This window comes from Streptomyces sp. NPDC002886, from assembly GCF_042888445.1.
Taxonomy (GTDB): domain Bacteria; phylum Actinomycetota; class Actinomycetes; order Streptomycetales; family Streptomycetaceae; genus Streptomyces.
Genome location: NZ_JBIAPV010000012.1, coordinates 224,641 through 282,311 on the forward strand (window position 1 = coordinate 224,641; position 57,671 = coordinate 282,311).

Below are 57,671 nucleotides of genomic sequence, written 5' to 3' on the forward strand. Positions count from 1 at the left end.
GCTGGGTCCTGACGGTGTGCTGTCCGCGATGGCGCAGCAGTCCCTTGATGGCGAGAGTGTTCTGACGGTTCCGGCGGTCCGTAAGGACCGGCCGGAGGCCCCGGCATTGCTGACGGCCCTGGGCCAGCTGCACGTGCGCGGCACGACGGTCGACTGGTCTGCCCTCTTCACCGGTACGGGCGCCCGCCGCATCGACCTCCCCACCTACGCCTTCCAACGGACCCGCTACTGGCTGCACACCCTCGAGTACTTGGCCGAGTCCTGGCTCGGCACCGAACTCGGCGGCAATCCCGCCTCCATGGGCCTCACCGCCGTGGAGCACCCCGTGCTCGGCGGTGTCGTCACCCTCCCCGAGACCGACGGGCTCGTTTTCACCGCCCGCCTCGGCCTCGACACCCATGCCTGGATCGCCGACCACCACGTACTCGGCTCCGTTCTGCTGCCGGGCACCGGTTTCGTCGAGCTGGCGCTGCGCGCCGGTGACCACGTCGGCTGCGACGTCCTGGAAGAGCTCACCCTCCAAGCGCCGCTGATCCTGACCTCCGAGACCGGCGTCGTCCTGCGGGTGACCGTCGGCGGGCCGGACCCGTCCGGCCGCCGCCCGCTGAGCATTCACTCCCGCGAGGAGTCCGAGGACGCCCCGTGGACGCTGCACGCCGAGGGCCTGGTCGGCACCGGCGCGCAGGCTGCCCCGTTCGACTTCACCCAGTGGCCCCCCACCGGCGCCACCGCCGTGGACGTCGAGGACGCGTACACCCGGCTGCGTGAGCGCGGTTACGGCTACGGCCCGGTCTTCCAGGGCCTCAAAGCCGCCTGGCAGCGTGGCGAGGAGCTGTTCGCCGAGGTCCGGCTGCCCGAAGTCGCCCACGATGACGCGGCCCGCTTCGGCCTGCACCCCGCCCTGCTCGACGCCGCGATGCACGCGGCCCTGCTCGAGGAGGAGGCGAGCGGCGACGAGACCCTGCTGCCCTTTTCCTGGAACGGCGTCTCCCTGCACGCCGTCGGGGCGACGTCCCTGCGGATGCGCATGGCCTCGGCCGGCTCCGACGCCGTGACGCTCGCCGCCGCCGACGAGGCAGGCCGGCCCGTGGTCCACGTCGAGGCCCTGGTCTCCCGGCCGGTCTCCTCCGAGCAGCTGGAACTCGCCCGCTCGGCTGCCCGCCAGCAGCACCTGTTCCGCATCGACTGGACCCTGCTGCCGGCCACTGGTGGCTCCACCGCCGACGTGGTCGTCCACGACGGCCTCGCCGCCGTCGCCGCAGCGCTCGACTCCGGTGAGACCCTCCCGGAGACCGTCGTCTGGCAGCCCGTGGCACCGGGTGCGGACGTCCTCGCGGACGTGCGTTCCGTCGCCTACGAGACCCTCGCCGCCGTTCAGTCCTGGCTCGCCGACGAGCGCTACGCTTCCCGCCGCCTCGCCGTCCTCACCCGCGGCGCTGTTGCCGTGGCCGATACCGAGGACATCGACACCGTCCTCGCACCCGTGTGGGGTCTGCTGCGTGCCGCACAGGCCGAGAACCCCGGCCGCTTCCTCCTCGTCGACACCGACGGCTCCGAAGAGTCCGGCCGCGCCCTCGGCGCCGCCCTCGATCGCGGCGAGCCGGAGATCGCGCTGCGCGGCTGCGAGATACGGGCGCCCCGCCTGGCACGGGCCTCGATCGCGGTACCGCAGGAGGGCGCCACCGCGCTCAATCCCGAGGGCACGGTGCTGGTCACCGGTGGTACGGGTGGTCTGGGCGCGCTGGTGGCCCGTCACCTCGTCACCGAGCACGGCGTCGGGCACCTGCTGCTCACGAGCCGCCGCGGTCTCGACGCCCCCGGCGCCGCCGAGCTGCAGGCCGAGCTCGCCGAACTGGGCGCCCGGGCCACCATCGCGGCCTGCGACGTCTCCGACCGCGACAGCCTCGCCACCCTGCTGGCCGGCATCGACCCCGACCACCCGCTCACCGCCGTCGTGCACGCCGCAGGCGTCGCGTACAACGGTGTCGTCACCGGCCTGACCGAGGACGAGTTCGAGGCCGTACTCGCGCCGAAGGCCGACGCGGCCTGGCACCTGCACGAGCTCACCCGCGAACTCGACCTGTCCGCCTTCGTGCTGTTCTCCTCCGCCGGCGGCACGATCTTCGCCGCCGGACAGGCGGCCTACGCCACCGCCAACGTCTTCCTGGACGCCCTGGCCGTCCACCGCCGGGCCGCCGGCCTGCCGGCCACCTCACTCGAATACGGGCTGTGGGGCGTGGACGCGGGCCTCGGCGCGTACCTCGGCGAGGCCGACATCATCCGCCTCAAGCGGCAGGGATTCCCGCCCATCACCGCGGAGGAGGGCCTGTCCGCCGTCGACGCGGCCCTGTTCGAGTCCCCGGCCTCTCCCGCCGTCCTCGTGGCCCTGCGCATCGACACCACCGCACTGCGCGCCCGCGCCGGCGACCTCCACTCCCTGCTGCGCGGCTTGGTGCGGACCCCCGTACGCCAGGCGGCGAGCGGCCAGGGCGAGGCCGGCGCCTCGGCCCTGGCCGGCCGGCTCGCCGGCCGGAGCGCCGACGACCGGACCCGCGTACTGCTGGACCTGGTCCGCGGGCACGTCGCGAACCTGCTCGGGTACCCGTCCGGCGACGCCATCGAACCGGACCGCGCATTCCAGGAGCTCGGCTTCGACTCCCTCGCCGCAGTCGAACTGCGCAACGTGCTCAACGCGGAAACCGGCCTTCGCCTGCCCGCCACCCTCCTGTTCGACTACCCGAACGCCCAGGCCGTCGCCCAGCACATCGACGAGGAATTCGAGGGCACCGACGAGTCCTCCGCCGCAGGCCTCGTGCCCGTCGGCGTACGCAATGACGACGAGCCGATCGCGATCGTGTCGATGGCCTGCCGCTACCCCGGCGGCGTCGCGTCACCCGAGGACCTGTGGAAGCTCGTCGCGGGTGGCATCGACGCCATCGCGGACTTCCCGGCCGACCGCGGTTGGGACCCGGACGTCTACGACCCCGAGCCCGGAAAGCCCGGCAAGTCGTACGTGAACCAGGGCGGGTTCCTGCACGACGCGGCCGACTTCGACGCCGGCTTCTTCGGGATCTCGCCCAGCGAGGCCCTGGCGATGGACCCGCAGCAGCGGCTCCTGCTGGAAGCCTCCTGGGAAGCGCTGGAGCGTGCCGGCATCGACCCCGACGCGCTGCGCGGGAGCTCGACCGGCGTGTTCGCCGGACTGATGTACCACGACTACGGGATGGGCCACGGCGGCGGCAGCACCAGTGGCGGCAGCCTCGTCTCCGGCCGCATCGCCTACACCCTCGGGCTCGAGGGCCCGGCGGTCACCGTCGACACGGCGTGCTCGTCCTCACTCGTCGCCCTGCACTGGGCGATCCAGGCCCTGCGCGCCGGGGAGTGCTCGATGGCGCTCGCCGGCGGTGTGGCCGTCATGGCCACACCGGAGATGCTCGTCGAGTTCAGCCGCCAGCTCGGACTGGCCCCGAACGGCCGCTCCAAGTCCTTCGCGGACGCGGCGGACGGCACGGGCTGGAGCGAGGGTGTCGGCATTCTGCTCGTGGAGCGGCTGTCGGACGCCCGTCGCAACGGGCATCCGGTGCTGGCGGTCGTACGGGGTTCCGCCGTCAACCAGGACGGTGCGAGCAACGGCTTCTTCGCACCCAATGGTCCTTCGCAGCGCCGTGTCATCCGGCAGGCGTTGGCCTCGGCCGGGCTTTCCACGGCGGATGTCGACCTGGTCGAGGCCCACGGTACCGGTACGACGCTCGGTGACCCGATCGAGGCGCAGGCGCTGCTGGCCACCTACGGCCAGGGCCGTCCCGAGGGTCAGCCGCTGTGGCTGGGCTCCCTGAAGTCCAACATCGGTCACGCCCAGGCGGCCGCCGGTGTCGCGGGGATCATCAAGGTCGTCGAGGCGATGCGCCACGGCGTCCTGCCCAAGACCCTGCACGTCGACGCGCCCTCGGAGCAGGTGGACTGGGAGGCGGGTGACGTCGAGCTGTTGTCGGAGGCGCGGGAGTGGCCGGAGCTGGGGCGTCCGCGCCGGGCCGGTGTCTCCTCGTTCGGCATCAGCGGCACCAACGTTCACGTGATCCTCGAGCATGTTGCCGATGCCGAGCCGGCTCCCGTCGAGACCCCGGCCACGGGCGTGACGCCGTGGATCCTCTCCGCCAAGACCGCCGAGGGCTTGGCGGCCCAGGCGGAGCGGCTGCTGGCACACGTCGAGGGGCGCGAGGCACTGACACCGCTGGACGTGGCGTTCTCGCTCGTGTCGAGCCGGTCGTTGCTTGATCACCGTGCGGTGGTGGTCGGTGAGGACCGTGCGGAGCTGGTCCGTGGTCTGGCGGCGGTGGCCGCCGGGCGCGGCGCGGTCTCGGCCCGCCGTTCGACCGGTCGTGCGGCGTTCTTGTTCACGGGTCAGGGTGCGCAGCGGATCGGTATGGGGCGTGAGCTGCATGCGGCGTTCCCGGTGTTCGCTGAGGCGTTCGATGCGGTTACGGCTGAGCTCGACGGGCATTTGTCGCGTCCGTTGCGTGAGGTGGTGTGGGGTGAGGATGCGGATGCGCTGAACCAGACGGAGTTCTCGCAGCCGGCCCTGTTCGCCATTGAGGTGGCTCTGTTCCGGCTGGTGGAGGGCTGGGGCGTTCGTCCGGACTTCCTGGCCGGTCACTCGGTGGGTGAGCTGGCCGCTGCCCACGTGTCGGGGGTCCTGACGCTGGAGGATGCGGCCCGTCTGGTGGCGGCTCGCGGTCGTCTCATGCAGGCGCTGCCGTCGGGTGGTGCGATGGTCGCGATCCAGGCGACGGAGGAGGAAGTCCTCCCGCACCTGACCGAGGGCGTGTCGATCGCCGCCGTGAACGGGCCGTCTTCGGTGGTGGTTTCCGGTGACGAGGCAGAGGTTCTTTCGATCCGGGCGCATTTCGAGGCGGAGGGTCGTAAGACCAGCCGTCTGAAGGTCAGCCACGCGTTCCACTCGCCTCTGATGGAGCCGATGCTCGAGGAGTTCCGCACGGTCGCGGAGGGCCTGAGTTACGGCACTGCGCGGATTCCGGTGGTCTCGAACGTGACGGGCACGCTCGCTGGTGAGGAGCTGTCCACTTCGGAGTACTGGGTCCGTCACGTCCGTGAGGCGGTCCGTTTCTCGGACGGTGTCCGTTTCCTGGAGAGCGAGGGAGTCTCCCGGTTCCTCGAGCTGGGTCCTGACGGTGTGCTGTCCGCGATGGCGCAGCAGTCCCTGAACGGTGAAAGCGTTCTGACGGTTCCGGCGGTCCGTAAGGACCGGCCGGAGGCCCCGGCATTGCTGACGGCCCTGGGCCAGCTGCACGTGCGCGGCACGACGGTCGACTGGTCTGCTCTCTTCGCCGGTACGGGTGCCCGTCGCATCGACCTCCCCACCTACGCCTTCCAGCGGACCCGCTACTGGCAGGACTCCCTTCCCGGTGGCACCGCCGACCTCGGCGCGGCCGGCCTCGAGCCGGTCGACCACCCGATCCTCAGCGCCGCACTCGCCTCGCCCGAGAACGACTCCGTCGTCCTCACCGGTCGCCTCGCGGCCGGCACGCAGCGCTGGCTGACGGACCACGAGGTGCTGGGCAATCTCCTGCTGCCGGGCACGGCGTTCGTCGAACTGGCCGTACGCGCCGGCGATCAGGTCGGCTGCGGACGGGTGGAGGAGCTGACGCTGCACGCGCCGCTCGTCCTGCCCGCGCGCGGCGGTGTCGCCCTTCAGGTCGCCGTCGGAGCCCCTGACGCCTCCGGCGCGCGGAGCCTGGGCATCCACTCCCGCTCCGAGGAGGCGCAGGATGCCGAACTGCCATGGACACTGCACGCCACGGGTGTGCTCACCGCGCCGGCGGACTCCCCCTCGTTCGACCTCGCGGCCTGGCCGCCCGCGGCCGCAACACCGATCGACGTCGAAGGCGCGTACGCATGGCTGCGTGAGTCCGGATACCACTACGGCCCGGTCTTCCAGGGCCTCAAGGCCGCCTGGCGCGACGGCGACGAGCTGTTCGCCGAAGTCGAGCTGCCCGAGTCCGCCCACGGCGACGCGGCGAAGTTCGGCCTGCACCCGGCCCTGCTGGACGCCGCCCTGCACGTGAACCTCGTCGCCGCTGACAGTGAGGACGACCGCACACTGGTCCCGTTCGCATGGAACGGCGTCGAACTGCACTCGGTGGGCGGAACCGCTCTGCGCGTCCGCGTCTCCCCCCAGGAGACGGACGGCCCCGGCACCGGCACCGCGCTCTTCGTCGCGGACCGGACCGGCCGGCCCGTCCTCACGGTGTCCTCACTGGTGGCCCGAGAGGTCTCCGCCCAGCAGCTCGCCGCCACTGGCAGCGACCGGATCCAGGGTTCCTACGAGGTCCGGTGGGCCCGGGTTCCCGTCACCGCGGCGGACGGCTCCCAGGAGTCCGGCTGGGGCGTGATCGGCCCCGACGGCGACCTCGTCGACGGCTTCCGGGGCACCCGGTACGCGGACCTGGCGGCCCTGACCGACCGGGTCGACGCGGGAGCTTCCGCCCCCGAGCGGGTGCTCTACCCGATCTCCGTGCGCGCCGAGGGCGACGCGGTCGCCGGCATGCGCGACGGCGTCCACCGTGCGCTGGACGTCGTACAGAACTGGCTTGCGGACGAGCGGTTCGCCGATTCCCAGCTGGTGGTGGTGACCCGCAACGCGGCGCTCACCGGCACCGAGGGAGAGGCGGACGGCATCTGCGTGGACGCCCTGTCCGTGGCCGCCGTACGCGGTCTGGTGCGGGCCGCCCAGAGCGAGAACCCCGACCGCTTCGCGCTCGTGGACACGGACGGCTCGGCCGAGTCGCTCCAGGTGCTGGCGGCCGTCGTGGCCGGCGGTGAGTCCGATGTGGCGCTGCGGGCGGGCACGGTGCTCGTGCCGCGCTTGGCGAAGGCGGCCCCCGCCGCCCCCGATGTCGCCTTCGACGCCGAGGGCACGGTGCTGGTCACCGGTGGCACGGGTGGTCTGGGCGCGCTGTTCGCCCGGCATCTCGTGTCCGAGTACGGGGTGCGGCATCTGGTGTTGACCAGTCGCCGCGGTCTCGACGCTCCCGGCGCCGCCGAACTGCGGTCCGAGCTCGTCGAGTTGGGTGCGCAGGTCACGGTTGTGGCGTGTGACGTTTCCGACCGTGAGGCGCTGGCGGAGGTCCTGGCGGCGGTGCCGGCGGAGCATCCGCTGACCGGTGTCGTCCACTCGGCCGGTGTTCTGGACGACGGTGTCGTCGGTGCTCTGACGCCGGAGCGTTTCGACACGGTGCTGGCGCCGAAGGCCGACGCGGCCTGGCACCTGCACGAGCTCACCCGTGACGCCGACCTGTCCGCCTTCGTCGTCTTCTCCTCCATCGCCGGCACCTTCGGCGGCGCCGGACAGGCCAACTACACGGCGGCCAACGGCTTCCTCGACACCCTCGCCGCCCAGCGTCGGACAGCCGGCCTGCCCGCCGTCTCCATGGCCTGGGGCCTGTGGGACACCGGCTTCGGCATGGGCGGCGAGCTGGACGCCGCCGCCGTGGCCCGGCTCAAGCGCCAGGGCTTCCCCCCGCTCTCCGTCGACGAGGGCCTCGCGCTCTTCGACCGCGCACTCGGATCCCCGACCCCGCACGTCGTGCTCCTCCAGCTCGACCTGGCCGCCCTGCGCGCCCAGGCCACGTCCGGATTCGTCCTGCCGATCCTGCGCGGCCTGGTCCGGACCCCGGTCCGTCAGGCGGCCCGCTCCGGCAGTGACGAGTCCTCGCTCGGCGCACGTCTCGCGGCTCTGCCGGCCGACGAACGCGGACGACTGCTGCTGGACCTCGTACGGGCCCAGGTCGCCGAGGTGCTCGGCCACGCGTCGGCCGACGCGGTCGAGGCCGGACGAGCCTTCAACGAGCTGGGCTTCGACTCCCTCGCGGCCGTCGAACTGCGCAACCGCCTCAACGAGGTCTCCGGCCTGCGCCTCTCTCCGACGCTGGTCTTCGACTACCCGACTTCGGAGTCCGTCGCCGCGCACCTCGCGGCGGAGCTGACCGGAGCCGTCGAAGGGAGCCACATCGCGGCCGCCGCGACGGTGCTGGACGACGACCCGATCGCGATCGTGTCGATGGCCTGCCGCTACCCCGGCGGCGTCGAGACGCCCGAGGACCTGTGGAACCTCGTCGCGAACGGCATCGACGGCGTCACGGAGTTCCCGACCGACCGCGGCTGGGATCCGGACGTCTACGACCCCGAACCGGGCAAGACCAACCGTACGTACACCCGCGAAGGCGGATTCCTGCACGACGCCGCGCACTTCGACCCGGCGTTCTTCGGGATCAGCCCGAACGAGGCCCTCTACATGGACCCGCAGCAGCGCCTGCTGCTGGAGGCCTCGTGGGAGGTGTTCGAGCGGGCGGGCATCGACCCGGCCACGCTGCGGGGCAGCTCCACCGGCGTGTTCGCGGGCATGATGTACCACGACTACGCGGACAACAACAACACCGGTTCGATCGCCTCGGGCCGTCTCTCCTACGTCTTCGGACTCGAGGGCCCGGCGGTCACCATCGACACGGCGTGCTCGTCCTCACTCGTCGCCCTGCACTGGGCGATCCAGGCCCTGCGCTCCGGTGAATGCTCGATGGCGCTCGCCGGCGGTGTGGCCGTCATGGCCACCCCCGATGTCTTCGTCGAGTTCAGCCGCCAGCGCGGACTCGCCCCCGACGGCCGCTGCAAGTCCTTCGGGGCGGGCGCGGACGGCACCGGATGGGGTGAGGGCGTCGGCATGCTGCTCGTGGAACGGCTGTCGGACGCCCGCCGCAACGGCCACCCGATCCTCGCCGTGGTCCGCGGCTCCGCCGTCAACCAGGACGGTGCGAGCAACGGCCTGACGGCTCCCAACGGACCGGCCCAGCGCCGAGTCATCCGGCAGGCACTGGCCTCGGCCGGGCTCTCCACGGCTGATGTCGACCTGGTCGAGGCGCACGGCACCGGCACCACCCTCGGCGACCCGATCGAGGCCCAGGCCCTCCTGGCCACCTACGGTCAGGACCGCCCCGAGGGTCAGCCGCTGTGGCTGGGCTCCCTGAAGTCCAACATCGGCCACACCCAGGCCGCCGCGGGCGTCGCCGGCATCATCAAGGTGATCCAGTCCATGCGGAACGGCGTGATGCCGAAGACGCTGCACCTCGACGAGCCCTCGCCGGCCGTGGACTGGGAGGCGGGCGACATCGAGCTGTTGTCCGAGGCGCGGGAGTGGCCGGAGCTGGGGCGTCCGCGCCGGGCCGGTGTCTCCTCGTTCGGCATCAGTGGCACCAACGCCCACGTCATCATCGAGCAGGTCCCGGAGGACCGCCCGCAGACGGACGCGACGAAGGACAGCGGTCTGGTGCCGTGGCTGGTATCCGCTGCGTCCGCCGAGGGTCTGACGGTCCAGGCGGAGCGGTTGCTCGCACACGTCGAGGCGAACGACGGTCTCGACCCGCTGGATGTGGCGTTCTCCCTGGCGACCGGGCGTACGGTTCATGACCACCGTGCGGTGGTGGTGGGTGAGGACCGTGCGGAGCTGGTCCGTGGTCTGGCGGCGGTGGCCGCCGGACGTGGCGCGGTTTCGGCCCGCCGCTCGACCGGTCGTACGGCGTTCTTGTTCACGGGTCAGGGTGCGCAGCGGATCGGCATGGGGCGTGAGCTGCACGCCGCGTTCCCGGTGTTCGCGGAGGCGTTCGATGCGGTTGTCACTGAGCTCGACGGGCATTTGTCGCGTCCGTTGCGTGAGGTGGTGTGGGGTGAGGATGCGGATGCGCTGAACCAGACGGAGTTCTCGCAGCCGGCCTTGTTCGCTATTGAGGTGGCTCTGTTCCGGCTGGTGGAGGCGTGGGGGGTCCGTCCGGACTTCCTGGCCGGTCACTCGGTTGGTGAGCTGGCCGCGGCCCACGTATCGGGTGTTCTGTCTCTGGAGGATGCGGCCCGTCTGGTGGTGGCTCGCGGTCGTTTGATGCAGGCGCTGCCGTCGGGTGGTGCGATGGTCGCGATCCAGGCGACGGAGGAGGAAGTCCTCCCGCACCTGACCGAGGGCGTGTCGATCGCCGCGGTGAACGGGCCGTCTTCGGTGGTGGTCTCCGGTGACGAGGCAGAGGTTCTCTCGATCCGGGCGCATTTCGAGGCCGAGGGTCGTAAGACCAGCCGTCTGAAGGTGTCGCACGCGTTCCACTCGCCGCTGATGGAACCGATGCTCGAGGAGTTCCGCACGGTCGCGGAGAGCCTGAGTTACGGCACTGCGCGGATTCCGGTGGTCTCGAACGTGACGGGCACCCTCGCCGGCGAAGAGCTGTCCACTCCGGACTACTGGGTCCGCCATGTTCGTGAGGCGGTCCGGTTCTCGGACGGTGTTCGCTTCCTGGAGGCGGAGGGAGTTTCCCGTTTCCTCGAGCTGGGTCCTGACGGTGTGCTGTCCGCGATGGCGCAGCAGTCCCTGGAGGGTGAGAGCGTTCTGACGGTTCCGGCTGTCCGTAAGGACCGGCCGGAGGCTCCGGCGCTGCTGACGGCCCTGGGCCAGCTGCACGTGCGCGGCACGACCGTCGACTGGTCTGCCCTCTTCGCCGGTACGGGCGCCCACCGCATCGACCTTCCCACCTACGCCTTCCAACGCCAGTACTTCTGGCACCTCGGCGACGACCCGGGCACAAGCCCCGGCGCCATGGGGCTCGACTCGATCGACCACCCGCTGCTCAGCGCCGTGGTGGCGCTGCCCGACACCGACGGGTTCGTCTTCACCGGCCGGCTCGCGGTCGGCACCCACCGCTGGGTGGCCGACCACGACGTGCTCGGCAACGTGCTGCTCCCCGGCGCCGCCTTCGTGGACCTGGCACTCGCGGTCGCCGAGCGCGTCGGCTGCGACAGCGTCGAGGAACTGACCCTCCAGGCGCCGATGGTGCTCGGTGACGAGCGCGGTGTCGCCCTCCAGGTCGCCGTCGGCGGCCCGGACGAGTCGGGCGCCCGCAACATCACCGTCCACTCCCGTGTCGAGGGTGTGGACGAGCCGTGGGTCCAGCACGCCGAGGGGCATCTGGGGGTCGGCCGGCGTCCGGCGGCCTCGTACGACTTCTCCCAGTGGCCGCCCGCCGGCGCCAAGGTCGTCGACGTGGACGGCGCGTACGAAACGCTCGTGGAGTACGGCTACAACTACGGCCCGCTGTTCCAGGGCATCCAGGCCGCCTGGCGGCGCGGCGACGAGCTGTTCGCCGAAGCCGCCCTGCCCGAGGACGCGCCCGCCGCGGCCTTCGGGATCGACCCGGCCCTGCTGGACGCGGCCATGCACGTGATGCCGCTGGCCGGCTTGCGCGAGGACGACGAGGGCGGCCAGACCCTGCTGCCGTTCTCCTGGGGCGGTGTGACGCTCCAAGCGGTCGGCGCCCAGGCCGTGCGCGTCCGCATCGCGCCGACCGGCCCGCAGACGGTGACGCTGGAACTGGCCGACCCGTCCGGTGCCCCCGTCGCCCACGTGGCGGCGCTCGACCTGCGCGAGGCGGCCCCGGAGGCCTTCGGAGGCGGCGCACGGCAGGACTCGCTGCTTCGCGTCGACTGGATCGCGGCCCCGGCCTCCGCCGGGGCGGCGACGGGCAGTGTCGCGGTCCTCGGATCGGCGGAACCCGCCGTCGACGGACCGGTCTTCGCCGATGTGGCGGAGTTGGCGGCGGCCATCGCCGACGGCTCCGTCACCGCGCCGGACACCGTGATCGCCCGGATCGGCTCCGGGATCGCCGCCGGGGAGGACGTGCTGTCGGCGGTGCGCTCCCGGACCTTCCGGGCGCTGGAGCTGCTCCAGCAGTGGCTGGCCGACGAGATATTCACATCCTCGACCCTGGCCCTGGTGACGACCGACGCCGCCACCGAGCTCGACCAGGCCCCGGTCTGGGGCCTCGTACGCGCCGCACAGGCCGAGAACCCGGGACGGTTCGTCCTGGTCGACACCGACGGCACCGAGGCGTCCGAGCGACTGCTGGCCGCGGCGGTCGTCGGCGGCGAAACCGAACTGGCGCTGCGCGGAGGCCAGGTTCTGGTGCCGAGGCTGGTCCGGGTGCCCGCACCCGCACCCGCGCAGACCCCGGCGGAACCCGTCTTCGGCTCCGAGGGCACGGTGCTGGTCACCGGTGGTACGGGTGGTCTGGGCGCGCTGGTCGCCCGTCACCTCGTCACCGAGCACGGCGTCGGGCACCTGCTGCTCACGAGCCGCCGCGGTCTCGACGCCCCCGGCGCCGCCGAACTGCAGGCCGAACTCGCCGAACTGGGCGCCCGGGCCACCATCGCGGCCTGCGACGTCTCCGACCGCGACAGCCTCGCCACCCTGCTGGCCGCCATCGACCCCGACCACCCGCTGCGCGGCATCGTCCACGCGGCCGGTACCGCCCACAACGGCCTGGTCCCCTCGCTCACCACGGACCAGTTGGAGGTCTCCCTCAAGCCGAAGGCGGATGCCGTCTGGCACCTGCACGAACTGACGGCCGGCCACGACCTCGCCGCCTTCGTGGTCTTCTCGTCCTCCGGCGGTCTGGTCATGGCCGCCGGCCAGGGCGGATACGCCGCGGCCAACGTCTTCCTGGACGCGTTCGCCGCGCACCGCCGCTCGCTGGGCCTGCCCGCCACCTCACTCGCCTACGGCCTGTGGGACGCGGACACCGGCCTGTCCCAGTGGCTGACCGACGCCGACCGTGAGCGCATGAAGCGTCAGGGTCTGCCCGCACTGCCCGTCGCGGACGGCCTCGCCGCCTTCGACGCGGCACTGACCACCGATCACGCCACCCTCGTACCGCTGAAGGTCGACGCGCAGGGTCTGCGCGGCCGCGGCGCCGGTCTGCCGGCACTGCTGCGCGGGCTGGTGCCCGCCGTCAAGCGGCGGGCCTCGGCGGGCGGCGACGACCCGGGCGCCCTGCGCAGGCAGCTCGCGCCACTGACCGGGGCCGAGCAGGAGCAGCTCCTCGTGGAGCTCGTCGTGCGGCACACGGCGACGGCACTCGGGTACGCGGAAGCCTCGGCCGTCGACCCGGAGCGGGACTTCCTGGAGGCCGGCTTCGACTCGCTGGCCGCGATGGAACTGCGCAACACCCTGACCTCCGCGACCGGACTGCGGCTGCCGCCCATGGTGGTCTTCGACAACAAGAACCCGGCCGGGCTGGCCCGCCGGCTCGTCGAGGACCTGGCCGCCCACCTGGACGGCTCGGCGCCGGCGGCGGAGGCGTCCACGCAGCAGGGCGGGCAGGACCGTCCGGCAGAGACGCTGACCGGACTGTTCCGCAGCGCGGTGCTCTCGGGGAAGGTCGTCGAGGGCTTCGACCTGCTGCGCGCGGTGGGCGCGCTGCGGCCGCGGTTCGACACCGTCGAGGAGCTCGACCACGTGCCGACCGGCGTGAAGCTGGCCGACGGACCGGGCCGGATCCGTCTCATCTGCGTCAGTTCGCCGATGGCCACGGCCGGCCCCCAGCAGCACGCGCGGTTCGCCGCACCGTTCCGCGGCACCCGCAAGGTGAGCGCGCTGCCGACCCAGGGGTTCGCGGCCGGCGAAAGCCTGCCGACCTCGGTTCCCACCGTGACCGAGACCTTCGCGCGCAGCATCCTCGAGACGGCGGAAGGCGAACCGTTCGTGCTGATCGGCTACTCGGCCGGAGGCATCATCGCGCACGAGGTGGCCGCGTACCTGGAGCGGGAGAAGGGAGTCAAGCCCGCCGGCCTCGTCCTCCTCGACACCTACCGGGTGGACACCAACAACGGCGACTCGAACGAGCTGATGAAGCAGCTCGCCATGGCGCTGGTCGGCAAGGACTCGGAGTACGGCATGTTCGACAGCACCGTGCTGTCGGCGATGGCCTGCTACTTCGACCTCGTCCCGAAGATCGAGGTCACCTCTGTGGAGGCGCCGGTGCTGTTCATCGGAGCGGAGAAGCCCTTCATGCCCGGCCCGGACGGCTCCGAGCCCGAGGACGACAGCTGGGCGGCGAAGCCGTGGGAGGCCCACCACACGCACCGGACCCTGCCGACGAACCACTTCACCATGATCGAGCAGGACGCCCCGGTCACGGCCGGTGTCGTCGAGGAGTGGCTCGCCTCGCTCGAGCAGCAGCAGCCGTAGCGCCGTAGCGCCGTAGTGCCTTGGCGCCGTAGGGCCTTGGCACCGCGGCGCCAAAGCAGCCGTATCCGTCAGGCCGGGCGGGCCACCCGCAAGGGATGGCCCGCCCCGCATTCCGTGTCATCGAGAGGTAGCCAGATGCCGCCGGCACGCATCGCCCCTTCCGCCAAGGGAACCGTCCCCTTCGGCCCGTACAAGACCTGGTACCGCGTCACGGGAGACCTGAATTCCGGGCTCCCGGCCCTGGTCGTCGTGCACGGCGGTCCGGGCAGCACCCACGACTACCTGCTGCGGCTCGCCGAACTGTCCGCGCACGGCTGGCCGGTCGTCCACTACGACCAGCTGGGCAACGGCGGATCCACGCATCTGCCGGAGCGCGGCGCGGACTTCTGGACCGTCGACCTCTTTCTGGCCGAGCTGAAGAACCTGGTCGAGGCCCTGGGGATCGCGGACAACTACCTGCTCTTCGGCCAGTCCTGGGGCGGCCTGCTGACCGCGAAGTACGCCTCGGCGCGCCCGGCCGGGCTCAAGGGCCTGGTCATAGCCAACTCGCCGGCCTCGTACCCGCTGTGGCTGGAGGAGATGGAGGTGCTGCGCGCGCGACTGCCCGAGGGGGTCGACGAGACCCTGCGCAGGCACGAGGCGGCCGGTACGACGAACACGGACGAGTACCACGCGGCCGCGCTGCCGTTCTACGAGCGCCACGTGTGCCGTCTCAAGCCGTGGCCGCGAGACTGGCAGGCCACGTTCTACGAGCTCTTCAACGACCCGACCGTGTACTACGCGATGAACGGCCCGAGCGAGTTCCACGTGAACGGAACCCTGAAGGACTGGGGCGTCGTGGACTGCATCGCCGACATCGAGGTGCCGACGCTGGTGATCTCCGGCCGGCACGACGAGGCGACGCCGAGGACGGTGCAGCCGTTCCAGGACCTGATCCCCGACGTGCGGTGGGAAATCCTCGAGGAGTCGAGCCACGTACCGCATCTCGAGGAACCCGAGCGGTTCGACGAGATCATGCTCGACTACCTGAAGCGGGTCGGCTCCGCCTCCTGACGGGCGCGACCACCCGCAAGAGCCGGAGGGGGCGGCCGCCGCGATGTGCGGCAGCCGCCCCCTCCGGCTCTTCCCCTGCTCGATCCGCCGGCCGCCGAGGACCGGCTACCGGCCGCTGAGGACCCGGTTGCGGATGAGCGAGATGACCTCGGCCGCGTGGTCGTTGAGGTAGAAGTGCCCGCCCGGGTACCAGTGGAACGTGACGCCGGCCGCCGTGTGGTCCTGCCAGCCGTCGGCCTCGTGCGCCGTGACCTCGGGGTCGGACTCGCCGTTGAGGACGACCACCGGGCACGCGAGCTGCGGACCCGGCTGGTAGCGGTAGGTCTCCGCCGCCTTGTAATCGGCCCGGATCGCCGGGAGCGCCATGCGGAGCACCTCGTCGTCCGCGAGCACCGCCGCGCCCGTACCACCCATCCGCTTGATGGTGGCGAGCAGCCGCTCGTCGTCGGCGAGGTGCATGAACTCCTTCTCGCGGTGGCGGGAGGGGGCCCGCCGCCCCGAAGCGAACAGGGCCAGCAACTGCGTCCCCTCCGCCTCCAGACGCAGCGCGACCTCGAACGCGAGCGTGGCGCCCAGGCTGTGCCCGAACAACGCCACCGGACGGTCGCACCACGGGCGCAGCTCGTCCGCCATCACGTCCGCCATGCGCCGTACGTCGTCCACGCACGGCTCGTGCCGCCTGTCCTGACGCCCCGGGTACTGGACGGTCGCCACGTCCAGCGCCGGCGACAGCGCCCGCGACACCGGGAAGTAGTAACTGGCGGAGCCTCCCGCGTGAGGGAAGCAGACCAGGCGGGCGGCCGCGTCCTCGGCCGGATGGAACCGGCGCACCCACGCGCTGGTGCTGGTTGTCGCATTGGTCATGAGTGCCCCATGTCTTCGGCTACGTCGCTTCGGCTACGTCGCTTCGGCTTCGGAGTCCTGGATTCCTTATCCCACCATTGAAAGCAAAGAAGGGGGCTGCGGAGAACCCGGGCACCCCCCCTGAATTCACCCCGGTAACCCGAGTTCCGGGCCGCGCCGAAATACGGCGCATCCACCCCCGCCCTGCCCGCACTGATCAGGGGCATGCCCGGCGGGGTTAGGGGTGTCCTGCGGCTTTCTCTCGCAATTACCGTGCGATGACCTTGGGTCCGAGTCGGCCCCGATACAAAATGACACCGAGCTTGGAGCGTGCAGATGTCCGCGGGCTTCGTTCCTGACGCTGATCACCTGAACGGCGACGAGGCCCGTCCCGGGGCCGTACTTGCGGGCCAGTTGGCCGGCCTGCCCGAAACCGAGCAGGGCCGCCTCCTGCTCGACCTGGTGTGCGCACAGACCCTGGACGTGCTGCGCCGCACGACCCGTCCCGACACCGAGGCGGTGACGGAGACGGCCAGGCCCTTCAAGGGGCTCGGTCTCGACTCCATCGGCCTGGTCGAGCTGCACGCCCGGATCAACGCCGCGACCGGCCTGCGCCTGCCGGTGACCGCCGCCTTCGACCACCCCAGCCCCGAGCTGCTTGCCGCGCACCTGCGCGCCGAACTGCTCGGCGCCGACGCGGGCCCCCTCATCATCGAGGCACCGCTCAGGAACGACGACGAGGACCCCATCGCCATCGTCGGCCTCGGCGGGCGCTTCCCCGGCGGCCTGCGCAGCCCCGAAGAGCTGTGGGAGCTGGTCAGCGCCGGCGGGACCAGTGTCGGCCCGTTCCCCGACGACCGCGGCTGGGACCTCGACGCGCTGTTCGACGAGAACCCCGAGGCGCTCGGCACCGTCTCCACGCGCATCGGCGGATTCCTGCACGACGCACCCGAGTTCGACGCCGAATTCTTCGGCATAGCGCCGCGCGAGGCCCTCGCCATGGACCCGCAGCAGCGCCTGCTGCTGGAGACCGCCTGGGAGACCCTCGAGCGCAGTGGCATCGACCCCACCAGCCTGCGCGGCAGCCGCACCGGTGTCTTCGTCGGCGCCGGCGCCACCGAGTACGGCACCCGGGTCAAGCACGCCCCCGAGGCGCTGGCCGGCTACCTCATCACTGGCGGCGCCCTCAGCGTCGCCTCCGGCCGGATCGCGTACGCGCTCGGCCTAGAGGGCCCCGCCCTCACCATCGACACCGCCTGCTCCTCCTCGCTGGTCGCCCTGCACCTCGCCGTGCAGTCACTGCGCCGCGGCGAATGCACCCTGGCCCTGGCCGGCGGTATCACCGTCATGAGCACCCCCGGCCTGTTCACCGAGTTCAGCAGGCAGCGCGGACTGGCCCCCGACGGCCTGACCAAGGCCTTCGCGGCCGGAGCCGACGGCACCACCTTCGCGGAGGGCGCCGGACTGATCCTCGTCGAGCGGCTCTCCGACGCCCGCCGCAACGGCCACCCCGTCCTCGCCCTGGTCCGCGGCACCGCCATCAACCAGGACGGCGCGAGCAACGGCCTCACGGCCCCCAGCGGCACCGCACAGCAGCGGGTCGTCCTGCAGGCCCTCGCCGACGCCGGACTCACCGCCGGCGAGGTCGACGCCGTGGAGGCCCACGGCACCGGCACCGCCCTCGGCGACCCCATCGAGGCCGCCTCGCTCATCGCCACCTACGGCAAGGGCCGCGAAGCCGACAAGCCGCTGTGGCTGGGCTCCGTGAAGTCCAACATCGGCCACACCCAGGCCGCCGCCGGCGTCGCCGGCATCGCCAAGGTCGTGATGGCACTGCGGCACGGCATCCTGCCGGCCACCCTGCACGTCGACGAACCGACCCCGAACGTCGACTGGTCGGCCGGCACCGTACGCCTGCTCACCGAGCCCGTACCGTGGCCCGCGGACACCGAGCGCCCCCGGCGAGCCGGTGTGTCCGGCTTCGGCATCAGCGGCACCAACGCCCACCTGATCATCGAAGAGGCGCCTCGGGACGGCGCGGAGCAGCAGTCCGACCCGGCCGCCGCCCCCGGCTCGAACCGGGAGGCCGCCCAAGAGGCCGCCGCCGGGGCCACCGCCGCCCAGGACGCCGCCGAGCAACCGCGGCTCCCCGCCCTGCTCGCCGTCTCCGGCAGCTCGCCCGCCGCCCTCGGCGCCCAGGCCGCCCGCCTCGCCGACTTCCTGACCGCCGCCCCCGACCTCGACCCGGCCGCCGTCGGACACTCCCTCGGCACCACCCGGGCCGCCCTCGGACACCGCGCGGTGGTCCTCGCCGAGGACCGCGACGGCCTCCTCGAGGCCCTGCGCGCCGTCGCCGCCGGTGCGACGTCTCCCGACGTCCGCACGGGCACCGCCCACACCGGCCGCCTCGCCTTCCTGTTCACCGGCCAGGGCAGCCAGCGCATCGCCATGGGGACCCGCCTCTACGACGCTTTCCCCGCCTACGGCGACGCCCTCGCCGCAGCCATCGGGCACCTCGACCTCCAGCTCGACGTCTCCCTGTGGGACGTGCTGTTCGCCGAGGAGGGCTCCGCCGAGGCCGCCCTCCTCAACCAGACCCGCTACGCGCAGCCCGCGCTGTTCGCCGTCGAGGTCGCGCTCTTCCGGCTCCTGGAGTCCTGGGGCCTCACGCCCGACTTCCTCGCGGGCCACTCCATCGGCGAGATAGCCGCGGCCCACGTCGCCGGCGTGCTCGACCTGGCGGACGCCGCCACCCTGGTGGCCGCCCGGGGCTGCCTCATGCAGGACCTCCCGGCCGGCGGCGCCATGGTCGCCGTCCAGGCCACCGAGGAAGAGGTTCTGCCGCTCCTCACGGACCAGGTGGGCATCGCCGCCGTCAACGGGCCGTCCTCCGTGGTGGTCTCCGGTGACGAGGCCGCGGCGCTGGCCATCGGCGAGCACTTCGCCGCCGAGGGCCGCAAGACCAGCCGCCTGAAGGTGTCGCACGCGTTCCACTCGCCGCTGATGGAACCGATGCTCGAGGAATTCCGCCGGGTCGCCTCCGTCCTGACGTACTCCTCTCCGCGCATCCCCATCGTCTCCACCCTCACCGGCCGCCTCGCCACCACCGCCGAACTCACCTCCCCCGACCACTGGGTGCGCCACGTCCGCGAGGCCGTGCGGTTCGCCGACGGCATCGACTGGCTCGCCCGGGTCGGCGGCGTCCGCACCTACCTCGAGCTGGGCCCCGACGCCGTCCTCAGCGCACTCGGCCAGCACTGCCTGCCGGACTCCGCCGCCGACGACAGCGAGTTCGCGGCCCTGCTGCGCGGGGGCAAGGACGAGATCCGCCAGACCCTCTCCACCGTCGCCCTCGCGCACGCCCGGGGCGCCGCCCTCGACTGGACCGCCTTCTACGCGGACCGCGCCGAAGCCCGCGTGGACCTGCCCACCTACGCGTTCCAGACCCGCCGCTACTGGCTGACGGACACCCAGGACGGCGCCGACCCGGCCGGCCTCGGCCAGCTCGCCGCGCAGCACCCGCTGCTCGGATCCGTCGTCGGCCTCGCCGGCGGCGCCGGCACCGTCCTCACCGGCCGCGTGTCCCTGCGCACCCACGGCTGGCTCGCCGACCACGTCATCTCCGGCACCACGCTGCTCCCCGGTACCGCCTTCGTCGAACTCGCCGTCCGAGCGGGCACCGAGACCGGCTGCGAGCTGCTGGAGGAACTCATCCTCCAGGCGCCGCTCGTCCTGCCCGACGCCACCGCCACCGTCCTCCAGGTCGTCGTCGGCCCCGCGGACGCCTCCGGCCGCCGCACCGTCGACTGCTACGCGCGACCCGAAGACGCCGAAGGCGACGACGCCTGGGTGTGCCACGCCACCGGCACCCTCGCCCCGGCGACGGCCGCCGCCGCCCGCGCCGACGCCCACAGCGCCCTCGCCGGCGCCTGGCCCCCGGCCGACGCCCAGCCCCTCGACGTCAGCACCCTCTACGCCGACATGACCGGCCAGGGCTACGGCTACGGGCCCTCCTTCCACGGCGTACGCGCCGCCTGGCGTCGCGACGGCGAGGTCTTCGCCGAGATCGCCCTGCCCGAAGGAGCCCGCGCCGACGCCGCCGCCTTCGGCCTGCACCCGGCACTGCTCGACGCCGCGCTCCACCCCGCCGAGCTCGGCCTCCCCGACGAGGCCTCCACCGCTGTCCGGATCCCGTTCTCCTGGAGCGGCGTCACCCTGCACGCCACCGGTGCGACCGCCGTCCGGGTGAGGATCACCGCCGACGGGGACGAACTCGCCGTCGCCCTCGCCGACTCCGCGGGCGCACCCGTCGCCACCGTCGACTCCCTGCTGCTGCGCGCCGTCACCGGCGACCAGCTGGAGAGCGCCCGGCGCGACCCGCTGCTCAGCGTGCAGTGGAACCCGCTCGCCACGGCCGTGGAGCCCCGGACCGCCGCGGACACCGCACTCGTCGCGTTCGCCGGCCTGGCCGCGGACGCCCCCGTGCCCGGCCTCGTCCAGCACCGCGTCCCGCAGACCCCCGGCGGCGACGTCCCCACCGCCGTCCGGGCCGTCACCGCCGACGCCCTGGACGCCGTACGCCGCTGGCTCGCCGACGAGCGCACCGCCGACTCCCGGCTCGTCGTCGTCACCCGTCGCGGCACCTGGGCCGACGGCACCACCGCCGACCTCGGCCAAGCACCCGTCTGGGGTCTCGTCCGGTCCGCCGAAGCCGAGAACCCCGGCCGCTTCGTCCTCGCCGACCTCGACGGAACCGAGGCCTCCGAGGCCGCGCTGACCGCGGCCCTCGCCACCGGAGAACCCGAGTTCGCCCTCCGCGACGGCCGGGTGTACGTCCCGCGGCTCGCGGCCGTGCCCGAGCCCGGGACCCCCGCCGCGCTCCCCTGGGACGAGACCGGCACCGTCCTCGTCACCGGCGGCACCGGCGGCGCGGGCGCCGCCCTCGCCCGCAAGCTCGTCACCGAGCACGGCGTACGCCACCTCGTCCTCACCAGCCGCCGGGGCCTCGACGCTCCCGGCGCCGCCGAACTCCTCACCGAACTCGAGGAGTCGGGCGCGGACGTCCGGATCGCGGCCGTCGACATGTCCGACCGCGACGCCCTCTCCGCGCTCCTCGCCTCCGTCCCGGCCGAACACCCACTGACCTCCGTCGTGCACGCCGCCGGCGTCATCGACGACGGCCTCGTCGGCTCGCTCACCCCCGACCGCGTGGACACCGTCATGCGGCCCAAGGTCGACGCCGCCTGGAACCTGCACGAACTCACCCGCGGCCACGACCTGAAGGCGTTCGTCCTCTTCTCCTCCGCCTCGACCATCCTCGACGGCGCCGGCCAGGCCAACTACGCCGCCGCCAACCTGTTCCTCGACGCCCTCTCCGTGCGGCGCGCCGCCGACGGCCTGGTCTCCACCTCCCTCGCCTGGGGTCTGTGGGCCGGAGACGCCGGGATGGGCGCCGGTCTCGACGAGGCGGCCCTCACCCGCATCAAGCGGCTCGGCCTCGACTCGCTGACCTTCGACGAGAACCTGGAACGGCTCGACAAGGCACTGACCGGCGCGGACCCGGCCGTCGTCCCCGTACGCGTCAACCACCGCGCCGTCCGCGAACGCGGCGACGACATCCCGACCCTGCTGCGCGCACTCGTGCGCCGCCCCGCACGCAAGACGGCCGCGGCGACCTCCGCGGCCGCGGCGGGCGGCCGCTCCCCGCTCGCCGAGCAGCTCGCCGGACTCGACGACAGCGCCCGCACCGAGACGGTGCTGCGCCTGGTACGCACCGAAGCCGCGGGCGTGCTCGGCTACGACGGCGCCGACGACATCGCCCCCCAGCGGGCCTTCAACGAGACCGGCTTCGACTCGCTGGCCGCGGTGGAACTGCGCAACCGGCTCTCCGCCGCCACCGGCCTGCGCCTGAGCCCCACCCTCACCTTCGACTACCCGAACGCGGCCGCGCTCGCCGACTACCTCGTCTCGAAGCTGCCCGGCTCGGCCGCGCAGACGGCCCGGGCCGTCGCCACCCCCGTGGTGCGCACCGCGGACACCGACGACGACCCGATCGTCATCGTCGGCATGGCCTGCCGCTACCCGGGCGGGATCACCTCGCCGCAGGAGCTGTGGCAGTTCGTCGCCGACGGCAGCGACGCCATCGGCCCGTTCCCCACCGACCGCGGCTGGGCCACCGACCTGTACGACCCGGAGATCGGCAAGCCCGGCAGGACGTACTCCACCGACGGCGGATTCCTCTACGACGCCGCCGAGTTCGACCCGGCCTTCTTCGGGATCAGCCCGCGCGAGGCCCAGGCCATGGACCCGCAGCAGCGGCTCCTCCTCGAAGTCGCCTGGGAGGCCTTCGAGCGCTCCGGCATCGACCCGCACTCGGTCAAGGGCAGCCGCACCGGCGTGTTCGCCGGCGTCATGTACCACGACTGGGGCCTGCGTCTCGGCCCGCTGCCCGAGGACGTCGCGGCCTACCACGGCAACGGCAGCCTCGCGAGCGTCGTCTCCGGCCGCGTCGCCTACACCCTCGGCCTCGAGGGCCCCGCCGTCAGCGTCGACACCGCCTGCTCCTCCTCGCTGGTGGCCCTGCACTGGGCCCTGCAGTCGCTGCGCCGCGGCGAATGCACCCTGGCCCTGGCCGGCGGTGTGACCGTCATGTCCACCCCGGACACCTTCACCGACATGGCCCGCCAGCGGGGCCTCGCCGCCGACGGCCGCTGCAAGTCCTACGGCATCGGTGCCGACGGCACCGGCTGGGGCGAAGGCGCGGGACTGCTCGTCCTGGAGCGGCTCTCCGACGCCCGCCGCAACGGCCACCAGGTCCTCGCCGTGGTCAAGGGCGCAGCCGTCAACCAGGACGGTGCGAGCAACGGCCTGACCGCCCCCAACGGCCCCGCCCAGCAGCGGGTCATCGAGCAGGCGCTCGCCGACGCCGGCCTGGCCGCCGCCGACATCGACGTCGTCGAGGGCCACGGCACCGGCACCCGTCTCGGCGACCCCATCGAGGCCCAGGCGCTGCTGGAGACGTACGGACAGCACCGCCCCGAGTCGGGGGAGCCGCTCTGGCTCGGCTCGATCAAGTCCAACCTCGGCCACACCCAGGCCGCCGCCGGCGTCGCGGGCATCATCAAAATGGTGATGGCGATGCACAACGGCGTCATGCCGCACACCCTGTACGCCGAGACCCCGTCCGACCAGGTCGACTGGGACGCGGGCCGTGTCGAGCTCCTCACCGAGGCCCGTCCCTGGACCGCCGACGGCCGCCCGCGCCGCGCCGGTGTCTCCTCGTTCGGCATCAGCGGCACCAACGCACACGTCATCGTCGAACAGGCGCCCGCGGACGAAGCCGCCGAGCCCGCCGAGGAGACGAACCGCCCCGGCATCGTCCCCCTGCTGATCTCCGGCACCACACCGCAGGCACTGCGCGCCCAGGCCGACCGCCTGGCCGCCTTCCTCGACACCCTTCCCGACGGCGGGCTGCCCGCCGCCGCCCGCGCCCTCGCCACCACGCGAGCGGCACTGGAGCACCGCGCCGTCGCCGTCGGCGCCGACCGCGCCGACCTCGCCCGCTCGCTGGAGCTCCTCACCGGCGCCACGGCCGTCCAGGACGGCAAGACCGCGTTCTTGTTCACGGGTCAGGGTGCGCAGCGGATCGGTATGGGGCGTGAGCTGTACGCCGCGTTCCCGGTGTTCGCGGAGGCCTTCGATGCGGTGGTCACTGAGCTCGACGGGCATCTGTCGCGTCCGTTGCGTGAGGTGGTGTGGGGTGAGGACGCGGATGCGCTGAACCGGACCGAGTTCGCCCAGCCCTCGCTGTTCGCGTTGGAGGTCGCTCTGTTCCGGCTGCTCGAGGGCTGGGGAGTGCGTCCCGACGTGCTGGCCGGTCACTCGATCGGTGAGCTGGCCGCGGCCCACGTGGCGGGGGTCCTGTCTCTGGGGGATGCGGCCCGTCTGGTGGTGGCGCGTGGTCGTCTGATGCAGGCGTTGCCGTCGGGTGGTGCGATGGTCGCGATCCAGGCGACGGAGGAGGAAGTCCTCCCGCACCTGACCGATCTGGTCTCGATCGCCGCGGTCAACGGGCCGTCGTCCGTGGTGGTTTCCGGCGATGAGGCCGCGGCGCTGGCGATCGGCGAGTACTTCGCCTCGGAGGGTCGCAAGACCAGCCGTCTGAAGGTGTCGCACGCGTTCCACTCGCCGTTGATGGAGCCGATGCTCGAGGAGTTCCGCACGGTCGCGGAGAGCCTGACCTTCCAGCAGCCGAAGATCTACGCGGTTTCCACGGTCACGGGGGAGCAGGCCACCGACTGGCAGACCCCCGAGTACTGGGTGCGCCAGGTCCGCGCGGCCGTCCGCTTCACCGACGCCGTACGCCAGGCCGAAGCCGCGGGCGCCCGTACGTTCGTCGAGCTGGGCCCCGACGCCGTCCTGACCGCGCTCGGCCAGGGCTGCGCCACCCACGAGAACACCGCGTTCATCGCTCTGCAGCGCCGTGACCGCGACCAGCAGCGCGAGCTGCTGTCCGGCATCGGCACCGCCTGGGCGCGCGGCGTCACCGTCGGCTGGCCCGCCGTGCTCGGCGGCGCCGGCGACGCCCGCGCCGACCTGCCCACGTACGCCTTCCAGCGCGACCGGTACTGGCTCGACGTGACGGCCGCCACCGGCGACGTCACCTCCGCGGGCCTCGACGCCGTCGACCACCCCGTACTGACGGCGGCCGTCGAGTCCCCGCAGGACGGATCCGTCGTCCTGACCGGCCGGCTGTCCGCCACGGCCCAGGCCTGGGTCGCCGACCACGAGGTCCACGGGAACGTGCTCCTCCCCGGCACCGGCTTCGTCGAGCTGGCCGTACGCCTCGGCGACCAGGTCGGCTGCGACCTCCTCGAGGAACTCACCCTCGAAGCACCGCTGGTGCTGCCGCAGCACGGCGCCGCCACTCTGAGGGTCGTCGCCGGCGCCGCCGACGACACGGGCCGCCGCCCGCTGACCATCCACTCGCGCCGCGATGACGCCGCGGGACAGCAGTGGACCCGGCACGCCACCGGCTTCCTCGCCACCGGCACCGCCCGGCTGGAGGCACCCGACCTCACTCAGTGGCCGCCGCCCGGCGCCACACCCGTCGACGTCACCGGCGCCTACGAACGGCTCAACGAGCGCGGCTACGGCTACGGGCCCGCCTTCCAGGGCATGCGGGCAGCCTGGCGGCGCGGCGACGAGCTCTTCGCCGAGGTCGCCCTCCCCGAGGGCGTGCGCGCCGAAGCCCCCCGCTACGGACTGCACCCGGTCCTGCTCGACACCGCGATGCACGCCGACGTCCTCGTCGACCAGGGCGAGGGCGGCACCGAGGCCCTGCTGCCGTTCGCGTGGAGCGGAGTCTCGCTGCACGCCTCGGGCGCCGCAGCCCTGCGCGTCTACATCCGACGCATCCGCGGAGCCGAGGAATCGGCCCTGTTCGTCGCCGACGAGAGCGGCGCCCCCGTGCTCAGCGTGACCTCGCTGATCTGCCGCCCGGTCTCCGCCGAGCAACTGGAACCCGCCGACGGCACCCTCTCCGAGGACCTGCGCCGCCTGGAGTGGACCCCGGTCGCGGCCTCCGCGAACCCGGAGCCCTCCTCGTACCAGCAGCTCACCGAGGGCACCGCCGACGCGTTCGCCGCCCTGGGCGGACTCGCCGAGCTGCCCCGTACCGTGATCGCGCCGGTCACCACCCCCGACGGCGAAGTGCCGGAGGCGGTCCGCACCACGACCGCCCGGGTCCTCGGCCTCCTCCAGGCCTGGCTCGCCGACCCGCGCTCCGAGACGTCCACCCTGGTCGTGCGGACCCAGGACGCGGTCACCACGACCGAGGACACCGCGCCCGATCTCGCCCAAGCCCCGGTATGGGGTCTGGTCCGCGCCGCCCAGGCCGAGAACCCCGGCCGCATCGTCCTCCTCGACACCGACGGTTCCGCGGACCCGGACAGCGCTCTCCTCCTCGCCGCGAGCCTCGGTGAGCCCGAACTCGCCCTGCGCGAAGGCCGCTTCCTGACCCCCAGGCTCGTGCCCGCCCTCGTCCCGGACGCCCCCGCGCCCTGGGACACCGACGGCACCGTCCTGATCACCGGCGGGACCGGCGGCCTCGGCGCCATCGTCGCCCGCCACTTGGTGGCCGAGCAGGGTGTGCGTCACCTGGTGCTGACCAGCCGGCGCGGCCCGGACGCCCCGGGCGCCCGCGAACTGCGGGCGGAGCTCGCCCGGTCGGGGGCCGACGTACGGATCGCCGCCGTCGACGTGTCCGACCGGGACGCGCTCGCCGCGCTGCTCGCCGACATCCCCGCCGACCGGCCCCTGACCGGCATCGTGCACGCCGCGGGCGTGGTCGCGCCGGGCCTCATCGGCGCCCTCGGCCCCGACGGCATCGACACCGTGCTGCGCCCGAAGGCCGACGCCGCCTGGCACCTGCACGAACTGACCAAGGACGCCGAGCGGCTCACCGTCTTCGCGCTCTACTCCTCGGCGGGCGGCCTCGTCCTCCCCGCCGGACAGGGCAACTACGCGGCGGCCAACGTCTTCCTCGACGCCCTCGCCGCGCACCGCCGCGCCGCCGGACTCCCCGCCACCTCCCTCGCCTTCGGCCTCTGGGCGGTCAACACCGGACTCGGCGGGGACCTCACCGACGCCGACCTGGAGAAGGCGGAGCGCAGCGGCCTGCCGGCGATACCCACCGACCGGGGCCTGGCCCTGTTCGACGAGGCACTGCGCACCCGGCACGCCCTGCTCGCCCCGCTGCGGGTCGTCCCCGCCGCGCTGCACGCCCGCGGCGAGATCCCGCCGCTGCTGCGCGGCACGGCACGGCCCGCCCAGCGGCGCGCGGTCGCCGGCGCCGCACAGAGCGGCGGCGACTTCGCCCACCGCCTCGCCGGACTGACCTCCGCCGAACGCACCCGTACCCTGCTCGACCTGGTGGCGGGCCATGCGGCGACCGTCCTCGGACACGCCTCCGCAGCCGCCGTCGGCGCCGACCGGGCCTTCAAGGAACTCGGGTTCGACTCGCTGGCCGCCGTCGAGCTGCGCAACGCGCTCAACGCGGCCACCGGACTGCGCCTGCCCGTCACCCTGGTCTTCGACTACCCCTCCACGCGCGCCGTCGCCGAGTTCATCGACGACCGGCTCGGAGGCGCGCAGGCCAAGCAGCCGGCGGCCGAAGCCACGGCCCCGGTGGCCGTTTCGGACGACGAGCCGATCGCCATCATCGGCATCAGCTGCCGCTACCCCGGCGGCGTGCGCTCCCCCGAAGACCTGTGGGACCTGCTGGCCGAGGGCCGCGACGCCATCGCGGGCTTCCCCGCCGACCGAGGATGGGGAGACGTCTACGACCCCGAGCCGGCCACCCCCGGCAAGACGTATGCCCGCGACGGCGGATTCGTCTACGACGCCGCCGAGTTCGACCCGGGCTTCTTCGGGATCAGTCCGCGCGAAGCCCTCGCGATGGACCCGCAGCAGCGCCTGCTCCTCGAAGCCTCCTGGGAGGCCATCGAGCACGCCGGGATCGACGCGTCGAGCATGCGCGGCACCCAGACCGGTGTCTACGCCGGTGTGATGTACCACGACTACGGCACCCGCCTGCACAACGTCTCCGACGACATCGCCGGCTACCTCGGCAACGGCACCGCGGCCTCCATCCTCACCGGCCGCGTGGCCTACACCCTCGGTCTCGAGGGCCCCGCGGTCAGTGTCGACACGGCCTGCTCCTCGTCGCTGGTCGCCCTGCACATGGCCTGCCAGGCACTGCGGCGCGGCGAGGTCGGCATGGCCCTCGCGGGCGGTGTCACCGTGCTCTCCACCCCCGAGGTCTTCGTCGAGTTCAGCCAGCAGTACGGGCTCTCCGCCGACGGCCGCTGCCGCGCCTTCTCGGCGGCGGCGAACGGCACCGGCTGGTCCGAAGGCGTCGGTGTGCTCCTCGTCGAGCGGCTCTCCGACGCCCAGCGTCTCGGCCACGAGGTCCTCGCCGTCATCCGCGGTACCGCCATCAACCAAGACGGTGCGAGCAACGGCCTCACCGCCCCCAACGGCCCCTCCCAGCAGCGTGTCATCCAGCGCGCCCTGGAGGCGTCCGGGCTGACCACGGCCGACGTCGACATGGTCGAGGGCCACGGCACCGGCACCCGCCTCGGCGACCCGATCGAGGCCCAGGCACTGCTGGCCACGTACGGTCAGGGCCGCGGCGGCGACGACCCGGTATGGCTCGGCTCCATCAAGTCCAACATCGGCCACGCCCAGGCGGCGGCGGGCGTCAGCGGCGTCATCAAGTCCGTCATGGCGATCCGCAACGGCGTCATGCCGCAGACCCTGCACGTCGACCGGCCCTCGCCCGAGGTCGAATGGGACGGCGGCAACGTCGAACTGCTCACCGAGGCCCGCGCCTGGCCCGAGCGCGGCCGCCCGCGCCGCGCCGCCGTGTCCTCCTTCGGCATCAGCGGCACCAACGCCCACCTGATCGTGGAGGAGGCGCCGGCCCCGGCCCGTCCGGCCGAGCGCACTTCCGCCCCGGCCGTCGTACCGCTGCTGCTGTCCGCGACCGGCCCCGAGGCCCTCACCCGGCAGGCGGACCGGCTCCACGCCCACTTGCTGGGCGCGCCCGGGACGGACCTCACCGACCTGGCGTTCTCCCTCGCCACCACCCGTGCCACGCTCGAGCACCGCGCGGTGCTGGTCGCCGCCCCCGACGACCCGGAAGCCGTCCTGCGGTCCCTCGCCGCCCTCGCGGCGGGCGAGGAACCGGCCGACGGATCCGCCGACGCGGCCCGGTCAGCGGGACTCACCGCGTTCTTGTTCACGGGTCAGGGTGCGCAGCGGATCGGTATGGGGCGTGAGCTGTACGCCGCGTTCCCGGTGTTCGCTGAGGCGTTCGATGCGGTTGTCGCTGAGCTCGACGGGCATCTGTCGCGTCCGTTGCGTGAGGTGGTGTGGGGTGAGGACGCGGATGCGCTGAACCGGACCGAGTTCGCCCAGCCCTCGCTGTTTGCCATTGAGGTCGCTCTCTTCCGGCTGCTCGAGGGCTGGGGAGTGCGTCCCGACGTGCTGGCCGGTCACTCGATCGGTGAGCTGGCGGCGGCCCACGTATCGGGGGTCCTGACGCTGGGGGATGCGGCCCGTCTGGTGGTGGCTCGTGGTCGTTTGATGCAGGCGTTGCCGTCGGGTGGTGCGATGGTCGCGATCCAGGCGACGGAGGAAGAAGTCCTCCCGCACCTGACCGATCTGGTCTCGATCGCCGCCGTGAACGGGCCGTCGTCCGTGGTGGTTTCCGGTGACGAGGCCGCGGCGCTGGCCATCGGCGAGCACTTCGCCGCCGAGGGTCGCAAGACCAGCCGTCTGAAGGTGTCGCACGCGTTCCACTCGCCTCTGATGGAGCCGATGCTCGAGGAGTTCCGCACGGTCGCGGAGGGTCTGACCTTCCGGGCGCCGAAGATCTACGCGGTTTCCACGGTCACGGGGGAGCAGGCCACCGAATGGCAGACCCCCGAGTACTGGGTGCGCCAGGTCCGCGCGGCCGTCCGCTTCACCGACGCCGTACGGACCCTCGCCACACAGGGCGCCACCCGCTTCCTGGAGCTCGGACCCGACGGTGTCCTGACCGGCCTGGCCCGGCAGATCCTCGACGATGACGACACCGTCCTGGTGCCCACCGCACGCAAGGACCGCGGCGAGCCCCGGACCCTGGTCACCGCCCTGGCCGCGCTGCACACCTCGGGCGTACGCGTCGACTGGGACGCGTACTTCGCCGGCACCGGAGCCCACCGCGTCGCCCTGCCGACGTACGCCTTCGAACGCAAGCGGTACTGGCTCGATTCGCCCGCCGCAGTCACCGATGCGAGCGGCCTCGGTCAGCTCGCCGCCGGGCACCCCCTGCTCAGCGCGGTCGTCGTCTCCCCGGAGCACGACGGAGTGGTCCTCACCGGCCGGATCTCCCTCGACGCGCAGCCATGGCTGGCCGACCACACGGTGCTCGGCTCCGTGCTGCTGCCCGGCACGGCGTACGTCGACATGGTGCTCCGCGCCGGCCGCGAGACCGGCAGCACCCTGCTCGAGGAGCTCACGCAGGAGGCGCCGCTGACGCTGCCGGAAACGGGCGGCGTGGCCGTCCAGGTCGTCGTCGGCACCGCCGACGCGGCCGGTCGGCGCAGCGTGTCCGTCTACTCGCGCACCGAGGAGCCGCAGGGCGGCGACACGGAGTGGATCCGCAACGCGGGCGGCGTCCTCGCCCCGCACGCGGCGCCCGCCGCACTCGACCTCGAGGCCTGGCCGCCGGCCGGGGCCCGGCCGGTCGACATCAGCGGACTCTACGACGAGCTCGCTGCGGCCGGCCTGTACTACGGCCCCGTCTTCCAGGGCCTCAAGGCCGCCTGGCGCGGCGGCGACGAACTCTTCGCCGAGATCGCCCTGCCCGAACAGGCCCAGGCCGACGCCGCGCTCTTCGGAGTGCACCCGGCGCTGCTGGACGCGGCCCTGCACGGCGACCAGATCCTGCGCAAGGACCGCGAGGACGCCGGGCGGACCACCCTCCCCTTCGCCTGGAACAACGTCGCGCTCCACAGCACCGGCGCCGCCATGCTGCGGATCCGGCTCACCACACCGGCCCCCGACACCCTGTCCCTGCGCATCACCGACCCGACCGGGGCCCCGGTCGCCACCGTCGAACGCCTGGTTCAGCGGGAGATGTCCGCCGGGCAGCTGTCCGGCACCGGCAGCCGCGAGGCCTCCGTCTTCCGCATCGAGTGGGAGCCGGTGTCCGTCGGGTCCGCGCGGGACTGCGTCGTCGTCGGCGAAGGACTGCCGGGTCACCGCTCGGTCGCCGACCTCGCGGCGCTCGCCGCCGCGGGCCGGGTGCCGTCGACGGTCCTGCTCCACGTACCGGACCTCCTCGCGGGCACCGCGGCGCCGAGCCCGGCCCACGAGGACATCCCCGGGCAGGCCAGGGCCGCCACCGCCCGGCTCCTCACCACCCTCGCCGCATGGCGGAACGAGGCCCGCTTCGCCGACGCCCAGCTGGTGGTGGTGACCCGCGGCGCCGTCGTCACCGACCCGGTGGGCGATGCCGTCGACTGCGTACAGGCCCCGCTCTGGGGTGTGGTGCGCGCCGCCCAGGCCGAGAACCCCGGCTGCTTCACCGTCATCGACATCGACGGGGACGAGGAGTCCGTACGGGCGCTGTCCTCGGCCGTCGCCACCGGCGAGACCGAGCTCGCTCTGCGCCACGGCAAGGCCTTCGTACCGCGCTACACGCCGGTGACCGTCACCGGCGAGGGCGCCGCGTCCCCGTGGGACGCGGACGGCACCGTCCTGATCACCGGCGGTACCGGTGTCCTGGGTGCGGTCCTCGCCCGCCACCTGGTGGCCGAGCGGGGCGTGCGTCACCTGGTGCTGACCAGCCGGCGCGGCCCGGACGCCCCGGGCGCCCGCGAACTGCGGGAGGAGCTCGCCCGGTCGGGGGCCGACGTACGGATCGCCGCCGTCGACGTGTCCGACCGGGACGCGCTCGCCGCGCTGCTCGCCGACATCCCCGCCGCGCACCCGCTGCGGGGCGTGGTGCACGCAGCCGGCGTCCTGGACAACGCCCTGGTCGGGGCGGTGACCCCGGAGCAAGTCGACCGGGTGCTGCGGCCCAAGGCCGACGCGGCCTGGCACCTGCACGAACTCACACGGGACCTGGACCTGTCCGCGTTCGTCCTCTACTCGTCGGTCGGCGGCCAGGTGCTGGCCGCGGGCCAGGCCACCTACGCGGCGGCCAACGTCTTCCTCGACGCACTGGCCGCCCACCGGCGGGCCGCGGGCCTGACCGCCACCTCACTGGCCTGGGGCCTGTGGGCCGGCACGGCCGGCGATGGACTGGACCTCAACGAGGCCGACCTCCAGCGGATGAGCCGTTCCGGAGTGTTCGAGCTGTCCTTCGCCGAGGGCGTCGCCCTGTTCGACGAGGCGCTGCGGTCCGCCGACCCCGTTCTCGTACCGGTCCGCCTGGACCGGGCCGTCCTGAGGTCGCGTACGGACGAGGTTCCCGCGCTGCTGCGCGGCCTGATGGGCCGCCGTCCGGCGGGGCGCCCCGGCACCGCACCGACGGCACCCGCCGCCGCGCAGCCGGAGGGCACCGAGGTCGAGCTCAGGCTCGCCGGGATGTCGGGTGTGGAGCGTGAGCGGTATCTGGTGCAGTTGGTGAGGGGTCATGCGGCGACGGTGCTGGGTCACAGTGATGTGGCCGCGGTTCCGGGTGAGCGTGGTTTCACGGAGCTGGGGCTGGATTCGCTGGGTGCGATCGAGTTGCGCAATCGTCTGCAGAAGGCGGTCGAGGTGCGGCTTCCGGCGACGTTGATGTTCGACTACCCGAACCCGGTGTCGCTGGCGGCGTTCCTCTTGGAGGAGCTGGCACCCGGACTCGAGCGCATCGCCCAGGAGCAGGTCCGGGCCCAGGCCCCCGCCCAGACCCACGGCACCGAGATCGAACGCAGCCTTGCCGGGATGTCGGGTGTGGAGCGTGAGCGGTATCTGGTGCAGTTGGTGAGGGGTCATGCGGCGACGGTGCTGGGTCACAGTGATGTGGCCGCGGTTCCGGGTGAGCGTGGTTTCACGGAGCTGGGGCTGGATTCGCTGGGTGCGATCGAGTTGCGCAATCGTCTGCAGAAGGCGGTCGAGGTGCGGCTTCCGGCGACGTTGATGTTCGACTACCCGAACCCGGTGTCGCTGGCGGCGTTCCTCCTGGAGGAGCTGGCACCCGGACTCGAGCCCGCTCCCGGGGCCGACGCCGACGACGACACCATCCGGCGCGCGCTCCAGTCCATCGAGCCGGCCGCGCTGCGATCGTCCGGTCTGCTCGATGCGCTGCTGAAGCTCGCCGGACCCGCGGCGGGCAGCCCGCAGCCGGCGGCGACCGAGACCGCCGCCGTGGACGACGCCACGGCAGCCATTCAGGACATGGACGTCGACGCCCTGGTCCGCGCGGCCCTGGCGACCGGCTCCTGACCGGAGCAGGAACGGTGAACGCCCCGCGGCGGTGAGGTCAAGGCCTCACCGCCGCGGGGCGTTCGTCGTTCGGTCCACCGTCCGGTCAGACGGTGACCCGGCTGCCCAGCTCCAGGTCCAGCGGAAGGTCTCCGCGGCACCTGATCTGCAGCTTGCGGTAGACGCGCGTCAGGTGCTGTTCGACCGTGCTCACCGTGAGGTAGAGCTTCGCCGAGATCTCCCGGTTCGTGAGGCCCTGGGCCGCCAGCGTGGCGACGCGCTGCTCGGAACTGCTCAGCTTCGTCTCGGTGCTCGTGCCGCCCGAACCGACCGAACCGACCAAGCCGCCCGAACCGGCCGGTGCCCGGTCACGGGCCGGGGCCGCGAGAGGCGCGTCGGGCAGGATCTCCTTGCACAGCGTCATGGCCTCGCACTCCTTGGCCAGGTTCCACGCCGTACGAATCATCGAGCTGCCCTTGGCGGGCGAACCGTCCGCCTCCAGGGCCCGGCCCAGTTCCGCCATGGACCGGGCGGTCTCCATCCGGTCCCCGGAGCGGTGCAGCTCGTCGATCGACTGGCTGAGCGTCGACATCCGCTGCTTCGGGTCACCGGTCAGCGCCCGCAACCTCAGGGACACACCCCGTACCGAGGGCCGCCGCGCATCGGGCAGCGAGAGCTGCTGGAGCACGAACTGCTCGGCCTGGCGCGGCTTGCCCAGGAGCAGCAGAGCCTCGGCGGCGTCCGTACGCCACGGCAGATGGGCGGGCCGGTCGGCCCCCCAGCCCTCCAAGATCCTGCCGATCTCCAGGAAGTCGGCCAGTGCCGCGTGCGGCTGATTGACCGCCAGCTGATGCAGACCGCGCGCCCGCAGGTATCCGAGTCCGTACAGACTCGTCAGGAACCGCTGCGGAACCTGCTGGTCCGCATACCGGGAAGCCTCCGCGTAGCGGCCCATGCCGCTGCAGGCGCGGATCAGTACCGCGGTCGGCGCACAGTGGAAGGTACCGCCGCTCTTCTCCGGCAGCAGCTCCAGTGCCAGGGAGGCATGGGTGTGGGCACCGCGCAGATCGCCCAGCCGCAGCAGCGACTCCGCGTGCAGGGTGGTGAAGACCGCGCTCCAGCCGGGGGCCTGGCAGCGGTTCGCCTCCTCCATCAGCTTCCGGCTCCACGGCACGGCCCGCTCGGGGTGCTCGGAGGCGATCAGGGAGCGCAGCGCCTGGGAGAGCGGGGCCATGGTGGCATCGGTCAGCCGCGCCGACTGCAGCAGTCGCTCGCTGGCGGCGACACCGGTGTCCAGCATCGTGTCGAGGGGGGACGTCCCCGGATCGGCCCCCGTCCCCTCCGGTCCCTTCAGCAGGTGCGCGGCATCGGGCAAGCGGCCCTGGGCGAGCAGCAGCCCGGCCAGCTGCTGCACGTGCTCGGCGCCCAGCCGGCCCGAGTGCATCTCGTCGAGAAGTGCGCCGACCTGCCGCTCGGCGGCCGCGGGGTCGTAGCGTGTGGTGATCTGCGCGCGCCGGATCCGGATGGCGCTCCGCAACGGGCTGTCGGCACCGGCCTCGTGGGCCAGCTCCAGCAGCCGCAGGGCCTGGCGCGCGTCGTTCTGTGCGAGGAGGTCCTCGGCGGCGTCGCGCAGCACCTCGATGTCCGCGGCGCCGCCGGACCACGGCGCCCCGTCGGCCGAGGCGGCGAGCAGATGCCCGGCCACCGCCGTCGCCGGACTGCCGTCCTTGCGCAGGACCGCGGCGGCCCGGCGGTGCAGGTCCGCCTTCGTGCCGGGATCGGTGCCGTCGAGGACCGCGGCCTGCGCGCCGACGTGCCGGAAGCGGACGCCGTCGAGGATGCCCGCCGCCTCCAGGGCGGCCAGGCCCCGCTGAGCGGAAGAGGAGCCGACGCCGAGCAGCCGGGTGATCCGCTGCGTCGAGGCGAGTTCGCCGAGCAGCGCGACGGCGCGGGCCAGCCCGGTCGCGGTCGGCCCGGTGCGGTGCAGGCAGGTGGCCACGGCCTCGGCGAACGGGCCGCCGGGCGCGGGAGACAGCGGCAGCTCCGCGCCGGCGTCGGCCGCTGGTGCTCCGTCGTCCTGACGGCGCTCGTGCTGCTCGTGCTGCTCGTACTGCTCGTGCCGCGCCTGCTGTCCGTGCTGTTCCTGGAATTCTTCGAGCTCTTGCAGCAGGGCGCGCAGCAACAGCGGGTTCCCGCCACTGATCCGGTGCAGGTCCGCCGCGAGCTCCGCCCGCGGCCGCCCTGCACCGTGCTGCCCGCCGAGTACGGCGCCCACCTCGGCCGGCGACAGCAGACCCAGCCTGATCCGCCGGAAGTGCGGCTGCCGCATCAGCTCCGTGGTGAACACCGGGTCCTGGGCCTCGGCGTGCGGTGTGGCGGTGACGACCATCAGCACCGGAGCCGAGCGGGCGTGCCGGGCCACGTACTGCAGGTACCGCAGGGACTCCTCGTCCGCGTGCTGCACGTCGTCGACGCAGAGCACCACGGGGCTGACCGCGCTCAGCGCGCGCAGCTCCGCGCAGAACGACTGCATCGCCCCGACGCGCGACGGCGCGGGGGAGCCCGCGGCGGACTCCGGAGACGTGAAGGCCTGTGCGCCGTTGACGAGCTGTCCCAGGACGCTCAGCGGCACCTGCTGCTCGGGGGGCGAGGCGACCGCGCCCAGCACGACGGCGCCGGCGGCGGACGCCCGCTCGGCGACGGTGTCGAGGAGCGTGCTCTTGCCGGATCCCGTAGCGCCCTCGATCAGTACGATGCGGGACTCGCCGGACATGCAGTCCGCGAGAGCCGTGTCCAAAATTGCGATCACCGATGCTCGACCCACCAACGACATACTCGCCCCCGTAGCGAAAGGTCCACCCCTAACTTGCACCACAGTGGAGGAGCCGCCTACAGGGGTGGTCGAGCCATGACGGAGCACCCCGAGGGCGGGCGACCGGGCGTGGAGGGATAGGGGGTGGGATTCAGGGACCGGGTTCGCTGCGGACGAGTCCCGCATCGCGCATTTCGTCGACCCAGATCTCGAGGTCGGCCAGAGCATTGGCGGGAGCGGTGTCCCACAGTCCGGCCAAGACGTTGGCCGCCGCCGCCACGTCTCCGTCGTGCTGGCGCAGCACGATCCACATGGCGGTTCCCACGGGACCGCAGTAGAACCGCTCCGTCCCGTCCGCGGATTCCGTCAGGACTTCCATGCGCCCGTTCTCATCGACGGCGACACTGAGCCCCGGCACCGGTCGAACACGCACAGATACCTCCAGTGCCGGTTCCCAGTGGTCACCCGGGGAGTGACGCGGTCACCTGGGACTTCCTGACCGGCGGGTGTTCGGCCGTCGTCGGCTCTGCAGCCGATCGAGCGCATCTCAAGCTATTACGGAATGCGGCCCAGATCCATGACGGCAACGGCACTCTGGGGTTGCCCTTTCGGCACACCCCTTAGGTGTCCCTTAGCCGGGCAAACTCGTCTACCCGGGCATAGGGGGACGGGCCTTCACACCCGATCCGCCGCGAGTTGGCCGGATATCGCGGCCCTTACGGACGGGGGTCCGGCCCGCCGGGTTTCGGCGGACCACGGACCCCTTTCTGCCGGTTATCGAAAAACCTCGGACCGGCGCGCGAATCGGAGCGGCCTCCCGTTCCGGCCGTGCGGGCGCGGCACGCTCCGGTCCGCCGGCCCGTGCGGTTCCTGAGGCGGGCCTCGAGTGACCTTCGAAGATTCCTCGAGCCCCGCCGCGCAGGGTGTCACATCAGTCGCCACCCCTCGACAGCCTTCCGGTAGCCCCACCCCGCTGCCCCACACCCCGAGCAGAACCGAGGAGAGCGACCATGGCGACCTTCGTCGACCAGCCCACCGCGCAGGGTGACACCGACGCGTTCCCTGCCCCGAAGGACCGGCACGAGACCGTGGGGGCGGCGCCCGGTGTCCGATGAGCGCCCCTCGGACGTCCGGGTCGCATGGCCGGGTTCCGCGCCGCCGAGAACCGTGGAACGCGCCCCCTACGCTCCACGTCCGGCCGACCGGGCCGGGCCCGCGCCCGGTGCACCGACGGGCGGAGCGGTGGGCCAGGCCGTCCTGTTCACCGCTCACGGCCCGCTGCGTCCCGGCCTCGGCCGGGACCTCTACGGCACCTGCCGCGCCTTCGCCGCGGCGTGGAACGAGGTCGCCGAGGCTCTGGACGTCTGGCTCCCCTTGCCGCTGGCCGCCGTCGTGTTCGCCCCCCGGGACGGGGTGGACGCCGCCCTGATCCGGGACGCCGAGTTCGCCCAGCCCGCCCTGTTCGCCTACCAGGTCGCCCTGTTCCGCGTGTGGGAGGCCTGGGGCATGGAGGCCCACGCCGTGGCGGGACACGCGGCGGGCGAGATCTCCGCCGCCCACACGGCCGGCGTGCTCGACCTGGACGACGCGGCGCGCCTGGTGGCCGCCCGCGGACGGCTCGCCCCCGGCGACGCACCGCACAGGGTCCGCGCCGCCTCCGAGAGACGGTTCCTCCGGGTGGCCAAGGGCTGCCGCATCGGCGCACCCACCCGCACCCTGATCTGCACGACGACCGGCGATCCGCTCGGTCCCCGCGCCCGTGAGCGAACCCTCACCCCCGAGCACTTCCTGCGCCAGGCCCGTGCGACCCCCTCACCCGCGGCCGCGCGCAGCGCCCTCGAAGCCGCCGGATTCCACCGCACCCACCCCTGCGGGCCCGACGCGCGCGACACCACCCCCGGCAGCGAAATGCACTCCGTGCTGACCTCCCTGGACCGCCTCCACGAGCACGGCCACCCGATCGCCTGGCCCAGGGTCTTCGCGGAGACCATGGCGCCCTGAGGGTTGTCGCAGAAACCCGTCCGCCTCGCGCCGGACGTGGGCGCCGGCCTTGCCGCCCGACCCCGTACGACCCGGGCACCACTGCCGGAAGCCGCTCGGGCGGCTTCCGGCACCTCACGTGTCCGGCTGTAGGAGGGCTCGAGCGACTGTCGAGCGTTCCCCGTGACGCTGGACACCCGTGCACACGGACGGACCAGCCCCGGGCCACCAGCAACGGCGAGTCCCGCGACGAAGGAGCTGATTCCGCCACCATGGCCACCACCGAGATCCAAGCGGACACCGTCACCGGATACGCCGAGGCCACCGCGCCGCTACGTCGCGCGGCCCGGCTCGAAGAGCGGCTCGGCGACCCGTACGACCCCGCCAACCCGCACGGCCTGGGCGCCCTCTTCGCCGCCGACGAGCGGCGCGAGCCGCCGGAGGCCACCGAGGCACTGCTCACCGAGAGCGGGCTCGCCGCCGAGTTCGTGCCCGCCGAGTACGGCGGCCGGCTCACCCGAGCCGACCACCTGGCCAAGGTGCTGCGCCCCGTCTTCCGCCGGGACCTCGCCCTCGGCTTCGGCTTCGGCATCACCTCGCTCTTCGCCACCTCCGCCGTATGGGCGGCGGGCACCGCGGCGCAGCGCAGGTCCACCGCCGACCTGCTGCTCGGCGGCGGCCGCGCCTCGATCGTCCACCACGAGCTGGCGCACGCGAACGACATCCTGCGCGACGAGTTCACCGCCGACGCCGCACCGGGCGGCGGCTTCGAGCTCAACGGCCGCAAGGACGTCATCATCAACGCCGCCCGCTCCCAGGCGTATGTCGTCTACGCGCGCACCGACCGGGCCCGCACCCCGTACAGCCACTCCGTGCTGCTCGTGGACCCGGCCGAACTCACCCGCGGCATCAGCCACCTGCCGCGGGTCCCCACCACCGGCATGCGCGGCGGCCTGTTCTCCGGGCTCGAGTTCACCGATTGCGCCGTCCCCGGCGACGCGCTCGTCGGCCGCCCCGGCGAAGGAGTGGCCCTTGCCCTGCGCACGTACCAGGTCAACCGCTGCATCATCGCCTCGACGGCCGTCGCCGCTGTCGACACCGTCCTGCACTCCGCCGTACGGGCCGCCACCACCGGCCGCAGCCGCCCCCTGGCCCGCCGCTGGCACAAGCCGCTCGCCGGAGTCTTCGCCGACATGCTCGCCTGCGACAGCATGGCCTCCGTCGCCCTGCGCGCCCTGAGCCTGCTGCCCGACCGCACCCATGTGCTCGCCGCCGCCGTCAAGTACGTGGTCCCCGACCTGCTCCGGGAGAACCTCGAGGAACTCGCCGGCGTCCTCGGCTCCCGCGGCTACCAGCGCGGCACCCCCGAATACGGCGCCCTCGACAAGCTCGCGCGCGATCTGCCCGTCGCCGGTCTCGGGCACGCGGGCACCGCCTCCTGCCAGGCCGTGATCGTCCCCCAACTGCGCACCCTCGCCGAGCGTGCGTGGTTCCGCGAGCAGGAGCCGCCGCCCGAGCTGTTCCGCACCGGGGCCGCCCTGCCCGCCCTCGACTACCGGCTCCTCGGCATCGCCGACGGCGGCGACTTCCTCGCCGCGTCGCTCGTCGAGTCCGCCGCGCGGCTGGCCGAGGTACGCGGCGTCGGGGGCCAGCTGGCCGTCCTCGCCGATCTCGCCGAAGGCTTCGTCACCGAACTGCGCGCGCTGCGCGAACGCTGCCGGGCCATCCCCGCCCACGGCACCGCCGCCGCCCTGTCCGACCCGGCCCTGTGCGTGCTCAGCGACCGCTACGCGCTGGTCCTCGCGGCGGCCTCGGTACTCGGTACCTGGGAGGGCCAGGACGGCGGCGATCCCTTCCTGGCCGCCCCGGCCTGGGCGGTGCTCGCCCTCTCCCGGATCGGTGGCCGGCTCGGCATCCCGGTGCCCGAACTTCCCGACGGCTGCCTCGAGCTGGTGCTCGAGGAGCTGATGCGCCGCTACCGCACGGGCCGTAGCTGTGACCTCGACGCGACGGAACTCGCGCAGTGACCCAGCCGCCGCGCACCGCCGCGGCACCCCATGCGCCCCTGCATCCCGCGCACCCCGAACAGCACCGCCGGCACCGCCGGCACCAGGGAAGGACAGCCCGATGACGGACGACGCGCAGCGCATCACCACGCCGGTCCACGTCACCGGGCCGGCCGGTCCCTGGAAGGAGGTGGAGGAGGGCATGGCCCTGCGCGGGAACGCCTCGGTGTTCACCACCTGGGGCGAGTGGCTCACCGCGGCGCTCGCGGAACCCGCACTGAGACCGCTGCTCGGCCGGGACTGGCTGCGCTACCGGCAGACCACCGACCCGACGATCCGCTACCGCTTCGTCGCATCCCGGCTGGCCGTCAAGTACACGGCGGCGGCCGCGCTCGGCATCGACCCCGCCGACCTGGACCTCGCGTACAGGATCGGGGGCCGTCCGTACCTGCGCGGCTTCGACCAGATCGACGTCAGCCTGACCCACACCGACGACCTGATCGCCGTCGGCATCAGTCGCACCGGCAGGATCGGCATCGACACCGAGCCCGCCGACCGCAAGCTCTCCTTCCACCTCCTCCAGGACCAGGTGTGCACCGCTTTGGAGAAGGCCGAACTCGCGGTGCTGCCCGAGGCGGAGCAGCCCGCGGCCATGCTGCGGCTGTGGACCCTGAAGGAGGCCTACACCAAGGCGCTCGGCCAGGGACTGCGGCTCGGGTTCTCCGAGTTCGGCTTCGCGACCCGTAGCGCGGGCGACGCGGGCCTGCTCGCCCCGGACGGCACACCCGCGGCCCGCGGCGAGTGGGCGTTCGGCACGTACCCGGTGCTCGGCCGCTACCTGGTCAGCGTCGCCTGCCACGACACCGGCCTGGGCTCCTCGCGCGACACCGCGGTCTCCACGATGCTCGACGAAGGCTTCCTGACGACGGTGGCAGGCCTTCTCGACCGGGGCTGACCCCGAAAGCACCGCCGCCGCCACTACCGCCGCCCCTACCACCACCGCTGCTGCGCCGCGGCTGTAGCCGCGTCCGAGGTCCCTGCGGGAGAGTCGCTCTTGCGGCCGGCACCGGTTCCCCCGTCGGGAGCCGGCCGCTCCCTGTGCCTCGCCGCCCGAAACCCACGCCCGGGCGGCGAGGCACAGGCATGCCCGGATCCGCCCCGCGGCGCGAGCGGTTCCGTAGGGATCCCCGTGCGCGATTCGAGTAGGGCTGTAGCGCATGCGTCAATGCTGGACGACGCGACACCGGCCGGACCCGGTGCCTCTGTGTCGAAAGGGCCCGTATGAGCATCGTCGAGGAAAGACCACTGGAGAGCGTGCACGCACCGGACATCGGGCTCACTCCTCCGCCTTCCCCCCGTCACCACGAGGACGTCTTCCACTTCGCGTCCCTGCGCGAGCGCACCGCGGAACTGCACGCCGTCCGCGCGCTGGCCGAGGCCGGCCCCAGTGACCGCGCCACCGCCGCCCAGCACGCCAAGGGCAAGCTGACCGCCCGCGAGCGCATCGAGCTCCTGTTCGACGAAGGCACGTTCAACGAAGTCGAGCAGCTCCGCCGGCACCGCGCCACCGGCTTCGGCCTGGAGGACAAGAAGCCCTACACGGACGGAGTCGTCACGGGCTGGGGCAAGGTCCACGGCCGCACCGTCTTCGCGTACGCCCACGACTTCCGCATCTTCGGCGGCGCGCTGGGCGAGGCCCACGCCGAGAAGATCCACAAGGTGATGGACCTGGCCGAGGCGGCCGGGGCACCCGTCGTGGGACTGTGCGACGGCGCGGGCGCCCGTATCCAGGAAGGCGTCACCGCGCTCGCCGGCTACGGCGGCATCTTCCAGCGCAACGTCCGCAACTCCGGGGTCATTCCGCAGATCTCGGTCATCCTCGGCCCCTGTGCGGGCGGCGCCGCGTACTCGCCCGCCCTCACCGACTTCGTCTTCATGGTCCGCGGCACCTCGCAGATGTTCATCACCGGCCCCGACGTCGTCCAGGCCGTCACCGGTGAAGCCGTCACGATGGAGCACCTCGGCGGCGCCGACAGCCACGCCGGCGCCTCGGGCGTGGCCGCCTTCGCGTACGACGACGAGCAGAGCTGCCTCGAGGACGTCCGCCACCTGCTGTCCCTGCTGCCCTCCAACAACCGCGAACTCGCCCCCGCCGGAGACCTCGAGGACCCGGTGGACCGGCGCTGCGAGAGCCTGCTCGACCTGGTCCCGGCCAAGCCCACGCACGGCTACGACATCCGCGACCTCATCGAGGAGATCGCCGACCACGGGGACTACTTCGAGGTCCACGCCCAGTGGGCCCAGAACGTCGTCTGCGCCCTGACCCGCCTCGGCGGCCACGTCGTCGGCGTCGTAGCCAACCAGCCGGCCTACCTCGCGGGTGTCCTCGACATCCAGGCGTCCGAGAAGGCCGCCCGCTTCGTGCAGTTCTGCGACTCGTTCAGCATCCCGCTGGTCACCCTGATCGATGTGCCCGGCTTCCTGCCCGGCGTCGACCAGGAGCACAACGGCATCATCCGGCACGGCGCGAAGCTCCTGTACGCGTACTGCAACGCCACGGTCCCGCGGATCTCGCTGATCCTGCGCAAGGCCTACGGCGGTGCCTACATCGTCATGGACTCCCGCTCCATCGGCGCGGACGTCGCCCTGGCGTGGCCCTCGAACGAGATCGCGGTCATGGGCGCGGAGGGCGCGGCCAACGTCATCTTCCGCCGCGAGATCAACGCCTCCGACGACCCCGAGGCGACGCGCGCACAGAAGATCAAGGAGTACCAGACCGAGCTGATGCACCCGTACTACGCGGCCGAACGCGGCCTCGTCGACGACGTCATCGACCCGGCCGAGACCCGCTCCCGGCTCATCTCCACCCTCGACATGCTGCGCACCAAGCACGCGCAGCTGCCGAGCCGCAAGCACGGGAACGTCCCGCTGTGACGGCCGACGACCGGACCGCCCTGGCGCTGGCCGCCATCCGGATCACGAAGGGCAACCCGACCGCGGAGGAGGTCGCGTCCCTGGCCGTCCTGCTCACGGCCCGAATCCGCCTGCTCAACGAAGCGCAGGCCACGGAGGGCGAGGCCCGGGTGCACAAGCTGCCCCTGCGCCGCCAGCCGTCCTTCATCGCCCCGGGAGCCTGGGCTTCGTAGGCCCATGCTCCCCGAGGCACCCCTTCACGCCGCCCGGCAGGCCCATGGCCCCGGGCGGCGCGGTGTTTTTCAGGACCGGTCGATCAGTACGGCGACCCCGTCCAGGATCCGGTTCAGCCCGAAGTCGAGCGGGTCGTCGTCCTGAGGGGCGAACGCCTCGGGGCCGACGGCGGCGATGGCGGCCGTCAGCGCCGGGAACCGGTGGCCGTGGCGCTCCAGTACGTCCGCGGTGAGCCGGTTCCACTCCAGGTCCCCGTCGTCGTCCTGGTCGATGCGCTGCTGGGTCAGGTTGCGGACGTGCCCGATGACCAGCAGGAAGACGTCGTGCTGCTGCGCGAACGACAGCCCGGTCTGTGACAGCACGGCCAGCGCCGAGTCGAGCCAGGCCAGCTGGTTGGGCCCCATCAGCTGGCGGCGCATCGCGGTGGCGGTGACGATCCACGTCCGGCGCTGGTAGAGCGCCCAGCACTGCCGGGCCCATTCGGTCAGCTGTGGGCGCCACCCACCCTGTACGTCGGTGACCTCGGGCGCCGGCCCGATGGCGGCGTCGACCATCAGGTCGACCAGCTCCGCCTTCCCCGGTACGTACCGGTAGAGCGCCATGGTCGTGACATTGAGCTGCGCCGCGACGCTCTGCATCGAGAGCGCCTCCAGTCCCTCCTTGTCGGCGATGTCGAGCGCCGTGCGGACGATGCGCTCCACACTCAGCGACGGCTTCGGGCCCCGTCGGGGCTGCCCTGCCTCGCTCCACAGGAGGGCCAGGCTGACGGCCGCATCACGCTTCTCGTCCCTGCCTCTGCTCATACAGCCCTGCTCCTCAGATTCGTTTCGGACCTGCCGGGTTGACGGCCCCTGGAAACCGTATATAACCTAAACGTAATCGCTTAGGCCATAAACAGTAAGTGGGGTCCGCCATGCTCGACACCATGCTTGCCACGTCCGCCGCCCTTCTTGCCGCACCCGCGGCCGGGCTGCTGGGACACCGTGCACTGCGGCGTGCCCAAGGCGCCCGGCTGCTGCGCATCGATACCCCGAACGGCATCGACGAGCAGGGCTTCGTGCGGATCGGCGGGCTCGAGCAGTGGATCTCCCTCCGCGGCGAGGACCTGGCCAACCCGGTCGTGCTGGAGCTCCACGGCGGCCCCGGCTCCTCCAACTCGATCTTCGGACCGCGCACCCGGTCCTGGGAGAAGCACTTCACCCTGGTCCGCTGGGACATGCGCGGCGCCGGCAAGACCTTCGGCCGCTCGGGCCCCGAGGGCCAGGGCGAGATGAGCGCGGCCCGGATGTACGAGGACGCCGTCGAGGTCACCCGGTACGTCCGCGAGCGGCTCGGTGTCGACAAGGTCGTCCTCCTCGGTCAGTCCTTCGGTAGTGTCTTCGGGCTGCGCCTCGCCCGCGAGTACCCCCAGTGGTACTCCGCCTACGTCGGCACTGATCAGAACATCCAGGATGCGGGCCGCGACACCTCGGGTTACGAGGCCCTGCGGGCACGACTGCGCGCCAAGGGCGGTGCGCGCAGGAAGCTCGCAGCCCTCGAGCGGATGGGCTCCGACACGCGTAGGTGGAGCGTCCACCAGCGGGCCGCCTACAGCAAGATGTCGGCCACGTCGGACCCGCTGACGGCCGACACCATGAAGCGTGTCGTGATGGGTTCGCTGTGGCTCTCCCCCCTGCACACCCTGCGCGAGTTGGGGGCGTTCGCCAAGGCCATGAAATTCTCCGAGCAGATCCTCTCCGAGGTGGCCCTGTCCGACGACTGGGCCGACGGAACCCGCTTCGACCTGCCGTTCTTCATCTTCCAGGGCGACCGCGACGTCATCACCCCGGCGGAGCGCGCCCGACGGTTCTTCGACGACGTGCAGGCCCCCGTCAAGGAATTCGAGCTCATCGGGAACTCCAGCCACTTCGCCTGCTACCGCGACCCGCAGCGGTTCCTGGACCTGATGCTGACCCGGGTCCGCCCGGTGGTCACCGGCACCCGGTGCCCGGCCACCGTCTGACGCACCCGCCCGCCCCGCGTACCCGGCCGGATTCCTCCGCGCGTCCGACTCGTTCGCTACGCGTTCCCGTCCGCGCCCCGAGCGGACCTGTAGCGCCGACGGCCGAGCCGAGCCGGATGATCACGTCCATTGCCCTCGACCGCTCCCGGCAGCTCGTGGTCGCGACCCGCACCCTCGTGAACGTGCGGAGCCCCGCAGACCACCCGGCACTTCATGGGGCTTCCGCGCGCGGACGAAGACGCCCCGAGCCCCCTGGCTTCCCCGTACCCGAGCGTCCGGAACCGGTGCCGAGCACCGCAGGACGCACGCGTCGAACCCGGGCCCCGACCAAGGACCCGGGTCCGATGCTCTCCCCGCTACCAGTTCGAGCCGATCTGGATGCGCGGGCCCAGGGTGTTCACGGCCGTTCCCGGATAGAAGTAGAGGGCGCCGCCCGTGGTGGCGGGGGCCTGGACCGTGATGATGTCGCCCTTGCCGTCGGCGTTGAAGTCGGCGCCGGCGAGTTGGCGCATGACCTGCCAGTTGCTGCCGATCTGGGTGCGGTCGCCCAAGCCGCCGGTGCCGTTGGCGGGGTAGGCCCACAGCACGCCCTGGCGGTCGACGGCCACGAGGTCGGCCCTGCCGTCGCCGGTCAGGTCACCGGGGGCGGCGAGTTCGTTCATGGTGTCCCAGCCGGATCCGATCGGGGACGGAGGGGCCAGAGTCCCGTTCCCGTTGCCGGGATGGGCCATCAGGGCACCCTCCGCGGTGATCGCCAGCAGGTCGGGCCTGCCGTTGCGGTCCACGTCGATCACGGTCAGGTCCCGCTTGCCTCCCCAGTCGGTGCCGATCTGCGTCCGCGCGCCCAGGGTGCCCTGGCCGTTGCCCGGGTACAGCTGGAGCGTGGCGGTCGCCTTCTCCACGGCGATCAGGTCGGCCTTGCCGTCGCCCGTGAGATCGCCCGCGGCGAGCTTGGCCATGCCGCCCCAGCCGACGCCGATCTGCGTGCGCGCGCCGAGGGAGCCGTCGCCGTTGCCCGGATAGAGCCACAGTTTGCCCGTGGCCGCCTCGACGCCGACGACGTCCGCCCGGCCCTCCCCGGTGAAGTCCGCGGCGGTGAGGTGGATCATGCCGGCGAGCGTGGGGCCGGCCGGCCAGGTGGTGCGGTAGGCCATGCGGTCTCCCGGACGCTCGTTGACCATCCACAGCTCGCCGGTATCGGGCCGGTAGGAGAGGTTCTGGGTGTAGATCCCGGTGCGCGTCATCAGCCACACCGGTTCGTCCGGCACGCCCTGGTAGAGGCAGCTCGGAAGATGCGTGGCGCCGCCGTCGACGTATTCGGGGCAGGGCGCCGAGAGGACGAACCGGCCGTTGTTCATGGCCACGCCCTGGACACCCCCGATGGGTGACCGGTAGGCGTTCCGTGCCTGGACGACGCCGGCGGTGGCTTTCAGCACCCCGGTCGTGGGGTCGATGGGCCAGCGCACGACGGGTGACGCGGACCGGTCGAAGCGGTCGCCCACGTTCCCGGGGTCCATCTCCGCGGTGACCAGGGCCGGATCGGACCCCGACAGGTCGAGCGAGAGCGCGGAGACGCAGGGACGCTGCGGCAGCGAAGCGGGCGCGTAGGTGCCGCAGCCGGTTCCGGTCCCCGTGTACGCGTAACTGCCGACCCGGGGGAGCACGTACGTGCCGGCGTCCGTGCGCCAGATCCGGGTGGTGCCGAAGACGTCCAGCGAACTGCCGATGCTGGCGACGTAGAGGCGGGTGCCGGCCCAGACGACTCCGTTGGCGTGGCCGTCGAGGATCGGGGTGTAACCGCTGCCGTCCGAGGTGAGGGCGACGAGCTGCACGTTCCGGTAGCGCACGGCGGACGGGTCCGTGGTGTCGGCGACGCTGATCCGCTCGGCGCCGCCCGGCCCGTACCAGCTGGTCAGGACTGCCTTGCGGCTTCCCACGGTGCCGTGCGTGACCCCTTGCGGATACCACTGCGCGGTGGCGTCGTCCGTCTCCGACCAGCAGAAGCCCTGGGCTCCGTCGATGTGGGTGGTGTGGCACAGCGGCCGGGCGGGGGTGGTGTTCGCCGTGTCGGTGAGTACGTCGGCGAGGGTCGCGCGGGTGACGCCGGGGTGGGTGGCGGAGTAGGCGTCCACCCTGGATTCGTCGGTGCGGCTGAGGTCCTTGAGGCCCATCCCCGTGGTGGCGGTTCTGGTGATCGCGTTGGGGGTGGCGATCGAGGCGTCGGCGACGGGGGGGATGGCCGCGGCCGCCGGGAAGGCGGTCAGGACGCCGGCGACGGCGCACAGGAGGGTGCCGAGGGCCGCGAGGGCCGTGGACCGGGTGCGCCGGGGGGAACGGGCCCGGCGCGGCGCCATCGTCGAGGCCATCGGCGGGATCGGGATCGGGGGCGGGATCGGGGTCGGGGTCGGGGTCGATGGGGCCCTGGTCGTGGGCGGGTGGGTGCTCACGGGGTGAAGTTCCAGCCGCCGCCGTTGTCGACGCGGGTACCGAACTGGCCGTTGCCCAGGCCCGGGTAGACCCACAGGTGCCCGTCCTTCTCGCGGGCCACGATGTCGGCCTTGCCGTCACCCGTGTAGTCGCCGGCGCCGCTCACGCCGGACATCACGCCCCAGCCCGTACCGGCCTCGATACGGGCCCCCAGCCGCCCGTTGCCCAGGCCCGGGTAGGTGAACAGCTTCCCCGAGCCGGCCTCGACCGCGACCACGTCGCCCTTGCCGTCGCCGGTGAGGTCGCCGGCCCCGCCGACGGCGCTCATCACGTCCCAGTTCGTACCGGCCTCGATGCGGGCGCCGAAGTGGCCGTTCGTCTGGCCCGGGTAGACCCAGAGCTTTCCGGTGGACTTCTCCAGGGCCAGCAGGTCGCCCTGGCCGTCGCCCGTCAGGTCACGGCTGCCGGTGACGCGGATGTCGCCCCAGCCGCCGCCGTTGTCGACGCGGGCGCCGAGGTGGCCGTTGGACTGGCCGGCGTAGATCCACAGCTTGCCGGTGGCGCCCTCGACGGCCGCCACGTCGGCCTTGCCGTCGCCGGTCACGTCTCCGACGCCGGTGACCTGCGCCATGACGGACCAGGCGCCGTTGTCGACGCGGGTGCCGAAGCGGCCCGCGCCGGCACCCGGGTAGACCCACAGGGTGCCGCTGCCCGAGGCCGCCCGGGCCAGGAGATCGGGGCGGCCGTCGCCGGTCAGGTCGCCGACCGCGGAGACGGGGCCCGCTTCCGGGGCGTCGGGGTAGGGATCCGCCGGGTCGGCGGCGGGGTGGTGCACCTTGGAACAGGTGGGCCAGGCCCCCTCGCCCTGCGGGCCGTCGAGCACCTTCTCCGCGATGAGTATCTGCTGCATCTTCGTCGCCTGGTAGGCGCGGGGCGCGTACTGGGCGCCGCCGTAGGCCCGCCAGGTGGCGTCGTCGAACTGGAGCCCTCCGGTGTAGGCGTGCCCTTCCCGGTAGTAGCTCCAGTCCCCGCTCGCCTCGCAGTCGGCCATCTTGTCCCACGTGGCGACGGAAGCGGCGGAAGCGGTGGGGGCGTTGATCGCGCCGCTGAGGACGGTCGCGGTGGTGAGGACGCTCAGGGCCGCGGCCATGAGGGTGACGGCGGATCGCGGACGGAGCTGTCGTGCTGTCATCGTGCTGATCTCCTAGGACGGTTGTGCACGCTCGATGGGCGGCGCGGGGCGGTACCGGCGAGCCGTGGAGGCCGCGTGCCGGTCGCGGAAGGGGCCCGTTCGGAAGGGGCCCGTTCTCCGGGGCCCGGCCGGCGTGCGGCCGGGCCCCGGAGATGTGCTCAGCCGGTGAAGTTCCAGCCGCCGCCGTTGTCGACGCGGGCGCCGAACTGGCCGTTGCCCAGGCCCGGGTAGATCCACAGGTGCCCGTCGTTCTCGCGGGCGACGATGTCGGCCTTGCCGTCACCGGTGTAGTCGCCGGCGCCGCTCACGCTGGACATCACGCCCCAGCCCGAACCGGCCTCGACGCGCGATCCGAGCCGGCCGTTGCCGAGGCCCGGGTAGACGAAGAGCTTGCCGCTGGCTTCCTCCACGGCGACCACGTCGCCCTTGCCGTCACCGTTCAGGTCACCGGCCCCGCCGACCGTGCTCATCGAGTCCCAGTTCGAGCCGGCATCGATGCGGGTACCGAAGTGGCCGTTCGTCTGGCCCGGGTAGACCCAGAGCTTCCCGGTCTCCTCCTCGACGGCCAGCAGGTCGCCCCGGCCGTCGCCGTTCAGGTCACGGCTGCCGGAGATGCGGATGTCGCCCCAGCCGCCGCCGTTGTCGACGCGGGCGCCGAGGTGGCCGTTGGACTGGCCGGGGTAGACCCACAGCTTGCCGGTCGACTTCTCCACCGCGGTCACGTCGGCCTTCCCGTCGCCGGTGACGTCGCCGACGCCGCTGACGCGCTCCATCGACGACCAGCCGCCGTTGTCGACGCGTGCGCCGAGGTGGCCGTTGCCCAGGCCCGGATAGATCCACAGGGTCCCGTCGCCCGTCCCGGAGCGGGCCAGCACGTCGGGCTTCCCGTCACCGGTCAGGTCCCCGACCGCCGACACCGGAGCCGCTTCCTCAACGGGAGTGGGGCTGTTGGCGATGCCCTTCGGTCCGATGAACCGGAGCGCCCTGCCGGCGCCGACCGGGCTGCTGTTCGTACGCCAGTCGAACCAGTCGTGGTTCCGGACGCCGCCGCTCTCGTTGCCGCCCACCGTCTTGATCCTGCGGCCGTCGGCGGAGACCGCGACGACCAGGTTGACGTGCTGGGCCTCGCCGTCGCCGAGGCTGCCGTCCGAGTCGTACAGAACGGCGTCACCGACCTCGGGAGTCGAGTGGAAGGTGCCGTTCTGGCTGCCGTACGTGTTGAAGCTGATGGCGGCGGCCGTGAGCGTGCCAGTGCCCTCGGCGCCGGCCCGACCCCACACCCAGCGGGCGAAGTCGGCGCACCAGGCGCTCGGGTAGGTGCACCCGTAGTACGGCGAGCAGTTGTTGCCCACCTGGCTCAGGGCGATCGAGGCGACCGTGGGTGCGGTGGCGGACGCCGACGTGGCCCCCGCCACCGTCAGGAGGGGCGCGGCGACGGCCGCGGCCAGGGCCAGACCCGTGAGCTTGCCCTTGCCGCGGAAGGTGCGGGAGAACCAGGACGGAGAAGAGGAAGAAGAGGGAGAAGAAGACATGGTGAAGCCACCCCTGAATTCGATGAGGAAGTGAATGTCGCGAGAAGCGGCCCAGGAATTGCCCATGCGGTCAGAAGGCATAGAGGGGCCGCAAAGGAACTCGCAAGGAGACGCGCGGAGAAATATGCGGAGAATCCCGCGGAGAGATCCGTGGAGAAAGCGGCTGCGCGGCCGGCGGTCAGTCCTCCTACCGGGATACCGAACGGACCGCATCGAGCGGTCTCAGCCGCAGCGGCGGGTTCGAAGAGCCGCTACGAGGGCTGCGAGCGGACGGTGAGTGGTGAGTGACGTGCGCGATGCGTGGTCACGTCATGGCCGGGGAACCCGGGTTGTCAGCTCCAGCCCCAGTCGTTGCCCGCGGTGATTCCGTCGCCGGCCGCGAACGGTGCGCCCACCGGGGATGCGGTGGCGGAGGGTTCTCCCTCGACGGACTCCGCGCCTACGGCGCCGAATGCCATCAGGGACAGCGCACTGGAAGAAACGACGATCAAAGACTTCATGGCGTTCATTTCTTTCCCACCCCTGGATTGTTCCGTCTGCACGGCCGCTCCGGCCCGCTGATGAATATCTTGTCCTCGATGGAAGGCCACGACCAGAGAATTCGGCTGGCACGAAAGACGCCTGACACTTTCGTGTCAGGCGTCCTGCGACCCGGGGGTGGTGGCGCTCAGAGCAGTCCCAGCTCCGCGGCGCGCCGGCCGAGCTGGAAGCGGCTGCCGGCTCCCAGCCTGTTCGACAGATCGGTGATCATGCGCCGCTCGGTGCGGAGCGAGACGCCCAGCTTCCGGGCCGCGGCCTCGTCGGTCATGCCGTCCGCGAGTAGCTTCAGCAAGGTGGTCTCCTGCGGGGTCATCTCGGGGCCGCCACGGGCCGGCGCCTCGCCGAACGGGGTCGCGGCCGCCCACACCTGGTCGAACAGCGCGCAGAACCCGGCCAGGGCCCCGGCCTCGTGGATCACGACCGCGCCCGCCGAGGAATCCCGCGGATCGAGCGGGACCAGGACCACCTCCCGGTCGATGATGTGCATGCGCATCGGCAGCGAGGGCGCCGTGCGGATCTCCGCGCCCGAGGCGACCAGCCACTGCGCGTGCTCACGGCTCCCCGGGTCGTTGACCACGCTGTCCAGGTACACGGTCCTGAGCCCGATGCCCCGCTTCAGGGTCGCTGCCGCCAGTGGCTTGGCCGCCTCCCGGTTCGCGGCGGGCTGGGGTCCGCCCGGCGCGAAGGCCAGGGCCTCGCGCCGGGCCCGATAGGCGAGCTCTTCCAGCCGGGTGCGGATGGCTTCCAGGCCGACCAGCCGCTCGACCCCTCCGGAAGGCTGTCCGACGCGCAGGACCGAGTAATCGGCGAGCAGCCCCGCGACGGCCACCCGGCTCTGCTCGATCTCCTGCTGCTTGCGCGCGAGTTCGGCCTGATGGCGGGCGAGCAGGGCTTCCAGCGCCAATTCCGGCGGCACCGCGCGCAGATGGTTCGGATCGTTCAGCGAAGGCCGCAGCAGAGCGAGGTCTGCCAGCCGGTCGAGCGCCGCGTTCACGGCGGACCGCTCCCGCCCCAGGGCCTCGCCCATGCGATCGATCCCCATGGAAGGATTTTCCAGGATGAACCGGTAGATCGCTTCCGTGTCCTCATCGAGCCCCAGCGGTCCTAACACTGCCAAATTCCCCGCTCTCCCCATGTGCCCCACCCCTCCTGACATGTTTGCGCCAAGGCATGAATGTGTCGCGCGAAAATCCGACGTGCACGCTGCGGACCTCTGCATAGTTCGCGGTGTGTATCTAGTCGAGTTCCTCCTGACAAAACCCCCCATGGCACCCCAGGCACTTGAGCACGCCTCTCTGGACGCGCTGCGGTCCGCGTGCCTGCCCCAGGACGGGGTGGAGCACATTCGCATCCATACGTCGCGGGCCGGCGCCCGGGGCATCTTCTTCTGCCGCGCGCCGGATCTGGAGCAGGCCGTCAGTCGCACGTACGCCGTCTGCCGACGCGCCCTTGAACTGCGTCCCGAATTCCGCGGCTGGGAGATCGCACGGGTCACCGGCGCGCTGTGAGCTCGACCCACCGCACGAGCACGATCCGTCGCCGGTTCCCCAGACGGACCGGCCCCGGTGGCCGCGTAGCCCCTTCCGGCAGCGCATGCCCGACGAAGCCCGGGCAGCCGACCCGCCACCGCGCCGGCTTCCACCTCGCCCCCATGGCCAACACGCTAGGTGCGACGGTCCAGTTGGGGCTTCTCGATTCCTGACCGATCTTCAGAGGCGCTTCACCACACCGTCTCCCCAGCCCCTCAGCTCGGGAGTCACCGTGACGGCCGACAGGCCGCCGACGAGGCCGCCCGCCGAGAGTGACATGATCCGGCCATGCTGTGTGGAGATCTGTGATGACCGAGTTTCCCGAGAACCCGTGGACTCCCGCGCATCAGGCGGTGGAGTCGGGCGACCACGCCGAGCTGACCCGCCTCCTTGACGCGGGCGTGGACCCCGAAGAGGTCTGCTGCGGGATGACGCTCTTGCTCCACGCGATCGACGTGGAGGGGGATGGGGCACTCCAGTCCGGGGGACCGCTCGACTCGGTGCTCACCGCGATCCTCCTGGCCTATGGAGCCGACCCCACCGCGACACCCGACGGTGAGACTCCGCGAGAGTTGGCGATCTTCTACAACCACGACATGGCAGTCAGACTCCTGGACCGGCATACGGCCCCGTAGCCCTCACCGGCCGCCCGCTCGACCAGCGACCAGCGAGGTCCAGGTCCGCAGGGCCCGGGAGCTCGTGCCGGGCGCCGGCTTCACCCGGGCTGACGCCGCGACTTCGGAGCTCCCCCAGGGGAGCTTCGACGCCGTTGTCAGCCTCTATGCCCTGATCCACGTTCCTTCGGAGGACCAGGCGCCCTCTGAGCTGACAGCGCCAGGCCCCGGGCAGCGGAGCGGCGGCCCGGGCCGCAGATCGCGTGAGGGTTCCGGGGCTGGTGATCAAGGCAAGGAACGGCGCTCCCGATCCTCAGCACGCGCCGGTAGGTGATGACACGGCAGGCCTGCGTCAGAAGGGGCGTAGCCCCGCCGCGTAGGCTCGTTTCGAGAGGGGGCGTCATGGAATCACTGGGGACCCTGTTCGTGGCCGCAGTCTGGGGCCTCCCACTGGTCGGCCTGCTGGGCGGGGTGATTGCGGTTGCGGTCGGCACGCGTTGGCGTCGTCGGGCAATCAGTGCTCTGGAAAGGGCGGAGGAAGGCCACGATGGACCGGCCCTCCACGTTCCCAACCGGTAGGCGAGAGGCCCCTGGCGGCCTCCGGAAGGCGGCATCGTCCCCCGGCGCCAGTCCTGGCGCTCGGCTTCGACGAGCCGGCAGGCGGTCTACGGAATCCGTACGCCCCGGCTCGAAGCGGAGCAGTGACACAGCACGGAAGCCCTGGACCTCCTAAGCTCTGGCGGCGCCGCCAGAACCGAGCACCCGCCGACGTGGCCCCAGGGCATCCTGCGGCGCCCGTGCCCCGCCGGAGCCCACCGCCGGGTCGGGGTCCGCGAGTTCGACCGCGAGGCGACCACGGTCGGCGCTCCTGTCCGGGGCGGGGTTCTGGCGGGGGCCGGTGCCCAGAGGGCGGCGTTGGGGATCCACCCGCACAGTCTCCGCCCCCGCCCCGCGCCCCGGTACTGCGGCCTGCCCGATGGCCGGCGGCGAGACGGTGCGGTGGCCTTGCTCGGCGGACACGACCGGCCGGGCTACTCGTTGCCGCGTCCCGCCGAGGTGATCACGGCGACGAGGACGAGGAGGCTGACGGCGAGGGTGGTGACCTGCTGGGCATCCCAGCCCTGCTGGATGGCCAGGACGGTGATGGCGACCACCGCGTAGGGCCAGGAACGGCGCGGGGGCTGGGGGGTGTTGGGGGTGGTCACGACGGGCCTCCTGTGATCGTCTGATCGGGTGGAGATCTCACCGTCTTCGATGGTGTGATTGTCCGCTGCGGGGTATGGGCGTCCTTGCAGGTGGGGGCAGAAGATCGGGAACAATCCCCGGGTTGTTCCCGGGGACAACAGGATGCGGGGGAGCCATGGGGCGACCGCTGGGCGCGTTACGGGGCCGGACCGAGCAGGCGAACGAGCTGGCCGTGTGGCTGCGCAAAGTGACGCGATCGGCGGCGGCTGGAACGCGTTCCGCCCGCTGATCGCCGCCGGTGACGCGGACGGCGCCGGGCGCCCGGACCTCATGGGCCTCGGCGCGACTTCCCAGACACCGAGGCTGTACAAGAGCACCGGCGACTGGAAGGCCCCGTTCCAGACCGGCGAGACCATGTTCCTGAACCAGACCATCGAGACCACGTCGGACCTCCTTCTCTAACCCCTCCCCTCCCCGGGTACCGGCGGTGACGGGCTGTCAGGCAGGCGTGTCCGTGATGGGCGTCGTGCGTGTAGGAGGTGGCGGTCGCGTTGCTGTCGCCACTCCTGCCGGCGATGCGGGAACGGTGCGCCGAGCAAGTGCGCTCGCCGGCTCTGCCGTTGAGCGGAGTCGTTGGTGCGGGTCGCGTATCGTCCTGATCTGTGCCGACGGCTGAGTTACGGAGCCTGCCGTTCGGAAGCGGGAAGGCCCGTGGTGGCAGTGGTTCGGCGCCCGTGTCCGCCTGTGCAAAGGATTCCGCATGTCCCGCATACGCCTGCTCCCCGTCCCCGTCCCCGTCCTGACCGCCGCGCTGGGCGCGCTCATGATTCAGCCCGTCGCGGCCGCCCCGGCCGAGGCCATGACCAAGGCGGAGTACGCCAAGGTCAAGCTCGGCGGCAGCATCACCGCCCTGCACACCGCCGCGGGCAGGGCGCCTGCAAGCTGGTCTTCACCCACCGTGAGGACGGGCACGTCTCCAAGACCTACGACTGCGAGGGCGACAAGCCCGACAGCATGGGCTCCTTCATCATCACCGACGGCAGGCTCGGGACGAAGTCGTACCGGGGCCTGGATGGCCTCACGTCCAACGGCAAGATGACCAAGGCCAAGTTCGACGAGACCAAGAAGCGCCAGACCCTCGCCCAGCTGACCGCCGTCACGGGCAAGGGCGTGTGCGTCCTCGTCAGCGGGTTCGAGATCAAGAGCTACAAGGAAGACACCTACATCTGCACTCAGACCAGCAGCTCCGGTCAGGCGAAGTTCAGGATGAAGGACGGCGAGCTCTCCACGCGGAGCCAGTACCGCCTCGTGTGACCGAACCGCGTCCCAGGGCGCGCCTGTGCCCGGGGACGCACACCGCGGGTGGGGTCGGCTGCCATCGACCAAGCTGCCCGGTAATCGCGGACCACCACCACCCCGAAGCCAGCAGCCGCCCGCGCAGCTGGGCTATGCCCCGTCGGGCACCGTATACCTGTCGGGGACGACGCACGCGTCGCCGTCCACGAACCGTGGGCAGGGGCTGAACTATGCGGGTTGGTTGAGTACTGCGCGGATGTGCTGATCCACGACATCCACCGTGAGCTGATCGCCGAGGCTACTTTGGCCGTATTCCTGAGTCTATCCGGATAGCAGAATGAAGCATCCACAGCGCTGGGAGTCTTCAGGGGGAGGCGGCCCACCTCTCCTCCTGGCTGTCCGTGTAGAGGACTGTGTCCTGTACTCCTCCTCGGAGAGAAGTGTGGTCTTTGGTTGCACCTGTTTGGATTGTGACTGGAGGGTCGAGGCGCCGACGGGGGTGGCACGTGCTGGGTTTCTTGCTGGAGCTCGTTTTTGGCGGCCTGCTGACGCGGGGTCATGAGAGGCGCAGGGCCAGGAGGAAGGATCGAAGTTTCGGGGAGGGGGCGGAGGCGGGTTTCGTTGCCTGCGTTCTTGGTGAGCGTCCGTACTGCCGGGATGAGGCGTTGGTTTTCCTCTGGGCCACGGATTCCACGCTTCATGTCACGCCGACGGAGTTCAGGGACCTTCACCGAAGCCCACTTCCCGCAGCGCGGTGGGAGCTGGTTCGGGTCCGGTCGAGAGGCCGTACGGATTCCCGGTTGGTGCAGTACGGCTGGCAGGTGGCCGAGTGCCGCGACGGTGATGCTGTGGTGCTGGTCGGGTGTGCCCCGACTTCGATGCGGTATCTGACAGCCAGTCTGAACGCCCAGGGAGTCAGCTAGCGAGATCGTGGCACGGGAGCGAAGGCGAAGGCCCGTACCCCGTCAAAGGGTGTCACCTCCCGGGCGGAGCGGGGCCAGTGGTAGACCTGGTGGCGTCGAGGCGGGATCTGGAGCGATCATCAACATGGAGGGGCTTATGGGGGCGAAGAGCGTGTGGCCGGAGCTGATGGGGAAGCCGGCGGAGGAGGCCCGCCAGCAGATCGGGGCGGAGTTTCCGGAGATTGCTGTCCATGTGGTGCCTGAAGGCAGCATGGTGACGATGGACTTCAATGAGCAGCGGGTGAGGCTGTTCGTGAAGGACGGCAAGGTGGTCCGGGAGCCCAGGCGCGGGTAGTCCTTGCTGCAGTCCGCGGCGCGGGCGGGGGTTCTGGAGGCGGAGCCGGGAGGACTGGTTGGGGAGCGGAGCCGGCCCAGGGGGCATGAGGCCCAGACTCCGTGAAGCGGAGGTATTTCCCGTGCGGAGCGCGAGGCCCTGGAGCCGCCTAGCAGGACCGTTTCTGGTGGAGCGCAGCGGAACCAGAACCAGGCTTCAGCGCAGCGCGGCACCTCTGGCCCGAAGCGGGATTTTCGGCGCGTAGCGTGTGGTGGATGGGGAGTTGGGGAAGTCGCTGATGGATAGATACTTGGCGGTTGAGCGGGTGGGGGTGTCTCAGCCTTGCGGTCAGGTAGGCGTTGGCTGGCGTGTTCGTTCGGGTGGTTTCGGGACAGACGGCTTGTATGAAGCAGCGCGGAGGCTCGTATGGTTCGTCGTCTTGGACCAAGCCCGGTAATCGTTGGGGGCCTTGGGTTTACTGGCCGCTGCTCTGCCTGAGTGTTGGTGTCCTGGTGTGGCGAGTGGCCAGCGGTAAGGGTGTGGGCAGCATCGTGATGGGAGTCGTTTTCGTCCTTGTTTGGATTGCACTTATTAGCGCTAATCGGATGCAGCGCAGCAAGCAGTCCAGGAGCTGACCGGGCTGGTCCTGGAGGCGGAGCCGCCAGGACCCGGGTGGGGAGCGCAGCGGACCCGCCCCAACGGGGCCGTAGGCCCGGATGTCGTGAAACAGCGGCCCCCGCGCTCCGCGTGGGGGCCGCTGTTCGTGTAGGACGGCAAAGTGGTCGGGGAAACCAGGTGCGGGTGGTCCTTTGCTTGGGATGGGTGGAGGGGAGTGATCCTGCTTGGGCAGGGTGGGCTGATGCCTGTTTCGTCTTTTCAGGTGGGGGCATCCGGCGGTCATGGACATAACAACGAGTGCTGGTGAAGAAGTGATTGAGACTCAGGGCGACGAGCATCATGTCGTCCTGAGCGCTGACGCGAATGGTGATGGCAAGCCGGACGTGTGGATGATCGACACGACTGGTGACGGAAAGGCTGACCTCTACCAGTTCGACACCACCGGTGACGGCCGGGTCGACGTCACCATCGCTGAACGCGATGGAGGGTCCGTGAGCGACCGCCTGGTGGTCGAGGGTGACGGCGGCCACCCGCAAGAAGCCTGACCTTCCCGCAGACCCTCTCTTTGATGCTGCGGCAGGGCATCAGGGTGCACATCCTGTCTGGCACAGCCCAGCACAGCACAG

General features: G+C 72.1%; 26 protein-coding genes (1 of these 26 running past the window's edge). 16 read left to right on the top strand and 10 right to left on the bottom strand.

All coding sequences use genetic code 11. The annotated features are described in order from the left end of the window. Both ACFYYB_RS36485 and ACFYYB_RS36490 read left to right on the top strand, forming a co-directional pair. Positions 1-14,071, top strand: the 3' portion of a protein-coding gene (locus ACFYYB_RS36485; protein ID WP_389441747.1) for a type I polyketide synthase. 2,441 nt of this gene lie to the left of the window's left edge; only the last 14,071 of its 16,512 coding nucleotides appear in the window; the start codon falls outside the window, past its left edge; the stop codon is at positions 14,069-14,071. A 135-nt stretch (positions 14,072-14,206) separates the two neighbouring features. Further along, on the top strand, positions 14,207-15,124 hold the full coding sequence (locus ACFYYB_RS36490) for a proline iminopeptidase-family hydrolase (RefSeq protein ID WP_389441750.1): 918 nt from the start codon (positions 14,207-14,209) through the stop codon (positions 15,122-15,124). Between the two features lie 105 nt (positions 15,125-15,229). Here the strand turns inward: ACFYYB_RS36490 and ACFYYB_RS36495 are convergent, their stop codons facing one another. Next, positions 15,230-15,988, bottom strand: a complete 759-nt coding sequence (locus ACFYYB_RS36495; protein ID WP_389441752.1) for a thioesterase II family protein — start codon at positions 15,986-15,988, stop codon at positions 15,230-15,232. Between the two features lie 315 nt (positions 15,989-16,303). Here ACFYYB_RS36495 and ACFYYB_RS36500 point away from each other — a divergent pair, with 315 nt between their 5' ends. Continuing rightward, entirely contained in the window at positions 16,304-32,950 is a 16,647-nt protein-coding gene (locus tag ACFYYB_RS36500; protein ID WP_389441754.1) for an SDR family NAD(P)-dependent oxidoreductase, read from the top strand. A gap of 85 nt (positions 32,951-33,035) precedes the next feature. Here ACFYYB_RS36500 and ACFYYB_RS36505 read toward each other — a convergent pair whose 3' ends face one another. Next, entirely contained in the window at positions 33,036-35,969 is a 2,934-nt protein-coding gene (locus ACFYYB_RS36505) for a BREX system ATP-binding domain-containing protein (RefSeq protein ID WP_389441757.1), read from the bottom strand. Next, entirely contained in the window at positions 35,893-36,120 is a 228-nt protein-coding gene (locus ACFYYB_RS36510) for a PqqD family protein (protein WP_389441760.1), read from the bottom strand. Before ACFYYB_RS36510 ends, ACFYYB_RS36505 begins: the two co-directional genes overlap by 77 nt. 863 nt (positions 36,121-36,983) lie before the next feature. Here ACFYYB_RS36510 and ACFYYB_RS36515 point away from each other — a divergent pair. From ACFYYB_RS36515 to ACFYYB_RS36535, 5 genes are all read left to right on the top strand, one after another. Continuing rightward, on the top strand, positions 36,984-37,742 hold the full coding sequence (locus ACFYYB_RS36515; protein WP_389441762.1) for an acyltransferase domain-containing protein: 759 nt from the start codon (positions 36,984-36,986) through the stop codon (positions 37,740-37,742). Positions 37,743-37,993: 251 nt separating this feature from the next. Then, entirely contained in the window at positions 37,994-39,748 is a 1,755-nt protein-coding gene (locus ACFYYB_RS36520) for an acyl-CoA dehydrogenase (protein WP_389441765.1), read from the top strand. A gap of 100 nt (positions 39,749-39,848) precedes the next feature. After that, positions 39,849-40,682, top strand: coding sequence for a 4'-phosphopantetheinyl transferase family protein (locus ACFYYB_RS36525; RefSeq protein ID WP_389441767.1), 834 nt, complete (start codon positions 39,849-39,851; stop codon positions 40,680-40,682). A 326-nt stretch (positions 40,683-41,008) separates the two neighbouring features. Next, positions 41,009-42,661, top strand: coding sequence for an acyl-CoA carboxylase subunit beta (locus tag ACFYYB_RS36530; RefSeq protein ID WP_389441770.1), 1,653 nt, complete (start codon positions 41,009-41,011; stop codon positions 42,659-42,661). After that, entirely contained in the window at positions 42,658-42,873 is a 216-nt protein-coding gene (locus ACFYYB_RS36535) for an acyl-CoA carboxylase subunit epsilon (protein ID WP_389441773.1), read from the top strand. The genes ACFYYB_RS36530 and ACFYYB_RS36535 overlap by 4 nt, the downstream gene beginning before the upstream one ends. A 69-nt stretch (positions 42,874-42,942) precedes the next feature. On the opposite strand, the gene ACFYYB_RS36540 is transcribed toward ACFYYB_RS36535, so the two are convergent. Beyond that, positions 42,943-43,677: a TetR/AcrR family transcriptional regulator gene (locus tag ACFYYB_RS36540; protein ID WP_389441776.1), complete on the bottom strand. Its 735-nt coding sequence runs from the start codon at positions 43,675-43,677 to the stop codon at positions 42,943-42,945. A 122-nt stretch (positions 43,678-43,799) separates the two neighbouring features. On the opposite strand from ACFYYB_RS36540, the gene ACFYYB_RS36545 reads away from it, so the two are divergent. Further along, complete coding sequence (locus ACFYYB_RS36545) at positions 43,800-44,876, top strand: alpha/beta fold hydrolase (protein ID WP_389441779.1); 1,077 nt, start codon at positions 43,800-43,802, stop codon at positions 44,874-44,876. Positions 44,877-45,232: 356 nt separating this feature from the next. Here ACFYYB_RS36545 and ACFYYB_RS36550 read toward each other — a convergent pair whose 3' ends face one another. The 5 genes from ACFYYB_RS36550 to ACFYYB_RS36570 all read right to left on the bottom strand — a co-directional run bounded on the left by ACFYYB_RS36550 (position 45,233) and on the right by ACFYYB_RS36570 (position 51,609). After that, the gene (locus ACFYYB_RS36550; protein ID WP_389441782.1) at positions 45,233-47,323 is read right to left on the bottom strand and encodes an FG-GAP repeat domain-containing protein; all 2,091 of its coding nucleotides are present in this window, start codon (positions 47,321-47,323) and stop codon (positions 45,233-45,235) included. Beyond that, positions 47,320-48,495, bottom strand: a complete 1,176-nt coding sequence (locus ACFYYB_RS36555; RefSeq protein ID WP_389441784.1) for an FG-GAP-like repeat-containing protein — start codon at positions 48,493-48,495, stop codon at positions 47,320-47,322. Before ACFYYB_RS36555 ends, ACFYYB_RS36550 begins: the two co-directional genes overlap by 4 nt. A gap of 158 nt (positions 48,496-48,653) precedes the next feature. Then, entirely contained in the window at positions 48,654-50,027 is a 1,374-nt protein-coding gene (locus ACFYYB_RS36560) for an FG-GAP repeat domain-containing protein (protein WP_389441786.1), read from the bottom strand. A 332-nt stretch (positions 50,028-50,359) separates the two neighbouring features. Next, the gene (locus tag ACFYYB_RS36565; RefSeq protein ID WP_389441788.1) at positions 50,360-50,527 is read right to left on the bottom strand and encodes a hypothetical protein; all 168 of its coding nucleotides are present in this window, start codon (positions 50,525-50,527) and stop codon (positions 50,360-50,362) included. Between the two features lie 167 nt (positions 50,528-50,694). Next, positions 50,695-51,609, bottom strand: coding sequence for a helix-turn-helix transcriptional regulator (locus tag ACFYYB_RS36570; protein ID WP_389441790.1), 915 nt, complete (start codon positions 51,607-51,609; stop codon positions 50,695-50,697). 223 nt (positions 51,610-51,832) lie between these two features. Between ACFYYB_RS36570 and ACFYYB_RS36575 the strand changes: the two genes are divergently transcribed. From ACFYYB_RS36575 to ACFYYB_RS36585, 3 genes are all read left to right on the top strand, one after another. Then, the gene (locus ACFYYB_RS36575; RefSeq protein ID WP_389441796.1) at positions 51,833-52,075 is read left to right on the top strand and encodes a hypothetical protein; all 243 of its coding nucleotides are present in this window, start codon (positions 51,833-51,835) and stop codon (positions 52,073-52,075) included. 329 nt (positions 52,076-52,404) lie between these two features. After that, on the top strand, positions 52,405-52,731 hold the full coding sequence (locus ACFYYB_RS36580; RefSeq protein WP_389441799.1) for an ankyrin repeat domain-containing protein: 327 nt from the start codon (positions 52,405-52,407) through the stop codon (positions 52,729-52,731). After that, positions 52,622-53,044, top strand: coding sequence for a class I SAM-dependent methyltransferase (locus ACFYYB_RS36585; RefSeq protein WP_389441802.1), 423 nt, complete (start codon positions 52,622-52,624; stop codon positions 53,042-53,044). Before ACFYYB_RS36580 ends, ACFYYB_RS36585 begins: the two co-directional genes overlap by 110 nt. A 697-nt stretch (positions 53,045-53,741) precedes the next feature. On the opposite strand, the gene ACFYYB_RS36590 is transcribed toward ACFYYB_RS36585, so the two are convergent. Further along, positions 53,742-53,915, bottom strand: coding sequence for a hypothetical protein (locus ACFYYB_RS36590; protein WP_389441804.1), 174 nt, complete (start codon positions 53,913-53,915; stop codon positions 53,742-53,744). 214 nt (positions 53,916-54,129) lie between these two features. Here ACFYYB_RS36590 and ACFYYB_RS36595 point away from each other — a divergent pair, with 214 nt between their 5' ends. The 4 genes from ACFYYB_RS36595 to ACFYYB_RS36610 all read left to right on the top strand — a co-directional run bounded on the left by ACFYYB_RS36595 (position 54,130) and on the right by ACFYYB_RS36610 (position 57,590). Beyond that, the gene (locus tag ACFYYB_RS36595; protein WP_389441807.1) at positions 54,130-54,357 is read left to right on the top strand and encodes a hypothetical protein; all 228 of its coding nucleotides are present in this window, start codon (positions 54,130-54,132) and stop codon (positions 54,355-54,357) included. 552 nt (positions 54,358-54,909) lie between these two features. Continuing rightward, positions 54,910-55,209 carry a hypothetical protein gene (locus ACFYYB_RS36600; protein WP_389441809.1) on the top strand — a complete coding sequence of 100 codons (300 nt, stop codon included), beginning with the start codon at positions 54,910-54,912 and terminating at the stop codon, positions 55,207-55,209. A gap of 1,041 nt (positions 55,210-56,250) precedes the next feature. Then, on the top strand, positions 56,251-56,448 hold the full coding sequence (locus ACFYYB_RS36605; protein ID WP_389441812.1) for a serine protease inhibitor: 198 nt from the start codon (positions 56,251-56,253) through the stop codon (positions 56,446-56,448). Between the two features lie 878 nt (positions 56,449-57,326). Beyond that, entirely contained in the window at positions 57,327-57,590 is a 264-nt protein-coding gene (locus tag ACFYYB_RS36610; protein WP_389441815.1) for a hypothetical protein, read from the top strand. Positions 57,591-57,671: the final 81 nt, after the last annotated feature.

What these genes read in the sequence shown, in the direction of transcription:
- ACFYYB_RS36490 (WP_389441750.1), top strand. Translation starts at nt 14,207, where the DNA reads ATGCCGCCGGCACGCATCGCCCCTTCCGCCAAGGGAACCGTCCCCTTC.
- ACFYYB_RS36495 (WP_389441752.1), bottom strand. Translation starts at nt 15,988, where the DNA reads ATGACCAATGCGACAACCAGCACCAGCGCGTGGGTGCGCCGGTTCCAT.
- ACFYYB_RS36500 (WP_389441754.1), top strand. Translation starts at nt 16,304, where the DNA reads ATGTCCGCGGGCTTCGTTCCTGACGCTGATCACCTGAACGGCGACGAG.
- ACFYYB_RS36505 (WP_389441757.1), bottom strand. Translation starts at nt 35,969, where the DNA reads ATGCTCTGGCCGACCTCGAGATCTGGGTCGACGAAATGCGCGATGCGG.
- ACFYYB_RS36510 (WP_389441760.1), bottom strand. Translation starts at nt 36,120, where the DNA reads ATGGAAGTCCTGACGGAATCCGCGGACGGGACGGAGCGGTTCTACTGC.
- ACFYYB_RS36520 (WP_389441765.1), top strand. Translation starts at nt 37,994, where the DNA reads ATGGCCACCACCGAGATCCAAGCGGACACCGTCACCGGATACGCCGAG.
- ACFYYB_RS36525 (WP_389441767.1), top strand. Translation starts at nt 39,849, where the DNA reads ATGACGGACGACGCGCAGCGCATCACCACGCCGGTCCACGTCACCGGG.
- ACFYYB_RS36530 (WP_389441770.1), top strand. Translation starts at nt 41,009, where the DNA reads ATGAGCATCGTCGAGGAAAGACCACTGGAGAGCGTGCACGCACCGGAC.
- ACFYYB_RS36540 (WP_389441776.1), bottom strand. Translation starts at nt 43,677, where the DNA reads ATGAGCAGAGGCAGGGACGAGAAGCGTGATGCGGCCGTCAGCCTGGCC.
- ACFYYB_RS36545 (WP_389441779.1), top strand. Translation starts at nt 43,800, where the DNA reads ATGCTTGCCACGTCCGCCGCCCTTCTTGCCGCACCCGCGGCCGGGCTG.
- ACFYYB_RS36555 (WP_389441784.1), bottom strand. Translation starts at nt 48,495, where the DNA reads ATGACAGCACGACAGCTCCGTCCGCGATCCGCCGTCACCCTCATGGCC.
- ACFYYB_RS36560 (WP_389441786.1), bottom strand. Translation starts at nt 50,027, where the DNA reads ATGTCTTCTTCTCCCTCTTCTTCCTCTTCTCCGTCCTGGTTCTCCCGC.
- ACFYYB_RS36565 (WP_389441788.1), bottom strand. Translation starts at nt 50,527, where the DNA reads ATGAAGTCTTTGATCGTCGTTTCTTCCAGTGCGCTGTCCCTGATGGCA.
- ACFYYB_RS36570 (WP_389441790.1), bottom strand. Translation starts at nt 51,609, where the DNA reads ATGGGGATCGATCGCATGGGCGAGGCCCTGGGGCGGGAGCGGTCCGCC.
- ACFYYB_RS36575 (WP_389441796.1), top strand. Translation starts at nt 51,833, where the DNA reads ATGGCACCCCAGGCACTTGAGCACGCCTCTCTGGACGCGCTGCGGTCC.
- ACFYYB_RS36580 (WP_389441799.1), top strand. Translation starts at nt 52,405, where the DNA reads ATGACCGAGTTTCCCGAGAACCCGTGGACTCCCGCGCATCAGGCGGTG.
- ACFYYB_RS36585 (WP_389441802.1), top strand. Translation starts at nt 52,622, where the DNA reads ATGGAGCCGACCCCACCGCGACACCCGACGGTGAGACTCCGCGAGAGT.
- ACFYYB_RS36600 (WP_389441809.1), top strand. Translation starts at nt 54,910, where the DNA reads ATGGGCTCCTTCATCATCACCGACGGCAGGCTCGGGACGAAGTCGTAC.
- ACFYYB_RS36605 (WP_389441812.1), top strand. Translation starts at nt 56,251, where the DNA reads ATGGGGGCGAAGAGCGTGTGGCCGGAGCTGATGGGGAAGCCGGCGGAG.
- ACFYYB_RS36610 (WP_389441815.1), top strand. Translation starts at nt 57,327, where the DNA reads ATGGACATAACAACGAGTGCTGGTGAAGAAGTGATTGAGACTCAGGGC.